A 50,067-nucleotide genomic window follows, 5' to 3' on the forward strand; every position below is an offset into this window, starting at 1 on the left:
GGTTGACGCGGGAGCCGGCGACGAGCGCGCCGAGGCTGGAGCGCTTCAGGGTCTCGGCCATGACGTCGGCGGTGAACTCGTGCGCGCCGGTCTCGACGACCGTCAGGCAGACACCGTTGACGGCGATCGAATCGCCGTGCTTGGCGCCCTCGGTGACGACGGGTCCGCGCAGCCGGAAGCGGGAGGAGTCGTCGAGTTCCTCGACGGCGGTGACCTCACCCAGTTCTTCGACAATTCCGGTGAACACTAGTTTCCCTTCCGAGCGGTGGAGTCCGCGGCGACGGTGGCGGGGACGGCGGTGATGCGGAGATCGGGGCCGATGCGCACGGTCTCGGTCACATCGAGCCGCAACGCCCGGGCGATGGTGGAGATTCCGGCCTCGGCGAGGGCGGCGGGTCCCGCGCCGAGGAGGACCGGGGCGAGGTAGCCGACGACCCGGTCGACGGTCCCCGCGGCGACGAAGGCGCCCGCCAGGGTGGGGCCGCCTTCGAGGAGTACGGAGCGGACGGACCGCTCGTGGAGGGCCGCGAGGAGGGCGGTGACGTCCAGTCCGGTGCCGGTGGCGGCGCGCGGCAGCCGGAGCACGTTCTCCTCGGGCAGGTGGCGGGTGTCGGCGTCCCCGGCGACCGCGACCAGGGTCGGTGCGGTGGCGTCCAGGACCCGGGCGCCGGGCCGTACGGCGGTGGCAGTGGTGTCCACGACGACGCGCAGCGGCTGTGTGGCACCCTCGACGCCCCGGGCGCCGAGCTGAGGGTCGTCGGTGCGGGCCGTACCGGAACCGACGATCACGGCGTCGGCCTCGGCGCGCAGCCTGTGCACGTCGGCGCGGGACTCCGGCGAGGTGATCCAGCGGCTGGTGCCGTCGGCGGCGGCGATCCGGCCGTCGAGGGTGGCGGCGTACTTCCAGAGGACGTACGGGCGTCCGAGGCGCACCGAGGTGAGCCAGGCGGTGTTGCCGGCCTCGGCCTCGGCGGCGAGGAGCCCGCTCCCGACCTGGACCCCGGCGGCGCGCAGGGTCTCGGCGCCCCCGGTGGCCTGCGGGTTCGGGTCGCCGACGGCGTGGACGACGCGGGCGACGCCGGCCTCGATCAGCGCCTGCGCGCAGGGGCCGGTGCGTCCGGTGTGGTTGCAGGGTTCGAGGGTGACGTACGCGGTGCCGCCACGAGCCCGTTCCCCGGCCTCGCGCAGGGCGTGGATCTCGGCGTGCGGTCCTCCCGCGCGCTGGTGGAAGCCTTCACCGGCCGGCGCTCCGGCGGCGTCGGTGATCACACAACCGACGACCGGATTCGGGCTGGTGGAGCCGAGGCCGCGGGCGGCGAGCTCGATCGCTCGGCGCATGGCGGTGATGTCGGCTGCGGTTGCCACCGGGTCCTCCTGCCTCTTCGGGCACGGACTCCGGGGCCTGTCGATGACGACAGATGAAGCGGTACGCAACAGGGATGGCGCCTGGACCGCGAAAACCGAACGCGCCGCCCGGAATTCTCCGGAACACGCGTCCGCCCACGGCGGCGTACCCGATGACGGACCGCCGCGCACTGCCTCCCATCCGGACTTTCACCGTCGGTCCAGGAATCTCACCTGGTCAACCGGCCGCTGGATGCGGACGGGTCGCGGACTATAACCGCCGGTTCGGAATTACACCGACCCCGGAGTGCGCTGCTGCTGGTACCCCCTCAGTCTGCCACGTCTTGCGTCCGGCCAGCAGGGGGGTAGCTGTGCGGTGGCTCACAGTGAACGTTCCGTGAGGGGCGCGGCCACCGGTACGAGGGAGGCCCGGCGCCGCCCGGGAGCGCGGGTCAGGAGCCGGCGGGGGCGAAAAGCGCGTCCTGGGCCGCTTCCCGGGCGGTGAAGAGCGCGCCGCGCAGGATCGCCGTGCCGCCCAGTTCGCCCGCCCGGACCTCGGTGCGCAACGGTGACAGCACGGCCAGGCGCTGCTCGACGAGGGCCGCGAGTCCGGCGCCCCCGGCGTGGCCCACCTCCCCGGCGAGCACCAGGCAGCCGGGGTCGAGGACCGAGACGACGGAGGCGGCACCGAGGGCGATCCGGTGGGCGAGGGCGCCGAGGAACGCCTCGCCGCCCAGCGCTCCGGCGAGCGCGTTGCGGACGTACGCGGCGGCGGCGTACCCCTGCTCGGGGCCGGACGCCGCGCACCGCGGTTCCGTACCTTCCCCGCCTTCCCCGCCTTCCTCGTCCGGGCGGGTCCGCGGGGGCTCCATGCCGTGGGAGGCGGCGAGGGCACAGATGGCCTCCGAGCCCACGAGCGAGTGGAACCCGCCCTCGCAGGTGGCGGCCGAGAGGGTGCCGACCGCGCCGGGGACGGGCATGAAGCCGATCTCCCCCGCGCCGCCGGAGGCCCCCCGGCGCAGGGTGCCGTCGAGCATGAGCGCGGCGCCGATGGCGTGGCCGAGCCAGAAGAGGGCGAAGGTCGGCCGGTCGCGGGCGGCGCCGACGCGGTGTTCGGCGACGGCGGCGAGGTTGGTCTCGTTCTCCACGAGGACCTTGGCGGGCAGCCGCTGCTGGAGGGAGGTCACCAGCTCGCGGTGCCAGGCGGGCAGTCCGATGGTGACCCGGAGTTCGCCGGTGGCGGGGTCGATCAGCCCGGGTGCCCCGATGCCGACGCTGTGCAGCGGGGCGTCGCCCGCCGCGCGGGCGGTGCGTTCCAGCAGGGCGACGGCCCGCTCGACGGCGGGCGCGGTGCCGGTGTCGCTGCCGATGGGCACGCTGGCCTCGGCGAGCGTCCTGCCGAGGAGGTCGGCGACGATCACGGAGACGCTGCCGGTGCGGATGTCGAGCGCGGCGAGGTGGGCGCGGTCGGCGACGATCCCGTACAACCTGGCGTTCGGGCCCCGGCGTTCGGCGCCGGCTTCGCCGACGACCTCGATGAGACCGGCGTCCTGCAGCCGTTCGACCAGGTCGGCGACGGTCGGACGGGAGAGCCCGGTCGACGTTTTGAGCTGGGTGGCCGTCAACGGGCCGTCCTGCTGGAGGAGACGCAGGGCGAGCCGGTCGTTGATGGCCCGGGCGGTGCTCGGTGAGGCGGGCATGCCGGAATCCTTCCAGATCGCCTCCGCGCCCCTGGACGCGGGCTTTTTATCAGGCAAGGTTCCTGATAGTTTACGCCTCGATCCTGGCACAGGAGCACCGGCCGCTCTGCGGGCGCCAATGGGGAGGGAACCTCGCGATGTCATCGGACTCGACCACCACAGCCTTCGGCACCGCGCAGGTGAAACGCGCCCGATACGCGATCGCCGCGGTGTTCACCGTGCACGGCGCGGTCACCGGCAGCTTCGCCACGCGGGTCCCCTGGATCCAGGACCACGCAGGGGCCAGCGCGGGACAGCTGGGCCTCGCCCTGGCCTTCCCGGCGATCGGCGCCTCGCTGGCGATGCCGCTGGCCGGCCGGATCAGCCACCGGTTCGGCGCCCGGAACGCCCTGCGCGGACTGCTCGCCCTGTGGACGCTGGCGCTGGTCCTGCCCGCGCTCGCCCCCGACCTGGTGACGCTCTGCGCGGCCCTCTTCGTCTACGGCGCCTCGGCCGGCATGTCCGACGTGGCCATGAACGCGCTGGGCGTGGAGGTGGAGAACCGCCTGAACCGGTCGATCATGTCCGGCCTGCACGGCATGTGGAGCGCCGGGGCCCTGATCGGCTCGGCGGCGGGCACGGTGGCGGCCCACGTCGGCGCCGACGCGCGCCTCCACCACGCCCTGGCCGCGCTCGCCCTGACCCTGCTGGGCCTCATCGCCTGCCAGGGGGTGCTCGACCTGCGCAGCGAGGCGGACGAGGAGCCGCCGCCGCGCTTCACCCTCCCGCCCAAGTCGGCGCTGGTGATCGGCGCGATCGGCTTCTGCGCCGTCTTCGCCGAGGGCGCCAGTATGGACTGGTCGGCCGTCTACCTGCGGGACGTCGTCGACACCTCCGCCGGTCTCGCGGCCGCCTCCACGACGGCGTTCGCGCTGACGATGACGGTGGCGCGCCTCGCCGGGGACAAACTCGTGGACCGGTTCGGAGCGGTCCGTTCGGTACGGGCCGGCGGAGCGCTCGCCACGGCGGGCGGGGCGCTGGTGGTCTTCTCCCCCGGCGGCGCGGTGGGCGTCCTGTGCGGCTTCGGGCTGATCGGCCTCGGGGTGGCGGTCGTCGTCCCGCTGGCCTTCGCGGCGGCCGGGCGCAGCGGTCCGAACCCGAGCCAGGCCATCGCGGGCGTCGCCACCATCACCTATACCTCCGGGCTGGTCGCACCGTCCGCGATCGGTTCGCTGGCGGAGGCGACCTCGCTGGTCGTCTCGTTCGGCCTGGTGACCGTGCTCGCCTTCGGCCTGGTGCTCGGGGCCGGGGTCCTGCGGGGCGCCGACCGCAAGGTCGCCGACGGGGCGCCCGCCCCGGCCGGCGTGGTGGCGAAGAGCCCGTCCGAGGGCTGAACCGCCGACCGGACCGCGGGGTACGTCAGGCGAGGTGCAGGCGGGCCTCGTCGGCGCCCCGCGCGGCGGCCACCGCCGCGGCCTCCTCCTCCAGGGCCCGGCGGACCGGGGCGGCGAGCGGGGCGAACGGTGTGACGGTGATCGCGACCGCGCGTCCGGCCGCCTTGGCCCGCCAGGTGCCGGCGGGTTCGGCGCCCACCAGCAGCACGCCCGGGTTGCCCATGGCCCGCCAGATCTCCTTGCGGCGGGCCTCGTCGGGGACGAGGAGCTCCCGGTCGCGGCCCTGGAGGAACGGGTCGCCCGGCGGCAGCAGCCGTACCGTCCCCCGGACGTCCGGCGCTTCGGCCGCCCCGGGCTCCGGGGCGGCCGACCAGGCGGTACGCACCGCGCCGCCCGCTTCGGCCACCTCCACCTCCAGCAGGCCCCCGGGCCACGCCGCCCGGACGACCGGGGTCCGCACACCGAGGTACTTCGCCACGTCGGCGGGGCCGGCCGGACCGTGCAGTCGCAGGTAGGCGCGGACCAGGGCGTCCGTACCGTGCGCGGCCTCCGGCAGCGCGAACCCGGGCTCCAGCGGCGAGAGCGTCGTGCCGCCCTCGGAGGTGACCCGTACCGCTCCGAAGAGCCCGGCCTGCTGGAAGAGGAGCCCGGAGATGTGCCGGGCCCCGCAGGTGGCGCAGTCGAAGGTGAGCGAGGGGTCCACCAGCGCGCTCACCTCCCCGCTGACCACGCCTTTGGGCTTCGGTCCGGTCACCACCGACCGGAAGGCCTCGGCGGTGGTCCGGAAGGCGCGCAGCCCGAGCTTCGCGCCCTCCTTGATGACCGTCGTACGGATGCGGGCCCCGGCGTCGGCGTCGTCCAGCGGCCAGAGCGCCCCGGCCAGAGCGGGGAGCGCGTCCGGCCGGTGCAGGTGCGGGGCGCCCCGGAACGTCCAGACCCGCTCGAGTCCCTCGGGCGGGACCCCGCGCGCGGCGAGCGCGAGCCGCGCCGAACCTGCCGGGGTGTCCTGTACCCCGAGCAGCCCGAGCGGGCCGGGACCGGGTGCGCCGGAGGACCGGTCCAGCCCGTGGGCCGCGAACCGGAGGGCGAGGACCTGCGCGCGGTCCATCCTGCTCGCGGGCGCTTCCGTCGCCGTCGGCCGATTCGTGCGCACCATGATCCGTCCACCCTTCGTCGTGCGGCCATCATGCCCGGCTGCGGCGCCCGGGACGACGGGTCGGTCCGGCTCAGTGTGGCGGACCGGTTTTCGATGTCCGGTCACCTCTCCCGCCTCTCCTGGGACACCGAGGTCCTCCACGACAGCGCGGGGGCCTCGACCGGGGGCGGCATCCGCCCCGGTGGGAGGGGTGTGCCCCGCCCGCGCCGCCCGGGGCTCAGCCCCGGTCGTACCCCGGGTTCTCCGGCTCCCGCAGGGGAGGTTCGCCGGTCATGTGGGCCGGCGCCAGGGCCCGCAGGGCGTGGTAGCCGAGGACCACGACCAGGGTCCCCAACGCGATGCCGCTCAACTCGAAGTTGTCGGTGAAGGTCAGGCTGACGTTGCCGATCCCGATGATGACACCGGCCGCGACCGGCACGAGGTGCAGCGGGTTGGCGAGGTCGACGCCGGAGCGGACCCAGATCTGGGCGCCCAGCAGGCCGATCATGCCGTAGAGAATGACGGTGATGCCGCCGAGGACCCCGCCGGGGATCGCCGCGACGAAGGCGCCGAACTTGGGGCAGAGCCCGAAGAGGATCGCGAACCCGGCCGCGCACCAGTAGGCGGCGGTGGAGTAGACGCGGGTGGCGGCCATCACCCCGATGTTCTCCGCGTACGTGGTGGTCGCGGGACCGCCCACGGAGGTCGCGACCATGGTGGCCGCGCCGTCCGCCATGATCGCCGTGCCGAGCTGGTCGTCCAGCGGGTCGCCGGTCATCTCGCCGACGGCCTTGACGTGTCCCGCGTTCTCCGCGATGAGGGCGATGACCACGGGCAGGGCGACGAGGACCGCCGATCCGGAGAAGCTCGGGGCGTGGAAGTCCGGCAGGCCGATCCAGCTCGCGTGGCCGACCCCGGACAGGTCGAGGCGCCAGTGGTCCACGGCCTCGGTACCGCCCGCCGGCGAGTGGATGCGGCCGAAGATCCGGTCGAGCACCCAGGAGAGGACGTAGCCGAAGGCCAGTCCGAGGAAGATCGCGATGCGGGACCAGAAGCCGCGCAGGACGACCAGGGCGAACCCGGTGAAGGCCATGGTGGCCAACGCGGCCCACTGGTCCTGCGGCCAGTAGGTGCCGGCCGTCACCGGGGCGAGGTTGAAGCCGATGAGCATGACGACCGCTCCGGTGACCACCGGAGGAAGCACCATGTGGATGATCCGCGCGCCGAGTGCGCGCACCACCGCCCCGCAGAGGAAGAGCACGGCTCCGACGACCAGCAGTGCGCCGGTGAGGGTCGAGGCGTCACCGCCCTGCGTCGCGATCACGGCGGCGACGCCGACGAACGAGAGGCTGCTCCCCAGGTAGCTGGGGATACGGCCCCGCGTGACGAGCAGGAACAGGATGGTGGCGACACCGGACGCCATGACGGCGAGGTTGGCGTCCAGGCCCATCAGGACCGGCGCGACGAAGCACGCGCCGATCATGGAGACCACGTGCTGGGCTCCGAGCCCGACGGTCCGGCCCCAGGTCAGCCGCTCGTCGGGCTTGACGACCTCCCCCGGCAGCAGATGCTTCCCGTCACCGTGCAGCTTCCAGCCGAAGCCCGCCATGATCACCCCTCAGCTCGTGTCACACCCCCGGAAGGCACCGGCGCGGGCAACGTCGCACGCCCTTCGCCCACCGGCGCTCCAGGTCGGGGCAGCACGAACGCACCCCGCGGAACCATGACCGGAAAAGAACCTTTGTAGCCCAATTCCGGCCGCGTGGCCAAAACGTTCATCCTCGCGTACGGGTGACCGACCCGCAGGAGCTCGTACCTGCCGGGGCGTAGGAGGAACCGCGACGGACGGCTCCAGCCCGTCGCGAGGGCTACGCGTACTCCGTGCTGAACTCCCCCGCCTCCGCCGGGCAGCCGTTCGCCGGTCCGTCGCCGAGCCCGGCTGCGGACCCTCGCATCCAGGTGTCGTACGAGCGGGGGTCCGGCACCCCGCCCCCGGAGGTCCCGCCGCAGTCACGGCCGGCGAGGGCGTACGCGCGGCGCCTCCGCCATACCCGGGGAAACCTTTCTCGCGCCCCGGGACTTCGCGGACGCGGTCCGGCGCTCCACACCATCCTTCCGGGGCACCGGGGTTCGTCCGATCCGATGAACTCCGGCCCGGCCGGCGCCGCGTCGGGAGTACGGCTGGGACGCTGCTGCCATGGCGCAGTCGGAACAGATCGCGGACACGGCCCCGCCCGGCCCGGACCGGGCCGTGGAGACGGCACCCACCAGCATCGCGGACGTGGTCGGACGCATGCGCGCCCTGGGGGCGCTGTGCCCCGAAGGGGACGGCGTGGGGGTCTTCAACGACGTGTACCTGGCGGTCACCGAGGCCATCGGCGGGGAGCTCGGCGCGGGCGGCTTCCCCGACCGCGCCGCCACCTCGGTGCTGGACGTCCGGTTCGCCGAGCACTACCTGACCGCGATCGGCACCGCCGACCGGGGCGGCCCCGCACCGGAATGCTGGCGTCCGCTCCTCCAGTTCCGGCGTCATCCGGGCGTACGCCCGATTCAGTTCGCCCTGGCGGGCATCAACGCGCACATCGGCCACGATCTCGCGCTGGCGGTGGTGGACAGCTGCCGTACGCTCGGCTGCGCCCCGCCGGACCTGGAGGACGAGTTCGAGCGCGTGGGCGACCTCCTCGTCACTCTGGAGGAGCGCATCCGCGAGGATCTGATGCCCGGACCGGATCTGCTGGAGATCGCCGACCCGCTGACCCATCTGCTGACGTCCTGGAGCCTCCAGCGGGCCCGGGAAGGCGCCTGGTCGGCGGCGAAGGTGCTCTGGCGGCTGCGGGTGGTCCCGCCGCTCGCCGAGGAGTTCCGCCGGCGTACGGACGCGACGGTCGGCCTGGTGGGCCGCTTCCTGCTGACGCCCTGCGGCTGAACCGCGGCACGTACCCGCCCCCCGGTCGGCCCGGTCCGGGAGGCGGGTACGGCGTCAGTCCTCCGGCAGTTCCACCGGGGCGATCTCGTCGAAGAGGTCGCCGGGGCCCGGGTTGGCCGGGTCGGTGGAGCCGCCGAACTGGGTCATCACGCCCCAGACGGCGTTGAGGGCGGTCTGCACCGCGCCCTCCGCCCAGCCGGCCGTCCAGGAGATGTCGTCGCCGGCCAGGAAGATCCCCCGCTTCCCGGCGGGCAGCCGGTCCTGCATGAAGTGGGTGAACAGCCGCCGCTGGTAGCGGTAGTGGCCGGGCAGGTTCGCCTTGAACGCGCCCATGAAGAAGGGCTCGTTCTCCCAGGAGACGGTCACCGGGTTGCCGATGACGTGCTTGCGGATGTCGACGTTCGGGTAGATCTCGCCGAGCGACTTCAGCATGACGTCCATGCGCTCGTTCGGGGAGAGCGGCAACCACTTCAGGCTGTCGTCGCACCAGGTGTACGAGAGGCAGATGACGGCCGGCTTGCCGGGCCCGTCGTCCAGCAGGTACGTGCCCCGGGTCATCCGGTCGGTCAGCGTCATCGACATGGTGTCGCGGCCGGAGGTCTCGTCCTTGTCCAGCCAGAACGGCCGGTCGACCGGGACGAACAGCTTGGACGACTCCATGTAGTGGGTGCGCTCCATCGCCGTCCAGTGGTCGATCGGGAAGAGCTCGTCGTCGCAGGCGATCTTGGAGAGCAGCAGCCAGGACTGTCCGGTGAAGACGACGGCGCGGTAGGTGCGGATGTCGCCGTCCGCGTCGGTGACCGTGACGCGGTTGCCCGCGGTGCGGTCGAGCCGGGTGACGGCGGGCCGGGGGTCGCCGCCGTGCAGGGAGGAGAGCGAGGTGCCGAGCGGCCAGTGCACCATCTTCACCGGTTCGCGGTCCCACAGGCGCAGCGGCAGCTGCTGGCTGCCTCCGACGATCCCCCGGTGGTGGTCGTCGGCCTCGGTGTAGACGACCCGCAGGATCTCCAGGATGGAGTTGGGGAAGTCGGTGTCCCAGCCGCCGGTGCCGAAGCCGACCTGGCCGAAGATCTCGCGGTGGCGGAAGGACTTGAAGGCGTCGGAGGCGCACAGGAAGCCGTAGAAGGTCTGGTTGTCGAGCTGTTCGACCAGCCGGGCCCAGATCTCGCGGATGCGCGGGACGTCCCGTTCGCGCAGGGCCCGGTTCATGTCGGAGAAGTCGGCGCCCTCCTCCAGACAGGTGTTCCAGGCGTCCATCACGTCGCGGTAGACCTGGGGCAGGTCGTCGACGGTGCGCGCGTAGTGCGACTCACCCTTGAGGTCCACGACGGTCGAAGGGGTCGTCGGGGAGAGCGGGTTGGGAAACGGCCGGGTCTCCAGGCCGACCAGGTCGATGTAGTGCTGGAGCGCGGTGGAGGAGGGCGGGAAGCGCATCGCGCCCATCTCGGCGGTGAGCGAGGGGTCGCAGCCGTCGAAGCCCACGGTGCGCAGCCGGCCGCCGATCCGGTCGGCCTCGTAGAGGACGGGGCGCAGGCCCATCTTCATCAGCTCGTAGGCGGTGATGATGCCGGAGAGGCCGCCGCCGACGACCGCGACCTCCTGGCCGTGCTCGGTGGCGGGGATCTGGCCGAGGCCCGCGGGGTGCGCGAGGAAGTCGTCGTACGCGTACGGGAAGTCCGGGCCGAACATGGTGATCGGCGGGGCGGTGTCGGCGTGCGGGACGGCGTTGGGCACCGTGGACGTCATGGGGTACGGACTCCTGGTGGGGACGAGAGGGGAGACGAAGAGGCGGGAGGGCCTTCAGGCCCGGCGGGCGAGCGCGCCGTACAGCTCCGGGCGACGGTCGGCGAGGTACGGATTGGCGGCGCGCGAGGCGTCGAGGAGGGCGGGGTCCACGTCGCCGGTCACGAGCTCCTCGCCGCGTCCGGCCCGGGCGCGCACCGCGCCGTCGGGGCCGGCCAGGCAGCTCAGTCCGACAAACTCGAACTCCCCTTCCGGGCCGGTCCTGTTGACGTAGGCGATGTACATCTGGCTCTCGAAGGCGCGCACCGGCACGACGGCCTCCGCGACGAACTGGAAGGGGTGCATCTGCGCGGTGGGCACGAGCAGCAGGTCGGTACCGGCGAGGGCGTGCGCCCGTACGTTCTCCGGGAACTCGACGTCGTAGCAGATCAGCAACCCGACGCGGACGCCGTCGAGTTCGGCCTGGACGACGGCCCGCTCCCCGGGGGTGAACCAGGTGTGCTCGAACGCGCCGAAGAGGTGGGTCTTGCGGTAGTGGGCGAGGGGTGTGCCGTCGGGGCCGATGAGCTGGGTAGCGTTGTGGATCAGCTCGCCCGCACGCTCCGGGTAGCCGTACAGGACGGCGATCCGGTGCCGGGCGGCGAGGGCGGCGACGGCCCGGGCGCCGGGGCCGTCGAAGGGTTCGGCCAGGCGGGGCACGGCGTCGCCGAGGGCGTAACCGGTGAGGTACAGCTCGGAGGTCACCAGCAGCCGGGCCCCGCCGGCGGCGGCGCGCGCGGCGGCGGCGTCGAGGGCTTCGAGATTCGCCGTCACGTCTCCGGGGGTGCCGGAGCTCTGGAACAGGGCGGTGCGCAACGACGGCATGGCTGACCTCGGGCGGGGCGGCGGGGGACGTATCCGAAGGTACGTTTCGCGCCACACCCCCGACAAGGCGCGAGCGTTGCGCACCGACCGTCGATCCGTTGCGTCCGCAAGCCCTTGCGCGGCGATTCGTTGCGCAGGGCGTCGTCGCAGGTCAGGAAGGTGATCCAGGTCTCAGCGTGGAGCCGTACGGAGCTGGGTCCGCTCGCTCGGACCATGCCGGGCCGGGTCTCACTCGGCGGGCGGCCCGGACACGTAGCGGCGGACCAGTGGGGAGAGCACCAGGACCGACTTCGTGCGCTCCACGTAGGGCTCGCTCGCGATGCGTTCGAGTACCTGCTCGAAGTGGCGCATGTCCGCCGCGAAGACCTGGACGACGGCGTCCGCCTCGCCGGTGACGGTGGAGGCGGAGGCGATCTCGGGGTAGCGCGAGAGCCCGCTCCTGATCGCCTCGGGGGAGGTGTTGCGGCTGCAGAAGATCTCGATGAACCCCTCGGTCTCCCAGCCCAGCGCGGAGGGGTCGACCCGCACGGTGAACGCCGTGATCGCCCCCTGGTCGCGGAGCCGGTCGACACGGCGCTTCACGGCGGGTGCGGACAGGCCGACGAGGGCACCGATGTCGGCGTAGGAGCGTCGGGCGTCTTCGGCGAGGGCGTGGACGATGCGTTCGTCGAGGTCGTTCAGGCGCACGTCGGGCGGTTCACTTCTCTGCGAGGGCTGCTGCGGGGGCGGCGTCGCCGCCCCCGCAGTAGACCACGGGCGCCCCTGGGTCTCTCGTCCGGATCGGTCAGAAGGGGAACCGCGTGCGGCCCCGCTGGATCGAGATCCACTTCTGGGTGGTGAAGGAGTCGATCGTCGACTCGCCGTTGAGGCGGCCGAGACCCGAGTTCTTCACGCCGCCGAACGGGACGATGGGCTCGTCGTTCACGGTGCCGTCGTTGATGTGGATCATGCCGGTGTGGATGCGCCGGCCGACGCGCACTCCGCGCTCGATGTCCCCGGTGTGCACGGCGCCGCTCAGGCCGTACGGGGTGTCGTTGGCGATCCGGACGGCCTCGTCCTCGCCGTCGAAGGGCACGATCAGCGCGACCGGGCCGAAGATCTCCTGCTGGAGCACGGGCGAGTCCGCGGAGAGGCCGGTGAGCACGGACGGGCCGACCAGGTTGCCGTCCGTGGTGCCCCGCAGCAGCGCGGTGGCCCCGCCGGCGACGGTCTGCTCGACCAGCTTGGTGATGGCCTCGGCCTGCGTGGAGTTGATCAGCGGGCCGATCTGGGTGGCCGGGTCGGCCGGGTCGCCGACGGTCAGGGAGGCGACCTTGGCGACGAATTTCTCGGTGAACTCGGCCTCGACGGAACGGTCGACCAGGATGCGGTTGGCGGCCATGCAGACCTGGCCCTGGTGGACGAAGCGGCTGAAGACCGCGGCGTCGACGGCGTAGTCGATGTCGGCATCGTCCAGGACGATGAGCGCGCTGTTGCCGCCGAGCTCCAGGACGACCCGCTTGAGGTGGGCGGCGCCGACGGTCGCCACGTGGCGGCCGACCTTGTCCGAGCCGGTGAAGGAGATCACCTGCGGGACCGGGTGCTCCAGCAGGGCGTCGCCGATCTCGGCGATGTCGGTGACGACGACGTTCAGCAGGCCGGCGGGGAGACCCGCGTCCTCGAAGATCTTGGCGATGAGCGTGCCGCCGACGATCGGGGTGTTCTGGTGGGGCTTCAGGACGACCGCGTTGCCGAGGGCGAGCGCCGGGGCGACCGACTTCAGGGAGAGCAGGAAGGGGAAGTTGAACGGGCTGATGACGCCCACCACGCCGACCGGCTCGCGGTAGACGCGGTTTTCCTTGCCCTCGACCGGCGAGGGCAGCAGCTGGCCGGTGGGGCGCAGCGCGATCTGGACGGACTCGCGGAGGAACTCCTTGGCGAGGTGCAGCTCGAAGGCCGCCTTGAGGCGGGTGCCGCCGAGCTCGGCGACGATCGCGTCGCCGATCTCGGGCTCGCGCTCCTCCACGATCCGCAGCGCCTTCTCCAGGACCCCGCGCCGGGTGTACGCGTTGGTCTCGGCCCACGTCCGCTGGGCACGCTCGGCGGCGCGGTATGCCTGGTCCACCTCTTCGGCCGTGGCGACCGGGATGGAAGCGAGCTTCTCCCCGTCGAACGGGTTGAAGTCGATGATGTCCCAGGAGCCCTTGCCGGGCCGCCACTCGCCGTCGATGTACTGGTGGGCCAGGTCAGTGAAGAAGGACATGAGATCCCTTACCGCAGAGTGGGCGGGTGACTGAACGGGACTCATATTACTTACGCCGTCGTGGAGTTGAAGCGACGGACCGGCCAGGGGCGGGCCTCGACCGGGCAACGCGTGTGCGACCTCGCCTCCGCGGTCGATCACCCGCCGGGCGACCGTGTTCCCGCGGCCGATCACCCCGGACGACCGTGCCCCCCGCGGTCGATCACCCCGGACGACCGTGCCCCCCGCGGTCGATCACCGCGGGGGGCACAGAAGTTGCTCGGACGCGTCTTCGGACTGCCGTCGTTCGGCCTGAGGCCGCCCGGCAGCCGCGGTTCGACGACGCGCGGGAGGGCCGGGAGCGGCCGGCCGGATCAACTCCAGCTGGCGTGGAGGGGCTTGCCCTCGGCGTATCCCGCGGCGCTCTGCACACCCACGACCGCCTTCTCGGCGAACTCCTCCAGGGAGGCGGCACCGGCGTAGGTGCAGGACGAACGGACACCCGCGATGATCGAGTCGATCAGGTCTTCGACACCGGGGCGCGACGGGTCGAGGAACATCCGCGAGGTGGAGATGCCCTCCTCGAAGAGCGCCTTGCGGGCGCGGTCGTAGGCCGACTCGTCGGACGTGCGGTTCTTCACCGCGCGGGCCGAGGCCATCCCGAACGACTCCTTGTAGGAGCGGCCGTCGGCCGACTGCTGGAGGTCTCCGGGCGACTCGTGCGTACCGGCGAACCAGGAGCCGATCATCACGTTGGACGCGCCGGCGGCGAGGGCCATGGCCACGTCGCGCGGGTGGCGGACGCCGCCGTCCGCCCAGACGTGCTTGCCGTACTTCTTCGCCTCGGCGGCGCACTCCAGCACCGCGGAGAACTGCGGGCGGCCCACGCCGGTCATCATCCGCGTGGTGCACATGGCGCCGGGACCGACGCCGACCTTGATGATGTCCGCGCCCGCCTCGACGAGATCGCGCACGCCCTCGGCTGCGACGATGTTGCCCGCGACGATCGGGACCTTCGGGTCCAGGGCGCGGACCGCGCGGACCGCGTTGATCATGGATTCCTGGTGGCCGTGGGCGGTGTCCACGACGAGGGCGTCCGCACCGGCGTCCAGGAGCTGCTTGGCCTTGCCGGCCGCGTCCCCGTTGATGCCGACGGCGGCAGCGATGCGCAGCTTGCCGTCGGCGTCGGTGGCGGGGGTGTACAGGGTGGCGCGGAGTGCGGCCTTGCGGGTGAGGATGCCGACGAGCCTGCCCTCCGCGTCGACGGCGGGGGCGAGCTTGCGGTTGGCCGTGTCGAGCCGGTTGAAGGCCTCACGGGGGTCGATGTCCGCGTCCAGCACGACCAGGTCCTTGGACATGACCTCGGAGAGCTGCGTGAAGCGGTCCACACCGGTCAGATCGTGGTCGGTGACGACGCCGACCGGCTTGCCGTCCTCGTCCACCACGACGCCGGCGCCGTGGGCGCGCTTGGGCAGCAGCGAGAGGGCGTCCGCGACGGTCTGGCCGGGGGCCAGCACGATCGGGGTGTCCAGGACGAGGTGGCGCGTCTTGACCCAGGAGATGACCTCGGTGACGACCTCGATGGGGATGTCCTGCGGGATGACGACGAGGCCGCCGCGACGGGCGACGGTCTCGGCCATCCTCCGGCCCGCGATGGCGGTCATGTTGGCCACCACCAGCGGGATGGTCGTCCCGGTGCCGTCGGGCGAGGAAAGATCCACTCCTTGGCGCGATCCGACCGCCGAACGCCCCGGAACCATGAAGACATCGTCGTACGTGAGGTCGTACGGGACGGAGGGGGTGTCTGAGTAGCGGCCGGTGCCAGGTTCGAGAAAACGCATGACACCCATGCTTCCACGGGAATCGTCGCAGGTCGCCCCGGAAAAGGCACAGCAATGGCCACCGGCACTCGTAGATTCCTCCAAGAGCCCACGGCGGTGGTGCCCGGGAGCATACCCCGACCGGCGGAACCTACCCCGATCCGATGACGCGTACACACCATGCCCGACTAATCGAACTTAATTCGAATAGATGGCGATCTCCCAGGCTGGACCAGGTGACAAGCAGTCAGGTAGTTTCACCATCCGCAGGTCTTGGGGGCACCCGGGGGCACGAGAGGAAACGTGCAGGGCCGCCCGTCACGCGAATGACCGGAGAGGACCCCGATCCGCCCGTGGAAAGTGAACTGCCGGACATTTACTGCCCGTTCCCCCAGCGCACGAATCCGCATGTCGGGCACGTCCGAAAGCACCTCGACAGCTGGACGCGCAGCACCGGGCTGGTGCACCGCGAGTCCGCGCGCGAGCGATTCGAACAAGCCGACTTCGCCGCGTTCGTCGGCATGGTCCACCCCACGGCGGACGCCGATCAGCTGGCCCTGGTGGCCGACTGGTTCGTCTGGCTCTTCCTCGTCGACGACCAGCTCGACGACGGCCATCTCGGCCGCGACCCGGAGCGGGTACGGGACGTCGTGGCCAGGATGCGCGCCGTCGTGGACGGCACGGCCCCGGATCCGGAACCGGGCGAGGAACTCCCCAGGGCCGTCGTGGCCCTGGCCGACCTGTGGGAGCGCACGACTCCGGGCGTGGCCCCGCACTGGCGCACCCGCTTCGCCTTCCACCTGGTGGCGTACCTCACCACGGCCACCACCTGGGAGGCCGGAAACCGTGCGGACGACGTGGTCCCGTCCGAGGAGACGTACGTGGCCAAGCGGCGTCACACCGGGGCGATCCACGTCTGCATGGACCTCATAGAGATCGTCGCCGGTATCGAGGCGCCCGAGTCGATCCACAACGACCCCCGGTTCATCACCGCGCTCGAAGCCTCGTGCAACGTGGTCTGCTGGGCCAACGACGTCTACTCCTACGAGAAGGAGCAGGTGCTCGGCGAGATCCACAACCTCGTCCACCTCGTCCGCCACCACCGCGGGCTCGGCGAGCAGGAGGCACTCGACCTGGTCGCCGACCGCATAGCCACGGAGACGGAGCGGTTCCTGACGGCGGAGGACGAACTCCTCGAGCTGCACCCGCAGCTGTCCAGGCTGCTCGTTCCCTACCTGGACGGCATGCGCAGCTGGATGCGCGGCAACCTCGACTGGTCCCGGCAGACGCCCCGGTACAACCCCGCCGACGTCAGCCAGTACGAGGAGCCCGGGCAGTACCTGGAGGAAGCCGTGCTCGGCATCGCGGCCGAGCACGTGGGTCACGCCCGCGGCTGAGGACTTCCGGCTCCCGCACGGCAGGAGACCGGCACCCCGTCGCGGGGTGCCGGCCTCCTGCCGTGTACGGAACTCCGTCAGCGGCCGTCCGGGTCGGCCCGCTCCAGGGCGGGCCGGATTCCGGCGGCGGACTCGGTCAGCAGGTACTCGGCGGCTGCCGTGTCCGTCACCAGGCTGGTCACCAGGCCGGAGCGGAGCACCGCGCCGATCGCCGCCGCCTTGCGCTGGCCGCCCGCGATGGCGACGACCTCGGGGATGCGGCGCAGCCGGTCGGCCTCCACGGTGATGCAGCGCTCGCCCAGGTCACGGCCGACCCGGCGCCCTTCGGCGTCGAAGAGGTGGGCGGACATCTCGGCCGCGACGCCGAGGGAGGCGTAGTGGGAGCGCTCGTCGTCCGACAGCATGTCGTGGACGGTGGAGATGCCCGGCTCCCAGGAGCCGATGGAGACCGCGGCGACGGTGACCTTGTCGAAGTAGTCGAAGGCGCGCGCGATCCCCGTCTGGTTGCGGAGTGCCGCCGCGGTGGCCGGGTCCGGCAGCAGCATCGGAGCGTAGATGGGGTGCGCCTCGCCGCCGGAGACCTGCGCGGCCCTGCGGACCGCTTCCACGGACCCGCGCTCGGCCGTGCCCGCGTCGTAGACGCCGGTCAGCTGGACCACCGTGCACGGCGGCAGCTGGTCGAGCGCCGCCGCCATGTGAATGGTGGACCGGCCCCAGGCCAGACCGAGGACATCGCCCTCGGTCACCAGCTCGCCGAGCAGATCGGCCGCGACCTCGCCCAGGTTCTCCGGGTCGGGGGCGTCGTCCTGCTCCTCCGCCGGAGATTCCACGACGACCGCGTGGCGCAGCCCGTACCGGGACCGCAGCGCGTCGGAACGCTCCGCGTCCAGCTCGGCCGGCACCCGGATCTCGATGCGTACGAGATCACGCTCGAGGGCCGTCTCCAGGACCCGGGCCACCTTGAAGCGGCTGACGCCGAACTCCTCGGCGATCTGGATCTTGGACTTGCCCTCCAGATAGAACCGTCGAGCCATGGCCGCCGCCTGCACGAGCTCCGCGGGGCCCATCCGCATGGCTGACCGACCCGCCGAGATGCCAGACACCGCGATCTCCTCACTGCTGTTCACATGCCCGCTACGCCGTCATCCTGTCAGATCCGGCGCACTTGAACGGCCGCGTCGGGCCGCGTTCATCTGCCCTTGGTTCAGTGGCCGCATGCCCAGGGCGCTGCGGCCGTCGCCGCCTCCGCCTTCGCCCGCAGCGCGCGCACCGCCCCGGCCGGGTCGGACGCTCCGTACACCGCCGAACCCGCGACGAAGACGTCGGCGCCCGCCTCGGCACAGCGCTCGATGGTCTCCTCGGAGACCCCGCCGTCGATCTGCAGCCACAGGTCGAGCCCGTGCCTGGAGATCAGGTCCCGGGTGCGGCGGATCTTCGGCAGCATGATGTCGAGGAACGCCTGCCCGCCGAAGCCCGGTTCCACCGTCATGATGAGCAGCATGTCGAGCTCGGGGAGCAGGTCCTCGTACGGCTCGATGGGCGTCGCCGGCTTGAGCGCCATCGACGCCCGGGCGCCCTTGGCCCGGATCTCCCGCGCCAGCCGGACCGGGGCCGCCGCCGCCTCCACGTGGAAGGTGACGGAGCCGGCACCCGCCTCGACGTAACTCGGCGCCCAGCGGTCCGGGTTCTCGATCATGAGGTGGCAGTCGAGCGGGGTGTCGGTGGCCCGGCTCAGCGACTCCACGATGGGCACACCGAGGGTCAGGTTGGGCACGAAGTGGTTGTCCATCACGTCGACGTGGAGCCAGTCGGCGCCCTGAACCGCCTTCGCCTCATCGGCGAGGCGGGCGAAGTCGGCGGAGAGGATGCTGGGGTTGATCTGGGCCATGCCCCAAGCCTGCCATGCTCCGGACCGCTTCCCCGCCACGGGGAGCCCCAAAGCCTCACGGGCTGGTCACGGTTCGGGCAACGCGCGCCGCCCGGGTCCCGCTGACCGGTCGGCCGACCGGTCAGCCCGTACGCCGCAGCAGCGCGAGGTACATCGCGTCGGTGCCGTGCAGATGGGGCCAGAGCTGCACGTCGGGGCCGTCGCCCAGGGCGGGGACGCCCGGCATCAGGGGGCGGGCGTCCACCCACTCCGCCTCGACCGGGTCGCCGCCGCGCCCCTTCAGGACGTCCTCCACCACGGTCCGGGTCTCGGCGAGGTGGGGCGAGCAGGTCGCGTAACCGACGATCCCGCCGACCCGTACCGCCTTCAGCGCCTCGCGCAGCAGGCCGCGCTGGAGCGGGGCGAAGCTCTCCAGGTCCTCGGGCCGGCGGCGCCAGCGCGCCTCGGGGCGTCGACGCAGCGCGCCCAGACCGGAGCACGGCACGTCCATGAGGATGCGGTCGAAGCTGCCGGGCCGCCACGGCGGGCGGGTGCCGTCGGCGGTGATCACCTGGTACGGGCCGGGGTTGCCGGCCAGGGCACGCTCCACCAGCCGGGCGCGGTGGGGCTGCTTCTCGGCGGCGAGCAGGGCGGCACCCCGGCCCGCGGCGAGCGCGGCCAGCAGCGCGGCCTTGCCGCCGGGACCGGCGCAGCCGTCGAGCCAGCGGCTGTCGTCACCCTCCAGCGGGGCGTTGGCGAGGGCGGCGGCGACGAGCTGGCTGCCCTCGTCCTGCACACCGGCCCGGCCGTCGCGTACGGCGGCCAGCGCACCGGGCTCGCCGCCCTCGGCCATGCGTACGGCGTAGGGCGACCAGCGGCCGGGGAGCGACTGCTCCTCGCCCAGGGCTTCGACGAGCTCACCGGTGGTGGACCGGCCGGGGCGGGCCACCAGGGTCACCTCGGGGCGCTCGTTGTCGGCTTCGAGGAGGTCCTCGATACCGGCCCGGCCGCCGCCGAGGGAGTCCCACAGCGCGGAGACCACCCAGCGCGGGTGCGAGTGGACCACGGCGAGGTGCGCCTCGGCGTCCTCGTCGAAGGGCGGCGCGACCTGGTCGAGCCAGGCGTCCAGGTCCTTCGCGGTGACCTTGCGCAGCACCGCGTTGACGAACTTGGCACGCCCCTCCCCCAGCACCACGCGCGCCAGCTCGACGCTGGCGGAGACGGCGGCGTGAGTGGGAATGCGCGTGCCGAGCAGTTGGTGCACGCCCATGTTGAGGACGTCGAGCACCGGCGGGTCGACCTCGCGCAGCGGCCGGTCGATGCAGGCCGCCACGATCGCGTCGTACGTACCCTGCCGGCGGAGCGTCCCGTAGACCAGCTCCGTCGCCAGCGCCGCGTCGCGGCCGTCGAAGTCGCCCTTGGCGCGGGCCTTCTTCAGCAGCGGGGGCAGCACGAGGTTGGCGTAGGCGTCCCGCTCGTCGACGGCCCGCAGGGCCTCGAAGGCCAGGAACCGCACCGGGTCCTTCTTGGGGCGGCGGTGGGGCTGGGCGGGACGGCGACGAGGCTGGTCGTTCACGTGAAAGGTGCTCCGCTGATGGTGAGGGGGCGAACCCGCCCAGCCTACGTCGCCTCCGGCCCGGTGACGGAACCGCGGAGCTACTGTCCGAGCAGCTCACCGGGGACGATGCGGACACCGCGCGCCCAGTCTGCCCCCCGCATGGGCTTCTTGCCCTGGGGCTGGACCCAGAGCAGTTCGACGGCGTGCGAACCGGTGCCCACGTACACGTTCTTCTTGGTGGCCGAGATCTCGCCCGGGGCGAGGTCGTGGCGGTCGGTCACCGGGGTGGCCTGGACGAGCTTGAGGCGCTCGCCGCGGAAGAGCGTCCAGGCGCCGGGGGCGGGGGTGCAGCCGCGCACGATCCGGTCGACCCGCAGGGCGGGCGCCGACCACTGCACCTGGGCGTCCTCGACGGTGATCTTCGGCGCGAGAGTGACCCCGTCGGCCGGCTGGGGCACCGCGTGCAGGGTGCCGTCCTCGATGCCGTCCATCGTCGCGACGAGCAGGCCGGATCCGGCGAAGGCGAGCCGGGTCAGCAGGTCGCCGCTGGTGTCCGTCGGGCGGACCTCCTCGGTGAGGACCCCGTAGACGGGTCCCGAGTCGAGGCCCTCCTCGATGAGGAAGGTCGAGGCGCCGGTGACCTCGTCCCCCGCCATCACGGAGTGCTGCACGGGGGCGGCGCCGCGCCAGGCGGGGAGCAGGGAGAAGTGCAGGTTGACCCAGCCCCGGGCGGGGATGTCCAGGGCTGTCTTCGGCAGCAGAGCGCCGTAGGCGACGACCGGGCAGCAGTCCGGGGCGATCTCCCGCAGCCGGGCCAGGAAGTCCTCGTCGCGCGGGCGGGCAGGCTTGAGGACCTCGATCCCGGCCTCCTCGGCGCGCTCGGCCACCGGGCTGGCGACCAGCCGCCGTCCCCGGCCCGCCGGTGCGTCGGGACGCGTGACCACGGCGGCCACCTCGTGGCGGCCGGAGGCGATCAGAGCGTCCAGGGCGGGGACTGCTACCTCGGGGGTGCCTGCGAAGACGAGCTTCATGGGTGGCTGACTGCCTCTCGGGCGGGCTTGGGGTGACGAGCGACGCACCAGTCTAAGGCCGTGTCCCCACAGTGCCGTCGTGCGGCCGGAGGCCGGGCCGGGCGGCGTCCGGTGCGGGCGATCGCAAGGCGGAGGATCGTCGCCGTACGGGATCTAGGAGCGATTGCGGCAACGCGGCGAGCGTGCGTGCCGGGCGTCGTCCGGCAGACGGCCCGTCGAAGACGCGGCCCGGGGCCTTCACCAGGCCGCGCCCAGAGGGGGCGCACCGGCGAGCGGCCCTGCGAAGACACGGCCCGGGGCCTTCGCCCGGCCGCGCCCAGAGGGGGCGCACACGCGGCGTACGCCCGGCGCACATGCGGAAACGGCTGGAGAGCGTGACCACAAGGGCGGGTCGGGCGTTGGTCAAAGGAGATTGACCGAAGCGAGTCGCCGCGCTGCGGCGGCCCGATCCCTTTCAACGCCGGTTCGAGAGGCTTCTTCATGGCCGACCACGCAACGCACGACGCCCAAGCGCGGGCCAGTCTGCATCTCCTGGTGCGGGACATCGAGCGGGTCAGGCGGCAGGTGGACGCGCTGCGCACCCTCACCGCGCAGCTGGGCAACGTCTACCGTCCGCGCCGCTCGGGGCCGTCCGCGGGCTTCGTGGTCTACGGACGGGCCCCGGCCCCCACGGTCCGTCTGGCCCAGGAGTTGCGGGACAGCGTCGAGACGCTCGTCACCGCGGCGGTCGACTTCGACCGCTCGCTGGGATTCTCCTGGGACGCGGTGGGTTCGGCCCTGGGCGTCACCAAGCAGGCGGTGCACCGCCGTTACGGCGCGCGCCGAACGACTCCGCAGCCCGGCGGGGAGACCGCCGAGGCCACGGCCGGGCGCTCCGCGCCGGTCACCGCCGAACCGGGGATGCCGCCCGGCGCTGGTGCCCCGGTACCGTCCGTGCCCGCGGCCCGGTCGATGCCCCCGCAGCCCTCGCAGGGCGCCCCGCTGCGCGGGGAGATGCGGCCGGGCGTCTTCCCCGGCCCGCGCAACGGCTGACGGAACGCGGCTGACGGAAACGCCGCTGACGGAACGCGGCTGACGGAACGGATCGGGAGCAGCCGGCCCCGCGACGGAGGGACCGCCCCCGACGCACCACCGACCCTGCCCGCCCGGCCTCAGCCGATGTCGGGCGGGTCGATCCTGATGCGTACGGGCTCCGCACCGCCCCGGGCGGTCCGCGCGGCCTGAGCGGCCTTCAGCGCGGCGGCGAGTGCGGCGCCGCGTCCGGGGACCACGCGGATCAGCAGCCGCTCCCAGGTCTCGCCCGGCGGTGCGTCCCCGGCCCGGCGCGATCGGCCGGGGCCGGCGGAGGGCACCGGTACGGGCCCGAGGATCTCGGCCTCAGGCGGCAGACTCGCGCTCTCCAGGAACGCGGTGAGCGCCCCGGGCGTGCCCGTGACCGAGGCCATCCGGGATACGGGCGGAAAGCCGAGTTCGGCGCGCTCGGCCAGCTCCCGGCGCGCGAACCCGGCGGGGTCCCAGCGCACCAGCGCCTGGACGGGGCCGAGCGTCGGCTCGGCCACGACGACCACGGTGCCGCCCTCCTCCTGGCCCCGGACCAGTGAGGCGGCGGCGATCCAGCGGCGCAGCGCCTCCTCGCCCGCTCGGAGGTCGGGCCGGCCGAGCATGGCCCAGCCGTCGAGGAGCAGCGCCGCGGCGTAGCCGCCCTGGGCGACGGGTTCGGCGCCGGGTGTGCTCACCACGAGGGCGGGTTCGCCCGGTACCTCGTCCAGGATGTGGTCGCGCCCCGAGGTGCGGACCGGCACCTTGGGGAAGGCGCGGCCGAGTTCGTCCGCGGTCCGCCGGGCCCCGACGATCTGCGCGCGCAGCCGGGTGGCCCCGCACGTGGCGCAGTGCCAGGCGTGCTCGGGTCGCCCGCACCAGGCGCAGTCGAGTTCCCGCTCGTCCTGGGCCTGGAGCGGTCCGGCGCAGTGCCGGCAGCGGGCCGGGGTGCGGCAGCGCTCGCAGGCGAGCCGGGGGGCGTACCCCCGGCGCGGAACCTGCACGAGGACCGGGCCGTCGCGCAGTCCGTCGCGTGCGGTCTGCCACGCCAGGCTGGGAAGCCGGGCGGTGCGCGCGGCGCCGTCCCGGGCGAGCTGCTCGTCGCCGATGGTGCGGATCATCGGGGCGGCGCGGCGTACGTGGTCGCGGGTCGCGGTCAGCGGCAGGGCCCAGCCGGTCTCGACCAGCTGTGCGGCCTCCACCGTGCAGCCGGTGGCGCCGAGGAGGAATCCGCACCGCGCGTGGGCGGCCCGGAGTTCCAGCACCTCCCGGACGTGGGGGAAGGGCGCGTTGTCGTCGCTGTGACTGGAGTCGCCGTCGTCCCAGATCACGACGAGGCCCAGGTCCGCGACGGGTGCGAACATCGCGGCCCGTGTCCCGACCACCGCCCGCACCGAGCCGCGCCGGACGGCGAGCCACTGGCGGTAGCGCTTCTCCGGGCCCGACTCCGCGGTGAGCAGGGCGTGCAGGCCCGGCCCGAGCAGCGCGGTCAGCGCGGCGTCGACCCGTCCGGCCGTCCGTCCGTCGGGGACCACGACGAGCGCGCCGCGTCCCGAGGAGAGGGTGGCCGCGACGGCCCGGGCGATCTCGTGCGGCCACTGCGGGCCGGGCAGGGCGGTCCACACGGCCCGGGGCGCGCCGCCGTCGGCGAGCGCACGCAGGAACCCGGGCCCCTGGGCGTACCGCTCCCAGCTGCCCGGCTCGGGGGGCGGGGGCGGGGGCAGCGGCTGGGGCGAGGGCTTGCTCTCGGCACGGCCGTTGCGCGGCGGAACCGCGAGTTGCAGCACGTCGGCGAGACTGCCCGCGTACCGGTCGGCGACCGCGCGCGCCAGCCCGAGCAGCTCCGGCGAGAGGACCGGCTCCGGGGAGACGACGTAGGCGAGCGCGGCCAGCGTGCCCTGGTAGTCCGACTCCGCCCGCCGCTCGACGAGGAACCCGTCGATCAGCCCGCCGCCCTCGCGCCGGCCGCCCCGGACCTGGCGCCCGCCGGCGCCGAACCGCACCCGCACCCGGACGCCGGGCTGCGCGTCGGCGTCGAGCTCCTCGGGCACCGCGTAGTCGAAGTACTGGTCGAGGTGGAGCACGCCCTTGTTCACCAGGACCCGGGCGACCGGCAGTTCGGCGGCGAGCGGCGCGCCGCGCCAGGTACGCGGCTTGGCGCGCGGCACCTTCGCCCGGCGCACGGTCTCCCGGATGAGGGCAAGCTGCTCCGGCATGCCGTCCCCGGGCTCGTCCGCCCGCCCGTCCTCGCTGCTCACAGCCACATTCCTACCAGAGGGGTCCGACAGTCACGGCACACGGCGACGGCCGGGGCCCGGACACCGTGGTGACGGTGTCCGGGCCCCGGCCGTACGTACGCCTGCGGGCCCTCGTGCGGACCGGCGCGGTCAGAGACCGGCGGCGGCGCGCAGCGCGTCCACCCGGTCGGTGCGCTCCCAGGTGAAGTCGGGGAGCTCGCGGCCGAAGTGGCCGTACGCCGCCGTCTGGGCGTAGATCGGGCGGAGCAGGTTCAGGTCGCGGATGATCGCGGCCGGGCGGAGGTCGAAGACCTCGCCGATGGCGTGCTCGATCCTGTCGGTGTCGACCGCGGCGGTGCCGAAGGTCTCGACGAACAGACCGACCGGCTCGGCCTTGCCGATCGCGTACGCGACCTGCACCTCGCAGCGGGCGGCGAGTCCGGCGGCGACGACGTTCTTGGCCACCCAGCGCATGGCGTACGCGGCCGAACGGTCGACCTTCGACGGGTCCTTGCCCGAGAAGGCGCCGCCACCGTGGCGGGCCATGCCGCCGTAGGTGTCGATGATGATCTTGCGGCCGGTGAGGCCGGCGTCGCCCATCGGGCCGCCGATCTCGAAGCGGCCCGTCGGGTTCACCAGGAGGCGGTAGCCCTCGGTGTCGAGCTTGATGCCGTCCTCGATGAGCTGCGCCAGCACGTGCTCCACGACGAACTCGCGGATGTCGGGGGCGAGCAGCGAGTCGAGGTCGATGTCCGAGGCGTGCTGCGAGGACACCACCACCGTGTCGAGGCGGACGGCCTTGTCACCGTCGTACTCGATGGTGACCTGCGTCTTGCCGTCGGGGCGCAGGTAGGGAATGGTGCCGTTCTTGCGGACGTCGGAGAGCCGGCGGGAGAGCCGGTGCGCCAGGTAGATCGGGAGGGGCATCAGCTCGGGCGTCTCGTCGCAGGCGTACCCGAACATCAGGCCCTGGTCGCCGGCGCCCTGCTTGTCGAGCTCGTCGTCCTCGACGGCAGCCGCACCCAGCACCCGCTTCTCGTACGCGGTGTCGACGCCCTGGGCGATGTCCGGGGACTGCGCTCCGATGGACACCGAAACGCCGCAGGAGGCGCCGTCGAAGCCCTTCTTGGAGGAGTCGTAGCCGATCTCCAGGATCTTGTTGCGCACGAGGTTGGGGATGTCGGCGTAGGCCTTGGTCGTGACCTCACCCGCGACATGCACCAGACCAGTGGTGATCAAGGTCTCGACGGCGACGCGCGAGGTGGGGTCCTCGCGCAGGAGCGCGTCGAGAATCGTGTCGCTGATCTGGTCAGCGATCTTGTCGGGGTGACCCTCGGTGACGGATTCCGAGGTGAAGAGACGGCGGGACACATCGCTCCCTGGGGTTGCAGCGGCTGCTGGCTGATCATGGGTGGACGGTCGGGAGCTGCGCCCGGCACGTTCCGCGACCAGTTTATCGGTCGCTTCCGACGGTTGGGCCACGCGTCTCGCCCCTTGGGAGCTCTGTGACGTGCGGCACTGACGAATTCGGGGGGTCGGGCCCTCCTGCGGAAGCACTCTGGAGCCCTATTTTCTCCTCCGCCCCGGCCGCGGGTGCGGCGGGGGTGAATCTACCCCGGGAACCGTGCGGCTACCAGATCCCACACGGTGTCGGCGAGAACCTCCTTGGGCCCGTGCGGCACGGTGGTCTCTCCTCCCTCCGCAGCCAGGACCACCGCTTCGTTGTCCTGGGAACCGAAGGTCTTGCGCTCCCCCACCTCGTTGACGACGAGGAGGTCACACCCCTTGCGGCGAAGCTTTTCCCGCCCGTTGGCGAGCACGTCGTCGGTCTCGGCGGCGAATCCCACGACCACCTGTCCGGGTGCGGTCCGATCGGTGGAGAGCTCGGCGAGGATGTCCGGATTCCGCAGGAGCTCAATGACCGGATCCGCTTGGTCGTCGCGCTTCTTGATCTTGCCCGTGGCGTAGGTGGCGGGCCGGAAGTCGGCGACGGCGGCGGCCATCACCACCGCGTCCGCGTCGGCGGACGCCTTCAGCACGGCCTCCCGCAGCTGGACCGCGGTTCCCACGTGGACCACGTCGGCGCCGGCCGGGTCGGGCAGAGCGGTGTTCGCCTCGATCAGCGTGACCCGGGCGCCGCGGGCGACGGCCGTGCGGGCGAGGGCGTATCCCTGCTTGCCGGAGGATCGGTTGCCCAGGTAACGGACGGGGTCGAGCGGCTCGCGGGTGCCTCCGGCGCTGACCACCACGTGGCGTCCCGCGAGATCGGGCGCCGCGACGCCCCGCGCCAGCACCCGGCGGCAGACCTCGAAGATCTCGGCGGGGTCCGGGAGCCGCCCCTTGCCGGTGTCCACGCCGGTGAGCCGGCCGACCGCGGGCTCGACCACCACGGCGCCCCGGCGCCGGAGGGTGGCGACGTTCTCCTGGGTGGCGGGGTGCTCCCACATCTCGGTGTGCATCGCGGGCGCGAACACGACCGGACAGCGGGCCGTGAGCAGGGTGTTGGTGAGCAGGTCGTCGGCGAGCCCGTGGGCCGCCCTGGCGAGCATGTCGGCGGTGGCCGGGGCGACCACGACGAGGTCGGCGGCCTGTCCGGTGCGCACGTGGGGCACCTCGTGGACGTCGTTCCAGACCTCGGTGGAGACCGGGTGTCCGGAGAGCGCGGACCAGGTCGCGGCGCCGACGAAGTGCAGCGAGGCCGCGGTGGGCACCACGGTCACGTCGTGCCCGGACTCGGTCAGCCGGCGGAGCAGCTCGCACGCCTTGTACGCGGCGATGCCTCCGCTGACCCCCAGAACGACCTTCGGCTTCTCCACTGCGTCTCCCCGCACTCGGCTCGGTGTCCTTCCATGCTGCCCCACCGGCGCGGGCCGGTGTCCGGCGGGCCGGTTCTCCGCCCGCACGCGGACACACCCCGGGCCCGGCGGATGATCCGCCGGGCCCGGGGTGAAGGTGCGTTCTTCCCGCCTGCGGCAGGAGGTGCGGCTGCTTACTGCGCGGGGCCCTCGATGGCCTCGGAGGTCAGCAGGCCGGCGTTGATCTCGCGGAGCGCGATCGACAGCGGCTTCTCGTGCACGTGGGTGTCGACGAGCGGACCGACGTACTCGAGGAGGCCTTCACCGAGCTGCGAGTAGTACGCGTTGATCTGGCGCGCGCGCTTGGCGGCGTAGATCACGAGGCTGTACTTCGAGTCGGTGGCTTCGAGGAGCTCATCAATCGGCGGGTTGATGATGCCCTCGGGCGTGGTGATGGAAGAGGACACTCTCTGCCTTCCGAAGGGGGTGTAGATCAAAGAGATCTTTGATGCTGCGGCTGCCGGCCGGAGGTGATCCGTGGGGTGCGGCTGACACTCGGCGTCGGCCGTGAGGCCGTTCGCGTCGCTTGCTCAGTCGCTCGTGGCACGGTGGTCGGAAGCCTGAAGCATCAAGGCTAGCAGCTCGCGTGCCACGTCCTCGACGGAGGTGTTGACGAGGGTGGTGTCGAACTCGGCCTCGGCGGCCAGTTCGACCCGGGCGGCGGCGAGCCTGCGCTCGATCACCTCGGGCGGCTCGGTGCCCCGGCCGGTGAGCCGGCGGACCAGTTCGTCCCAGCTCGGCGGGGCCAGGAAGACGAGCCGCGCGTCGGACATCGACTCGCGGACCAGCCGTGCGCCCTGGAGGTCGATCTCCAGCAGCACCGGCTCGCCGTTCTCCAGGCGGTCGAGGACCGCCCGGCGGGGGGTGCCGTAGCGGTTGCCCGCGAACTCCGCCCATTCGAGCAGCTCGCCGTTGGCGATCAGCTTGTCGAACTCCTGGTCGTCCACGAAGAAGTAGTGGACGCCGTTGCTCTCACCGGGCCGCGGCTTGCGGGTCGTCGCCGACACCGAGAGCCAGACTTCGGGGTGGACCTTGCGCATATGCGCGACGACCGTGCTCTTGCCGACCCCGGAGGGGCCGGAGAGCACGGTCAGCCGCGGACGTACGTCCGGGGGTACGGGGGACGTCCCCCGGGATGAAGCAGCCATGCAGCGATTATCCAGGTTCTCAGGGGTGCCCGAGAACGTCAGGCGGCTGTGCCGCCGAACTCTCGCTCCAGGGATGCGATCTGATTGGAGCCGAGACCCCGGACCCTACGGCTCTCGGAGATCCCGAGACGCTCCATGATCTGCTTGGCGCGGACCTTGCCCACGCCCGGCAGGGACTCAAGAAGTGCGGAGACCTTCATCTTGCCGATGACGTCGTTCTCCCGGCCCTGCTTGATGACCTCGTGGAGCGAGGCGCCGGAGTGCTTGAGTCGATTCTTGACCTCGGCCCGCTCCCGGCGAGCCGCGGCGGCCTTTTCGAGCGCGGCAGCGCGCTGTTCAGGGGTAAGGGGCGGAAGAGCCACGCCTACGTCACCTCGGATGTCGATCTGTCGGATACGGACCGGTGAGGAACCTGTCGCCCCACACCTGGTGAGCCACGAACAACGGCATGAACAACAACCTGTGCTCGTTGGCTCTCGACGGAGACTAGCGGCCAACCGCTCCGGAGTCAGCGAGAACGAACGAAAAGTCCTGGTCAGCCTTGGCCGACCAGGACATTCCCGGCATAAAGGCCGGTATTTTGCTCAGGAATTCGTCAACGCGCTGTTATGTGTCGCATTCAACTATCCGTGAACGGCCGTACGGACCTCGTCGGCGAAGCGTTCGGCGGCCTCGCGCAGTCCCGCCGCGTCGGGTCCGTGACGGAGAACACCCCGGCTCACGCTCGGCACCACGTTGCCCACCGCGTCGCCGAACACGCCCGGCAGATCGGCCGGGGTGGCACCCTGGGCGCCGATGCCCGGAGCGAGCAGCGGACCGTTGATCGCCAGGTTCACCCCGGCGTCCCCGAGGGTCGCGCCGACCACCGCGCCGACCGAGCCGAGCGGCTCGGCACCGGCGTTCTCGGCGGCCATGTGGTCGAGCATCAGCTGGGCCAGCGAGCGGCCGTCGGCGGCCGTCGCGCGCTGCACCTCGGCGCCCTCCGGGTTGGAGGTGAGCGCCAGGACGAAGACGCCCGCGCCGGAGACGGCGGCGGCGTCGAGCGCCGGGCGCAGCGATCCGAAGCCGAGGTAGGGCGAGACGGTGACCGCGTCCGAGAAGAGCGGCGAGTCCTTGTCCAGGTAGGTGGCCGCGTAGGCGCCCATGGTGGAGCCGATGTCGCCGCGCTTGGCGTCCATGAGGACGAGCGCGCCGGCCGAGCGGGCCTCGGTGACGGCCGTTTCCAGGACGGCGACGCCGCGCGAGCCGAAGCGCTCGAAGAACGCGGACTGCGGCTTGAGGACGGCGACCCTGTCGGCGAGCGCCTCGACGACCGTACGGGTGAAGCGCTCCAGGCCCGCGATGTCGTCGGGCAGGCCCCAGGAGGCGAGCAGCGAGGCGTGCGGGTCGATGCCGACGCAGAGCGGTCCACGGGTGTCCATGGCGCGGCGCAGGCGGGCTCCGAAGGGTTCGAGGGGCGCTGTTTCGAGGGTCACTGTGCGGCCTTCCGGGTGTCGGCGCCGACGGCTTCGGCGAGCGTGGCGTACGGGGATGCGGCGAGCCGGGCGGCCAGCCCCTTGTGGATCGCGCGGGCGTAGAAGGGGCCCTCGTAGATGAAGGCGCTGTACCCCTGGACGAGCGTCGCGCCGGCCAGAATGCGCTGCCAGGCGTCCTCGGCGCTCTCGATGCCTCCGACACCCACCAGGGTGATCCGGTCGCCCACGCGCTCGTACAGCCGCCTCAGGACCTCCAGGGAGCGCGCCTTGAGCGGAGCGCCGGAGAGTCCGCCGGTCTCCCTGGTCAGGGAGGCGGGCGAACGCAGGCCGAGGCCGTCGCGGGCGATGGTGGTGTTGGTGGCGATGATGCCGTCGAGGCCGAGTTCCACGGCGAGGTCGGCGACGGCGTCGACGTCCTCGTCCGCGAGGTCGGGGGCGATCTTGACCAGGAGGGGGACGCGGCGGTCGGTCACGGTGCGGTCGGCGGCCTCGCGCACGGCGGTCAGCAGCGGGCGCAGCGCCTCGGTGGCCTGGAGGTTGCGCAGGCCGGGGGTGTTGGGCGAGGAGACGTTGACCACGAGGTAGTCGGCGTGGGCGGCGAGGCGCTCGGTGGATTTCACGTAGTCGGCGGTGGCCTCGGCCTCCGGGACCACCTTGGTCTTGCCGATGTTGACGCCGACGGTGGTGCGGAAGACGGCCTCGCGGGCGCCGAGACGGGCGGCGACGGCGGCGGACCCCTCGTTGTTGAAGCCCATCCGGTTGATCAGGGCGCGGTCGGCGACGAGGCGGAAGAGCCGCTTCCTGGGGTTGCCGGGCTGCGGCTCGCCGGTCACGGTGCCGATCTCGACGTGGTCGAAGCCGAGCATCGCCATGCCGTCGATCGCGATCGCGTTCTTGTCGAAGCCGGCGGCGAGGCCGAAGGGACCGTGCATCCGCAGGCCGAGGGCCTCGGTGCGCAGGGCCTTGTACCGGGGGGCGAGCACCGCGGCGACGCAGGTCCGCAGGACGGGGGTACGGGCGGCGAGACCGATCCACCGGAAGGCCAGGTAGTGGGCCTGCTCGGGGTCCATCCGCTTGAAGACCAGCTGGAAGAAGAACTTGTACATCGAAGGTGTCCTCACGAAGAGGGGGACACCGCAGACCGGTGTCCCCCTTGCCTGGCCGGCCCGGGCCCCCGAGGGTCCGGGCCGGTCCGTCCGTACCGACTAGTCGCGTGCCGCCGTCAGGTGCTCGGCGTGCTCCTGGAGGGACCGTACGCCGACGTCCCCGCGCCGGAGCGCGTCGATGCCCTGGACCGCGGCGGCGAGCGCCTGGACGGTCGTCAGGCACGGCACGGAGCGGGCCACCGCGGCGGTCCGGATCTCGTAGCCGTCGAGCCGGCCGCCGGTGCCGTACGGCGTGTTGACGATGAGATCGACCTGGCCGTCGTGGATGAGCTGGACGATGGTCTTCTCGCCGTTCGGGCCCTCGCCCTCGGACTGCTTGCGCACGACGGTGGCGTTGATGCCGTTGCGCTTGAGGACCTCGGCGGTACCGGAGGTCGCCATCAGCTCGAAGCCGTGGGCGACGAGCTCCCGGGCAGGGAAGATCATCGAGCGCTTGTCGCGGTTGGCGACCGAGATGAACGCGCGGCCCTTGACGGGCAGCGGGCCGTAGGCGCCGGCCTGGGACTTGGCGTAGGCCGTCCCGAAGGCGGAGTCGATGCCCATGACCTCACCGGTCGAACGCATCTCCGGGCCGAGGACGGTGTCCACACCGCGGCCGTGGATGTCGCGGAAGCGCGACCACGGCATGACGGCCTCCTTGACGGAGATCGGCGCGTCGAGCGGCAGGGTGCCGCCGTCGCCCTGGGCCGGCAGCAGGCCCTCGGCGCGCAGCTCGGCGATGGTCGCGCCCAGCGAGATGCGGGCGGCGGCCTTGGCGAGCGGGACGGCGGTCGCCTTCGAGGTGAAGGGGACGGTCCGGGAGGCGCGGGGGTTGGCCTCCAGGACGTAGAGGATGTCGCCGGAGAGCGCGAACTGGATGTTGATCAGGCCGCGGACGCCGACGCCCTTGGCGATGCCCTCGGTGGAGACCCGCAGGCGCTTGATGTCGTGGCCGCCGAGGGTGATCGGGGGCAGCGCGCAGGCGGAGTCGCCGGAGTGGATGCCGGCCTCCTCGATGTGCTCCATGACGCCGCCGAGGTAGAGCTCGGTGCCGTCGTAGAGCGCGTCGACGTCGATCTCGATCGCGTCGTCGAGGAAGCGGTCGACCAGGACCGGCCGGGTGGGGCTGATCTCGGTGGACTCGGCGATGTACGAGGACAGGCGGGTCTCGTCGTAGACGATCTCCATGCCGCGTCCGCCGAGGACGTACGACGGGCGCACCAGGACCGGGTAGCCGATCTCGTCGGCGATGGCCTTGGCCTCGTCGAAGGTGGTGGCGGTGCCGTGCTTCGGCGCGGGCAGGCCGGCCTCGGCGAGCACCCGGCCGAAGGCGCCGCGGTCCTCGGCGGCGTGGATCGCCTCGGGGGACGTGCCGACGACGGGCACGCCGTTGTCCTTGAGCGCCTGCGAGAGGCCGAGCGGGGTCTGGCCGCCGAGCTGGACGACGACGCCCGCGACGGGGCCCGCGAGGGTCTCCGCGTGGACGATCTCCAGGACGTCCTCCAGGGTGAGCGGCTCGAAGTAGAGCCGGTCGGAGGTGTCGTAGTCGGTGGAGACGGTCTCCGGGTTGCAGTTGACCATCACGGTCTCGTACCCGGCGTCGCTCAGGGCGAAGGAGGCGTGGACGCAGGAGTAGTCGAACTCGATGCCCTGGCCGATGCGGTTCGGGCCCGAGCCGAGGATGATCACGGCGGGCTTGGTACGGGGCGCGACCTCGCTCTCCTCGTCGTACGAGGAGTAGAAGTACGGGGTCTTCGCGGCGAACTCGGCGGCGCAGGTGTCGACCGTCTTGTAGACCGGGCGGATGCCCAGCGCGTGGCGGACCTCGCGGACGACGTCCTCGCCCAGGCCGCGGATCTCGGCGATCTGGGCGTCGGAGAAGCCGTGGCGCTTGGCCTCGGCGATCACGTCGGCGTCGAGGCGCTCCGCGGCGGCCAGCTCGTCGGCGATCTCCTTGATCAGGAAGAGCTGGTCCACGAACCACGGGTCGATCTTCGTGGCGTCGAAGACCTCCTCGGGGGTGGCGCCGGCCCGGATCGCCTGCATGACGGTGTTGATGCGGCCGTCGGTGGGGCGGACGGCCTCGGCGAGCAGGGCGTCCTTGTCGCCGGGCTCGCCGGTGAAGGCGAACTGCGACCCCTTCTTCTCCAGCGAGCGGAGCGCCTTCTGCAGCGCCTCGGCGAAGTTGCGGCCGATCGCCATGGCCTCGCCCACCGACTTCATGGTGGTGGTGAGGGTGGAGTCGGCGGAGGGGAACTTCTCGAAGGCGAAGCGCGGGGCCTTGACCACGACGTAGTCGAGCGAGGGCTCGAAGGACGCCGGGGTCTTCTCCGTGATGTCGTTCGGGATCTCGTCCAGCGTGTAGCCGATGGCCAGCTTGGCGGCGATCTTGGCGATCGGGAAGCCGGTGGCCTTGGAGGCGAGCGCCGAGGACCGGGAGACGCGCGGGTTCATCTCGATGACGATGATCCGGCCGTCGGTGGGGTCGATGGCGAACTGGATGTTGCAGCCGCCGGTGTCGACGCCGACCTCGCGGATGATCGCGATGCCGAGGTCGCGCAGCCGCTGGTACTCGCGGTCGGTGAGCGTCATCGACGGGGCGACGGTGATGGAGTCGCCGGTGTGGACGCCCATCGGGTCGAAGTTCTCGATGGAGCAGACGACCACGACGTTGTCGTTCTTGTCGCGCATCAGCTCCAGCTCGTACTCCTTCCAGCCGAGGATGGACTCCTCCAGGAGCACCTCGGTGGTCGGCGAGAGGGTGAGGCCCTGTCCGGCGATGCGGCGCAGCTCCTCCTCGTCGTGGGCGAAGCCGGAGCCGGCGCCGCCCATGGTGAAGGAGGGGCGGACGACGACGGGGTAGCCGCCGAGGGTCTCGACGCCCTGGATGACGTCGTCCATCGTGTGGCAGATGACCGAGCGGGCGGACTCGCCGTGGCCGATCTTCTCGCGGACGGCTTCGACGACGCCCTTGAAGAGGTCGCGGTCCTCGCCCTTGTTGATCGCCTCGACGTTGGCGCCGATCAGCTCGACGCCGTACTTCTCCAGCACACCGTTGTCGTGCATGGAGATGGCGGTGTTGAGCGCGGTCTGGCCGCCCAGCGTCGGCAGGAGGGCGTCGGGGCGCTCCTTGGCGATGATCTTCTCGACGAACTCGGGGGTGATCGGCTCGACGTACGTGGCGTCGGCGATCTCCGGGTCGGTCATGATCGTGGCCGGGTTGGAGTTGACCAGGATGACGCGCAGGCCCTCGGCCTTGAGCACGCGGCACGCCTGGGTACCGGAGTAGTCGAACTCGGCGGCCTGGCCGATGACGATCGGGCCGGAGCCGATGACCAGGACGGACTGGATATCGGAGCGCTTAGGCACGCTGGCCCTCCATCAGGGTGACGAAACGGTCGAAGAGGTACGCGGCGTCGTGCGGGCCCGCGGCTGCTTCGGGGTGGTACTGGACGCTGAACGCGGGCTGGTCGAGGAGGTGCAGTCCTTCGACGACCTGGTCGTTCAGGCAGACGTGGGAGACCTCGGCGCGCCCGAACTCGGTGTCCGAGACCTTGTCCAGGGGCGCGTCCACGGCGAAGCCGTGGTTGTGCGCGGTGACCTCGACCTTGCCGGTCGTGCGGTCCTGGACGGGCTGGTTGATGCCCCGGTGGCCGTACTTCAGCTTGTAGGTGCCGAAGCCGAGGGCGCGGCCGAGGATCTGGTTGCCGAAGCAGATGCCGAAGAGCGGCGTCTTCCGTTCCAGCACGGCGCGCATCAGCGCGACCGGGCCGTCGGCGGTGGCGGGGTCGCCGGGGCCGTTGGAGAAGAACACACCGTCGGGGGCGACGGCGTAGACGTCGTCGGCGGTCGCGGTGGCGGGGAGCACGTGCACCTCGATGCCGCGCTCGGCCATCCGGCGCGGGGTCATGCCCTTGATGCCGAGGTCGATGGCGGCGACGGTGAACTTCTTCTCGCCGACCGCCGGGACGGTGTAGGCCTCCTTGGTGGCGACCTCCTCGTACAGGCTGGCGCCCTTCATCTGCGGCTGGGCCTGGACGCGGGCGAGCAGTTCGGCGTCGGGGGCGAGTGCCTCGCCGGAGAAGACGCCGGAGCGCATCGCGCCGCGCTCGCGCAGGTGGCGGGTGAGGGCGCGGGTGTCGATGCCGGAGATCCCGACGACGCCCTGCCCGGCGAGCTCCTCGTCGAGGGAGCGGCGCGAGCGCCAGTTGGACGGGACGCGTGCGGGGTCGCGCACGACGTAGCCGGAGACCCAGATGCGGGCGGACTCGTCGTCCTCGTCGTTCCAGCCGGTGTTGCCGATCTGCGGCGCGGTGGCGACGACGATCTGGCGGTCGTACGAGGGGTCGGTCAGCGTCTCCTGGTAGCCGGTCATGCCGGTGGAGAAAACGGCCTCGCCGAAGGTCTCCCCCACGGCCCCGTAGGCACGGCCGCGGAAGATGCGGCCGTCCTCCAGGACGAGTACGGCGGGAGCTTGTGCTGCTCCCCGGGTGGAGATCGTCATCGTGCGGTGCCTTCCGTAGTGCTGGTGAGAGAGGTGAGGGTGTCGACCCAGGTCCGGTGCTCGGCAGCCTGGTCGGCGCGGAACCCGGAGTCGATCAGCTTGTCGCCGTGGGCCCAGGTGATGACCAGCAGGCCGCCCTCGGGGAGGACCTTGCCCGCGATCGCCCGCTCGTGCCGGGCCTCGCGCAGGGCCGCGGCCGGTACGAAGAAGCCGGTCGCCCCGGGGCGTACGACGTCCAGGCCCTGCTCCGTGAGGGTGAGCTCGACCCGGCTGCGGGTGCCGAGGCCGTGCGCGACGATCCGGTCGAGCCACTGCCCGGCGGTGGTGGAGCCGTGGTAGCGGCCGGAGAGCTTCAGGAGCGGGGTGCCGTCCGCGAATCCCTCGGGGGTGGCCGCGAGCTCCGGCAGGTCGGACTGGAGGCTGCCGCGCCACTTCCACCCCTGGCGCATCAGCCAGTAGACGAGGGCCACGAAGACCAGTATTCCGACGACCCAGCTGATCCGGGCGGACCAGTCGGTCACGTGGGCCGACTTCTGTTCGGCGGCCAGCTGGTACAGGGGGATCAGTTTTGTCACGTGAGCTTCCCGTCGACGACCGTGGCACGGCCCCGCAGGAAGGTGTGGGTGACCCGTCCCGGCAGCTCACGGCCCTCGTAGGGGGTGTTGCGGCTGCGGGACGCGAAGCCCGCGGGGTCCACGGTCCCACGGTATGCCGGATCGACGAGTACGAGGTTGGCGGGCTCACCCGCCGAGACGGGGCGGCCGTGTCCGTCGAGCCGGCCGATGGCCGCCGGGCGGAACGACATGCGGTCGGCGACGCCCGCCCAGTCGAGCAGACCGGTCTCGACCATCGTCTGCTGGACCACGGAGAGCGCGGTCTCCAGGCCCACCATGCCCATCGCCGCCGCGGCCCACTCGCAGTCCTTGTCCTCGTGCGGGTGCGGGGCGTGGTCGGTGGCGACGCAGTCGATGGTGCCGTCGGCGAGCGCCTCGCGCAGGGCCAGGACGTCGGCCTCGGTCCGCAGCGGGGGGTTCACCTTGTAGACGGGGTCGTACGAGCGGACCAGCTCGTCGGTGAGCAGCAGGTGGTGCGGGGTGACCTCGGCGGTGACGTTCCAGCCCTTGGACTTGGCCCAGCGGACGATCTCGACGGAGCCGGCGGTCGACAGGTGGCAGATGTGCACCCGGGAGTCGACGTGGGCGGCGAGCAGCACGTCGCGCGCGATGATCGACTCCTCGGCGACGGCGGGCCAGCCGCCGAGGCCGAGCTCGGCGGAGACGGTGCCCTCGTTCATCTGGGCGCCCTCCGTGAGGCGGGGCTCCTGCGCGTGCTGGGCCACGACGCCGTCGAAGGCCTTCACGTACTCCAGCGCGCGGCGCATGATCACGGCGTCGTCGACGCACTTGCCGTCGTCGGAGAAGACCTTCACTCCGGCGGCCGAGTCGTGCATGGCGCCGAGCTCGGCGAGCTGCTTGCCCTCCAGGCCGACGGTGACGGCGCCGATCGGCTGGACGTCGCAGTAGCCAGACTCCTTGCCGAGCCGCCAGACCTGCTCGACCACGCCGGCGGTGTCGGCGACGGGGAAGGTGTTGGCCATGGCGTGCACGGCGGTGAAGCCGCCGACCGCGGCGGCCCTGGTGCCGGTCAGGACGGTCTCGGAGTCCTCGCGGCCGGGCTCGCGCAGGTGGGTGTGGAGGTCGACCAGGCCGGGCAGCAGGATCCGGCCCGCCGCCTCGACGACGGTGGCGTCCGCCGCCTCGATGCCGGTGCCGGTCTCGGCGATGGTCTCGCCGTCGATCAGGACGTCCTGGACTTCGCCACCGAGGATCTGCGCGCCGCGGATAAGGATCTTGCTCATGGTTACTTGTTCCCCTCGGTACGGGCGGTGGTGGCGGGCTCGGAGCCGCCCAGCAGCAGGTAGAGCACGGCCATGCGGACGGAGACGCCGTTGGCGACCTGTTCGACGGCGGTGCAGCGGTCGGAGTCGGCGACCTCGGCGGTGATCTCCATGCCGCGGTTCATCGGGCCGGGGTGCATGACGATGCTCCGCTCGGGCATCTTCGCCATGCGGTCGCCGTTGAGGCCGTAGCGGCGGGAGTACTCGCGCTCGGTCGGGAAGTACGCGGCGTTCATCCGCTCACGCTGCACACGCAGCATCATCACCGCGTCGGACTTCGGGAGCACCTCGTCCAGGCCGTAGCTGACGTCGCAGGGCCACTGCTCCACGCCGATCGGCAGCAGGGTGGGCGGGGCCACCAGGGTGACGTGGGCGCCGAGCGTGGTCAGCAGGTGGACGTTGGAGCGGGCCACCCGGCTGTGCAGGACGTCGCCGACGATGGTGATCCGGCGGCCTTCGAGGTCGCGGCCGAGGCCCTGGTCGGCGCCGACCAGCCGGCGGCGCATGGTGAAGGCGTCCAGCAGGGCCTGGGTGGGGTGCTCGTGGGTGCCGTCGCCGGCATTGACGACCGCGCCGTCGATCCAGCCGGAGGTGGCGAGACGGTACGGGGCGCCCGAGGCGTGGTGCCGGATGACGACGGCGTCGGCGCCCATCGCCTCCAGGGTCAGGGCGGTGTCCTTGAGGGATTCGCCCTTGGAGACGGACGAGCCCTTCGCGGAGAAGTTGATGACGTCGGCGGAGAGGCGCTTGGCGGCGGCCTCGAAGGAGATGCGGGTCCGCGTCGAGTCCTCGAAGAAGAGGTTGACCACGGTACGGCCGCGCAGGGTGGGAAGCTTCTTGATCGGCCGGTCGGCGACCCGGGCCATCTCCTCGGCGGTGTCGAGGATGAGGACGGCGTCGTCGCGGGTGAGGTCGGCGGCCGAGATGAGGTGGCGCTTCATCTGGGTGTTCTCCGGGGTGGTGGAGGTTTCGGGCATGCGGGCGTGCTGCGGCGGCCGTACGGACCGGGTGCCCGGTCGCACGGAAAAGCCGTTCGGGTAGCGGTAGCGGTGCTAGTGCCCGCCTGCCGGCGCGGTCCTGCGCGCTCCGAGCAGCACGGCGTCGCGGCCGTCCTCCTCGGCGAGCTGGACCGTGACCGTCTCCCGGTGCGACGTCGGGAGGTTCTTGCCGACGTAGTCGGCACGGATGGGAAGTTCGCGGTGGCCGCGGTCCACCAGGACCGCGAGCTGGACGGCGCGGGGGCGGCCGATGTCACCGAGGGCGTCGAGGGCGGCGCGGATCGTGCGGCCGGAGAAGAGCACGTCGTCGACGAGGACGACGAGGCGTTCGTCGACGCCGTCGCCGGGGATGTCGGTGCGGCCGATGGCGCGTGCGGGGCGCATCCGCAGGTCGTCGCGGTACATCGTGATGTCGAGTGATCCGACGGGCATCGCCCGGCCGGTGATCTCTTCGAGCTTCGCGGCCAGCCTGCGGGCGAGGAAGACGCCGCGGGTGGGGATCCCGAGCAGCACCACGTCGTCTGCGCCCTTGGCGCGTTCGACGATCTCGTGGGCGATCCGGGTCAGGGCCCGGGCGATGTCGGGGGCTTCCAGAACGGGCCGTGCCGCGTTGCCGGTGCCGTCGTGCTGTGCGTCCATTGAGAAACGGACCTCCTTCTCCGCCTCACGGGACGGACCTTAAAGGACGTCGGAAATCTGAAAACTACGTGTTCCACGGTACCAGGGCCGTTCCGCAGGTCCCGCCCCGGCCCCCCGCGGAGCCGCTCGGGACCTCCCGGCTTGACGCATCCAAGTAACGCTGCGTAACCTCACAGTGAGTCACCAGCCACGCGGCGGCGCCGCATCATGTTCGAGCGTCCGGGGAGCCTTATGTCCAGCGAATACGCAAAACAGCTCGGGGCCAAGCTCCGCGCCATCCGCACCCAGCAGGGCCTCTCCCTCCACGGCGTGGAGGAGAAGTCGCAGGGCCGTTGGAAGGCCGTCGTCGTCGGCTCGTACGAGCGGGGCGACCGTGCGGTGACCGTCCAGCGTCTTGCGGAGCTGGCGGACTTCTACGGCGTTCCGGTCCAGGAGCTGCTGCCGGGCACGACCCCCGGCGGCGCGGCCGAGCCGCCGCCGAAGCTCGTCCTCGACCTGGAGCGCCTCGCCCACGTCCCGCCGGAGAAGGCCGGACCGCTGCAGCGTTACGCCGCGACGATCCAGAGCCAGCGCGGCGACTACAACGGCAAGGTCCTCTCGATCCGCCAGGACGACCTGCGTACCCTCGCGGTCATCTACGACCAGTCGCCTTCCGTGCTGACGGAGCAGCTGATCAACTGGGGCGTACTGGACGCGGACGCGCGCCGGGCCGTCACCCACGAAGAGGGCTGAGTCCCCCGGGCGGGGCTCCGAGCCTCGCCCGTTTGAACACCGTGTCGTACGAACACCTTGTCGCCGGGCCGGCGGGAGGGACCCGAGAGGGTCTCCCCCGCCGGCCCGGCGTCGTATCCGGCCCCCGCAGACGCGGGGGTGGTCCGGCAGGGACGAGGTGGCCTCCGAGGGACACCGAGGGGTGGCCCCGCCGCCCGGACGTGCCGAAGGCCCGCGGTCGGGTCGACCGCGGGCCTTCGTCGGCTGAAGCTCAGCGCCCCGGAGCTACTGCTCGCGGCGCAGGTTCGGCTTGAGGTCCTTGAAACGGGCCAGCATGCCGTTCACGAAGGACGGGGAGTCGTCCGTGGAGAACTCCTTGGCGAGCTGGACCGCCTCGTCGATGACGACGGCGTCCGGCGTCTCGTCCATCCAGATCAGCTCGTACGCGCCGAGCCGGAGGATGCTGCGGTCGACGACGGGCATGCGGTCGATCTCCCAGTCCACGGCGTACGTGACGATGAGGTCGTCGATCCGGTTCGCGTACCGCGCGTACCCCTCGACGAGTTCCATCGTGAATTCGCCGACCGGGGGCTGACGGTCGTCGGTCCGCGAGTGCCGGACCCAGTCCGCGAGGACCGTCTGCACGGACTCACCGCGCTGGTCGGCCTCGAAGAGGATCTGGAAGGCGCGCTTGCGGGCCTTGTTCCGGGCAGCCACGGTTAGCTGTTCACCCGGCCGAGGTAGTCGCCCGTACGGGTGTCGACCTTGATCTTCTCGCCGGTGGTGATGAAGAGCGGCACGCCGATCTCATAACCGGTCTCCAGCGTGGCGGGCTTGGTGCCACCGGTGGAGCGGTCGCCCTGGACGCCCGGGTCGGTGTGCTGGATGGTCAGCTCGACGGCGGCGGGCAGCTCCACGTAGAGCACCTCGCCCTCGTGCTGCGCGACCGAGGCGGTGAAGCCCTCGATGAGGAAGTTGGCGGCGTCGCCGACGGACTTGCGGTCGACCATCAGCTGGTCGTACGTGTCCATGTCCATGAAGACGAAGTACTCGCCGTCCATGTACGAGAACTGCATGTCCCGGCGGTCGATGGTGGCCGTTTCGACCTTCACGCCGGCGTTGAACGTCTTGTCGACGACCTTGCCGGAGAGCACGTTCTTGAGCTTGGTGCGCACGAAGGCCGGGCCCTTGCCGGGCTTGACGTGCTGGAACTCGACGACGGACCAGAGCTGGCCTCCGTCGAGCTTGAGCACCAGGCCGTTCTTGAGGTCGTTCGTGGAAGCCACGGTTGCGGAATCTCCTGGACTGAAAGCTGGTGGACGGCCAAGAACGCGCGCTAGAGCGCGAGCAGCTCCTTGGTCGTAATGGTGAGTAGCTCGGGTCCGCCGTCCGCCTCGGGGCGCACGACGAGCGTGTCATCGATCCGGACACCGCCCCGGCCCGGGAGGTGGACCCCCGGTCCGACGGTGACCGGCACGCAAGCGTCCAGTTTACCCATGGCTGTCGGTGCCAGCTGCGGGTCCTCGTCGATTTCGAGTCCCACCCCGTGCCCGGTGCGGGGCGAAAGCCCCTCGCCGTACCCCGCGGAGTCCAGCGGATGACGGGCCGCGTGGTCCACTTCGCGGTAGGTGGCGTCCGGCAGCAGGGACTCCCGGCCACCGCGCTGAGCGGCGAAAACGAGGTCGTACAGCTCGATCTGCCACTCCGCGGGGGCGGTGCCGATGACGAAGGTGCGGGCGATCTCGCAGCGGTAACCGCGGTAGCTCGCGCCGAGGCTGACGCTGAGGAAATCACCTTCCTCGACCCTGCGGTCGGTGGGCCGGTGACGCGCCTGGCCGGAGTTGGGCCCGGTGGCCACGGACGTGGCGAAGGCGGGACCCTCGGCGCCGTGGTCGACCAGGCGGCGCTCCAGCTCCAGGGAGAGATGACGTTCGGTGCGGCCCACGAGGATCGATTCGAGGAGCTCCCCCAGCGCCTGGTCGGTGATCTCCGCCGCGATGCGCAGGCAGGCGATCTCCTCCTCGTCCTTGACCACCCGCAGCTGCTCCACGGTGGTCCCGAGATCGCCGAGTCGCAGTCCGGGGGCGGCGGTGGCCATGGCCCGGTGACGGGCGACGGTCAGGTCGTGCTCCTCGACGGCGAGGCGCTCCGTCCCGTGCCCGGCGGCCAGGGCGGCGGCGGCGATCGCCGCGTCCCCGCGCCCGCTCCCCAGCGCCGACACCCGCAGCGACTCGTCCGTACGCCCGTGGGCCGGGTCGCCGGCCGGGGCGCGGGGGCAGAGCAGGACGTCCTCGCCGGCGCCGAGCAGCAGGACGGCGCCGGGAGGCGCCCCGCCGGCGAGATAGCGGACGTTGGCGGGGCGGGAGACCAGGGCGGCGGCCGATCCGGCGGCGGCGCACCGGTCGCGGACCAGCCCGCGGCGGACGGCGTACACCTCTGACATGCCCCGAGCGTACGAGCGCATCCGCCGCCCCGCCCGTCAGCGCTGTCCGACCGGGGACGGCCGGCGGACGGTCGGTGCCCGTACGCGCGGCAGGCCGGTGCCCGTACGCGCGGCTGGGCGGTGCCCGTACGCGCGGCTGCGCGGACCAGGACCACTGAGAGGGCGTGCGGCCAGGAGGGCGCACCACCGGGAGGGCGGTCTACCAGGCGGGCGGGCTCGCCAGGGCGCGGGCGAGGACGTCGTCCAGGACGCGGGCCGTGGTCTCGACGTCGTAGGTCGAGTTGTCGATGATCGGCAGCCCGGAGCCGTACCACCCGGCCATCCGGCCGTGGATGCGGGCGACCTCCTCGTCGGAGAGGCGGCGGTTGCCGCTGCGGGCGGCGTTGCGCTCCAGGACGACCTCGAGGCCGGGCAGCAGGACCACCGGGAGCAGCCCGGGGCCGACGTGGCGCTTCCAGCCGCCGAGGCCGATGACGGGCCGGTCGGGGAACACGGCGTCGTCGAGGATGCAGGAGATGCCGTTGGCGAGGAAGTTGCGGGCGGCGAAGCCGCAGGTGCGGCGGGCCAGGCGGTACTGGGCCTCGGACTGGTCGTTCCAGCCGGCCTGCGGGTCGGCGAACCCCGAGCGCACCCATTCGCGTACGTCGTCCAGCGAGACGTGGGCCGTGGGCACCCGGCGGCGGGCGGCCCAGAGCTTGGCGACGGTGGTCTTGCCCGCCCCCGCCGGGCCGATCAGGAGGACGGCGAGGGTGGCGGCGCCGGTGCCGGGTTCGAGGGGCTGTGCGGGCAGCGGCACCAGGCCGCCCGGCGGGAGCCGGAAGTGGCCGGTGACCTCGCGGGCCGGGGAAGCGGGCTGCTGGTCGGGGCCGGGCGCCGCCCATCCCTGCGCCGGGGGCGCCGGGGGTATAGGGGGCGGCGTGCCGGGGCCGCCGGGGTGCGGGCCGCCGACGGGGCCGTGTCCGGGCCGGTGGGGAGGCGGCAACGGAGCCCCCACTGCGTGCTGCATCCGGTGCCACTCCGTCTCGTGCGGTCAACTGGCGCTGGTCGGACGGCTACCGTACCGCCCCGGACCTTCACCGGGTGAACGGCCCGGGGCGGCGCCGAGTGCCCGCGAGGGGGCACCCGGCGAAGGGTGACGCCGGTCAGGCCGTCAGCTCGTCGGCGAGCGCGCGCAGCGCCAGCCGGTAGGAGCCGATGCCGAAGCCGGCGATGGTGCCGGTGGCGACCGGAGCGACCACGGAGGTGTGCCGGAACTCCTCGCGCGCGTACGGGTTGGAGATGTGCACCTCGATGAGGGGCGCGGTGCGCTGGGAGATCGCGTCCCGCATCCCGTACGAGTAATGCGTGAACGCGCCCGGGTTGAGGACGACCGGGACCGATCCGTCCGCCGCCTCGTGGAGCCAGCGGATCAGCTCGCCCTCGTCGTTGGTCTCGCGGACCTCTACGACGAAGTCCAGCTCCTTGCCGAGTGCCTGGCAGGTCTCCACGAGCCCGGCGTACGAGGTGGCCCCGTAGACGTCGGGTTCGCGGGAACCCAGGCGGCCGAGGTTCGGGCCGTTCAGCACGTAGACGCGGCGGGTCACGCGGAGACCTCTCCGTAGGCGGCGAGCAGGACGGCCGGGTCCGGGCCCTCCAGGACGGTCGGCTTGCCGAGCGCGTCGAGCACGATGAAGCGCAGCAGGTCGCCGCGGGACTTCTTGTCGAGCTTCATGTTCTCCAGCAGACGCGGCCACTGGTCACCGCGGTAGGTGAGCGGCAGGCCGACCGACGCGAGGACGGTGCGGTGCCGGTCGGCGGTGGCGTCGTCGAGCCGGCCGGCGAGCCGGCCCAGTTCGGCGGCGAAGACCAGGCCGATCGAGACGGCCGCGCCGTGGCGCCACTTGTAGCGCTCGTTCTTCTCGATCGCGTGGCCCAGGGTGTGGCCGTAGTTGAGGATCTCGCGGAGGCCGGACTCCTTGAGGTCGCTGGAGACGACCTCCGCCTTGACCCGGATGGAGCGCTCGATCAGCTCGGCGGTGTGCGGCCCGGCGGGCGTACGCGCACCCTCGGGGTCCGCCTCGACGAGGTCGAGGATCACCGGGTCGGCGATGAAGCCGGCCTTGATGATCTCGGCCATCCCGGAGACGTAGTCGTGCACCGGGAGCGAGTCGAGGGCCGCCAGGTCGCAGAGGACTCCGGCCGGCGGGTGGAAGGCGCCGACGAGGTTCTTGCCCTCGGCGGTGTTGATGCCCGTCTTTCCGCCGACCGCCGCGTCGACCATGCCGAGCACGGTGGTGGGGACGGCGATCCAGCGCACCCCGCGCAGCCAGCTCGCCGCGACGAAGCCGGCGACGTCGGTGGTCGCGCCGCCGCCGACACCGACGATGACGTCGCTGCGGGTGAAGCCGGTCTGGCCCAGTGCCTTCCAGCAGTAGGCCGCCACCTCGACGGTCTTGGCCTCCTCGGCGTTCGGCAGCTGGATGGCGATGGCCTCGTACCCCTGGGAGGCGAGGTCCTCGCGGACCGCCTCGCCGGTCTCGGCGAGCGCCTCCGGGTGGAGCACGGCGACGCGCTTGGCCCGGTCTCCGATGAGCTTGGGCAGCTCGCCGAGGAGCTGCCGGCCGACCAGCACTTCGTACGGGGCGCTGCCCTCGGTGCCGGCGACCTGGATGCGGGTGGGTGCCTGCTCGGTCATTGCTGTCTTCTCCCGGCCGGGCGTGGTGTCGCGTTCCGGCAGTTCCAGTGCGTCGACGATCTCGCGGGCGATCTCGTCGGGGGCGCGGTCGTCGGTGGCGACGGTCACCCGCGCCACCTCTTCGTACAGATGGCGGCGGAGCTCCATCATCTCGCGCCACTGCCGGCGGGGGTTGACGGCCAGCAGCGGCCGTGCGGTGCCCAGGCCGACGCGCTTGACCGCCTCTTCCACGTCCATGGAGAGGTAGACGACGGCGTGGCCCGCGAGCAGGGCGCGGGTGCCCTCGTCGAGCACCGCGCCGCCGCCGAGCGCGAGGACGCCGGTGTGCCCGGTCACGGCCTCGCGCACGGCGTGGCGCTCCAGTTCGCGGAAGCGCTCCTCGCCCTCGTCGAAGAAGATCTCCGAGATGGGCTTGCCCGCGGTCGCCACCACGTCGGCGTCGGTGTCGCGGTACGGGGCTCCGAGCCACTCGGCGAGCAGCTCACCGATCGTGGACTTGCCGACCCCCATGGGGCCGACGAGGACGACCAGCGGCGCGTTCATCGGATCCGCAGGTTGTCGAGGTATCCCCGCACGTTCCGGCGCGTCTCCTCGACGCTGTCCCCGCCGAACTTCTCCGCCACGGCGTCGGCGAGCACCAGGGCGACCATGGCCTCGGCGACGATCCCGGCGGCCGGCACGGCGCAGACGTCGGAGCGCTGGTGGTGGGCCTTGGCGGGCTCGCCGGTCACCACGTCGACGGTGGCCAGTGCGCGCGGCACGGTGGCGATCGGCTTCATCGCGGCGCGGACCCGCAGGAGTTCACCGGTGGTCAGGCCGCCCTCGGTGCCGCCGGAGCGGCCGGAGGCGCGCTTGATGCCGTCCTCGGTGACCAGGATCTCGTCGTGGGCCTCGGAGCCCGGCACCCGGGCCAGGTCGAAGCCGTCGCCGACCTCCACGCCCTTGATCGCCTGGATGCCCATGAGGGCGGAGGCGAGCCGGGCGTCGAGGCGACGGTCCCAGTGCACGTGCGAGCCGAGTCCGACCGGCACGCCGTAGGCGAGCACCTCGACGACACCCCCGAGGGTGTCGCCGTCCTTGTGGGCCTGGTCGATCTCGGCGACCATCGCCTTCGAGGCGTCCTGGTCGAGGCAGCGGACCGGGTCTGCGTCGAGCGCCGGCACGTCGGCCGGGGTCGGCAGCACGCCGTACGGCGCCTTGGCGGCGGCCAGTTCGACGACGTGGCTGACGATCTCGATGCCCGCGGTCGCCTTGAGGTAGGAGCGGGCGACGGCGCCGAGCGCCACGCGGGCGGCGGTCTCCCGGGCGCTGGCGCGCTCCAGGATCGGCCGGGCCTCGTCGAATCCGTACTTCTGCATGCCCGCCAGGTCGGCGTGGCCGGGCCGGGGGCGCGTCAGGGGGGCGTTGCGGGCCAGTGCGGCCAGCTCCTCCTCGTCCACCGGGTCGGCGGACATGACCTGCTCCCACTTGGGCCACTCGGTGTTGCCGACCATGACGGCGACCGGGGACCCCATGGTGAGGCCGTGGCGTACGCCGCCGAGGAAGGTGACCTCGTCCTGCTCGAACTTCATCCGGGCACCGCGTCCGTAGCCGAGCCGCCGCCGGGCGAGGGCGTCGGCCACCATCTCCGTGGTGACCGGGACGCCGGCGGGAAGACCCTCCAGCGTCGCCACGAGTGCGGGGCCGTGCGACTCCCCTGCGGTCAGCCAGCGCAACCTGCTCAACGGTGCTCCTCGATGCTCGCGCGCAAAAACTGCGAAGGCGCGGCCGGGGTGCGCGGCCCTGGCCCGCCGCCCCCGATCCTCCCACGAGCTGAGGGGCGGACCGGCCCCCGGTCCAGCAGACGGACGTTTCGTGCGCGTCCGCGCAAGTCTCCGGGGCTCGGTGAAGTGCCCGGGGCTGCCCTCAGCGTGCCGCGAGTGCGGCCTCTCCCGCCGCCCGCATGGCGGCCAGCGGCGCCGGGGAGCGGCCCGTCATCTGCTCGACCTGGAGGACCGCCTGGTGCACCAACAGGTCGAGCCCGCCGACCACGGCCCCGCCCCGGTCCGCCCAGGCGGCGGCGAGGGCCGTGGGCCAGGGCTCGTACAGCACGTCGAAGAGGGTGCCGGGGGCGTCCGGTACGGCGGCGGCGAGGGCGTCCGTGGTGCCGGCCGGGGTGGTGGCGACGACGAGCGGGGCCGCGAAGGCCTGGTCGGCCTCGGCCCAGTCGGCGACGACGACGTTCACGCCGAGGCGTTCGCCCCAGCCGCGCATCTCGTCGGCGCGTGCGCGGCTGCGTACGTAGGTGGTGACCTGTCCCGTGCATATCTGCGACAGTGCGGCGAGCGCGGAGGAGGCGGTCGCGCCCGCGCCGAGGACGGCGGCGGACTCGGTCCTCTCCACGCCGCGTTCCCGCAGGGCCGCGACCATGCCGGGGATGTCGGTGTTGTCCCCGAGGCGTCGGCCGTCCTCGGTGAGGACGACCGTGTTGACGGCCTCGACCGAGGCCGCGGCGGCGCTGACGCCGTCCAGCAGCGGGATGACGGCCCGCTTGAGCGGCATGGTCAGCGACAGCCCGGCCCAGCCGGCGTCCAGCTTCTCCATGAACCCGGCGAGCCCCGCCTCGTCCACCTCGAAGCGGTCGTACGACCAGTGGCCGAGGCCGAGATCGGCGTACGCGGCCCGGTGCAGCACCGGGGAGAGCGAGTGGGCGATCGGGGAGCCGAGGACCGCGGCGCGGCGGGATCCCTCATTGGAGGCCATGGAGTTCCTTGAACTTCTCGTTGAGCGCTTCGTGCTCCTCCACCGTCTTGGTGAAGTCGGTCTTCTTCCCGTCGAGCGAGATGAAGAACATCCACCCGTCGGAGGTCGGGTTGAGGGTCGCGCTGATCGCCTCGTCCCCCGGGTTGCTGATCGGCCCCGGCGGCAGGCCGGTGTGGTAGTAGGTGTTGTAGAGGTCCGGGTTGGTGCGGATCTCGCTCGACCTGATCGTGATCTTGCTCTGGTTCTTCAGGTAGTTGAACGCAGAGTCGAATTCGAGCTTGCGGTTGGTGATCGTGTTGTCCGGCTGCAGGCGGTTGTAGACGACCTCGGCCATCTTGCGGAAGTCGTCGTGGGAGATGCCCTCCGCCTGGACGAGGCTGGCCACGGTCAGCACCTGCCAGGGGCCGTCCAGGTGGTACTTCTTCGCCGCGCCCGCGAGGTCGGCCTTGCCGTACTCCTCGTTCGCACGGTCGACCATCCGCTTCAGCGCGTCCTCGGGCTTGGAGCCCTTGGCCACCGGATAGGCCGCGGGGAAGAGGAAGCCCTCCAGCGGGTCCTTGAGATCGGGGTGGTTCGTCGCCCAGGCCGGCAGTCCGAGGTCGCCGGCCTCGGACCGCGCGACCTTCTTGGTGGTGCCCTCGGGCAGACCGATCCGCTTGTCGATCATGTCGTAGATCTTGGCGTTCCGGGTGCCCTCAGGAATCACCAGCGTGTTCTGGCTCTTCGGGTCGAGCATCATCTTGACCGCGTTGGCCGCCGACATCTGCTTGTTGAGGAGGTAGACGCCCGCCTGGATCGTGTTGCCCTTGGGGTTGGAATTCTGCGCGGAGACGAAGGCGTCGACGGACTTGATGACCCCCTGCTTCTTCAGCTTGTTGGCGATGTCGTAGCCGAGCGCGTTCTTGGGGATTTCGACCTGGACCTGCGGGCCGGTGCCCACCCCCTCGTAGTCCTCGGGGGCGCCGAACTGCTGCTTCCAGTAGGAGTATCCGAAGTAGGAGACCCCGCCGAGCCCGCCGACGAGGACCAGTGACACGACGAGGCAGGCGCAACCGTTGCGGCTCTTCTTCTTGCCCTTGCTGCGACCGCCGCGCCGGCCGGAGCGCGGGTCGTCGTCGTACTCGGAGTCCGCGCCGTCGTCCGGATCGGAGTCCCGGACCGCGTCGTCGGAGCCCTTCCCGTCACGGCCGCCTCGGCCGCGCCGCTCCTCCGGGGTGTCGGCGCCGGTGAAGAAGGGGTGCGTCTCCTCCACCGGCTCGTCCGGGTCCCAGTCCGTCTGTGGCTGGGGCTCGGGTTCCGGGGCGGCCCGGCGGCCCGGCGGCTGCGGCGGTGGGAAGGCCTCCGCGGTGGCGTACTGATCGCCGGGGCCGCCGTAGCTCTCCGCCGGGTAGCCGTACGGGTCGTGGGGCTGGGCCCCGTAGGGCATGGCGGGCTGCTGACCGGTGTCCCAGCCCTGGTCGTAGCCGGGCTGCTGGGGATCGTGCGGCTGCTGCCCGTACTGCTGCTGTCCGTACTGCTGCTGCTGTCCGGACTGCTGCTGCTGTTCGAAGGGCTGCTGTTCGAAGGGCTGCTGCCCGTAACCGCCACCCGGTTGCTGCTGTTGCTGCTGGTAGGGCTGCTGTTGGTGCTGCTGATGCCCGTAGGAATCCTGGGGATTGCCGTACCCCTGCTGCGGGTATGCCTGCTGCTGGGCGTACGGGTCCTGGGGGTTGCCGTAGCCCTGCTCCTGCTGGGCGTACGGATCCTGGGGGTACTGCTGTTGATGCTGCGGGGCGTAGGGGTCCTGCGGATGACCGCCGTAGGAGTTCTGGCCCTGTGACGCTTCCTGGGCCGCCCAGTCCTGGTCCCCCTGGAGGGGATCCTCGGGATGCCACGGTTCGGGGCCTGCGCCCCGGCCATACTCAGTCATCGATCCCCTAGAGCCGCGAGACGCGCTTTCCGTCTCTTCGCTTGCCGTGCGGGCTGTCGAACACCGCAGCATCGCGCGGAACGTTACCGTATCGCGATCACAGCTCCACTTCGACGCCCTCGCCCGGCGCATGCCCTGACGCCCGTTCGGACTCCAGGGCATTCTGCAGGATCACCACGGCGGCGGCCTGGTCGATGACGGACCGCCCCTTCTTGGACCGGACGCCCGAGGCGCGCAGCCCCTGGGTCGCCGTCACCGTGCTCATCCGCTCGTCCACCAGCCGTACCGGCAGCGGGTGGACCGCGCGGGCGAACACCTGGGCGAAGGCGCGGATCTTCGCGGCGGCGGGACCCTCACCGCCGCCCAGGGACCGGGGGAGGCCGATGACGACCTCGATCGGCTCGTACTCCTCGACGATCTGGCCGAGCCGCCGGTGGGCGGCCGGGACGTCACGTCCCGGCACGGTCTCCACCGGCGTCGCCAGGATGCCGTCGGGGTCGCACGAGGCGACCCCGATCCGGGCGTCCCCGACATCGATCGCGAGCCTGCGTCCGCGACGCATCGGGGCACTCTCCTCGGTCATGCGGTCTCGGTGACCAGGCGCTCGACCGCGGCGACGGCGTCACCGATGGCCTCGGGGTTCTGGCCGCCGCCCTGGGCGACGTCCGGCTTG

Annotated in this window: 43 protein-coding genes and 1 riboswitch (1 of these 44 cut by a window edge); of the genes, 5 read left to right on the top strand and 38 right to left on the bottom strand. The window is 72.2% G+C overall.

Annotated elements, in window-relative coordinates; genetic code table 11:
* The 3 genes from ACFZAX_RS28060 to ACFZAX_RS28070 all read right to left on the bottom strand — a co-directional run.
* A protein-coding gene (locus ACFZAX_RS28060) for a riboflavin synthase (protein ID WP_390965069.1) crosses the window boundary here: on the bottom strand, positions 1 to 247 show its beginning. 407 nt of this gene lie to the left of the window's left edge; 247 of the gene's 654 nt are visible here — the first part of the coding sequence; the start codon lies at positions 245 to 247; the stop codon falls past the left edge of the window.
* Positions 247 to 1,365, bottom strand: a complete 1,119-nt coding sequence (ribD, locus tag ACFZAX_RS28065) for a bifunctional diaminohydroxyphosphoribosylaminopyrimidine deaminase/5-amino-6-(5-phosphoribosylamino)uracil reductase RibD (protein ID WP_390965070.1) — start codon at positions 1,363 to 1,365, stop codon at positions 247 to 249. The genes ACFZAX_RS28060 and ribD overlap by 1 nt, the downstream gene beginning before the upstream one ends.
* 163 nt (positions 1,366 to 1,528) lie before the next feature.
* Positions 1,529 to 1,659, bottom strand: a riboswitch (FMN riboswitch).
* 137 nt (positions 1,660 to 1,796) lie between these two features.
* Entirely contained in the window at positions 1,797 to 3,044 is a 1,248-nt protein-coding gene (locus tag ACFZAX_RS28070) for an ROK family protein (protein ID WP_390965071.1), read from the bottom strand.
* A gap of 137 nt (positions 3,045 to 3,181) precedes the next feature.
* On the opposite strand from ACFZAX_RS28070, the gene ACFZAX_RS28075 reads away from it, so the two are divergent.
* Entirely contained in the window at positions 3,182 to 4,417 is a 1,236-nt protein-coding gene (locus tag ACFZAX_RS28075; protein WP_390965073.1) for an MFS transporter, read from the top strand.
* Positions 4,418 to 4,442: 25 nt separating this feature from the next.
* Here ACFZAX_RS28075 and ACFZAX_RS28080 read toward each other — a convergent pair whose 3' ends face one another.
* Together ACFZAX_RS28080 and ACFZAX_RS28085 are read right to left on the bottom strand one after the other, a co-directional pair.
* Entirely contained in the window at positions 4,443 to 5,573 is a 1,131-nt protein-coding gene (locus ACFZAX_RS28080) for a DNA glycosylase AlkZ-like family protein (protein WP_390965074.1), read from the bottom strand.
* Positions 5,574 to 5,790: 217 nt separating this feature from the next.
* Entirely contained in the window at positions 5,791 to 7,161 is a 1,371-nt protein-coding gene (locus ACFZAX_RS28085) for a solute carrier family 23 protein (protein ID WP_390965075.1), read from the bottom strand.
* 588 nt (positions 7,162 to 7,749) lie between these two features.
* Between ACFZAX_RS28085 and ACFZAX_RS28090 the strand changes: the two genes are divergently transcribed.
* The gene (locus tag ACFZAX_RS28090) at positions 7,750 to 8,478 is read left to right on the top strand and encodes a DUF5995 family protein (protein ID WP_390965076.1); all 729 of its coding nucleotides are present in this window, start codon (positions 7,750 to 7,752) and stop codon (positions 8,476 to 8,478) included.
* A 54-nt stretch (positions 8,479 to 8,532) separates the two neighbouring features.
* Here ACFZAX_RS28090 and ACFZAX_RS28095 read toward each other — a convergent pair whose 3' ends face one another.
* The 5 genes from ACFZAX_RS28095 to ACFZAX_RS28115 form a co-directional block, all read right to left on the bottom strand.
* Positions 8,533 to 10,224: an FAD-dependent oxidoreductase gene (locus ACFZAX_RS28095; protein WP_390965077.1), complete on the bottom strand. Its 1,692-nt coding sequence runs from the start codon at positions 10,222 to 10,224 to the stop codon at positions 8,533 to 8,535.
* Between the two features lie 54 nt (positions 10,225 to 10,278).
* Entirely contained in the window at positions 10,279 to 11,085 is an 807-nt protein-coding gene (locus ACFZAX_RS28100) for a nitrilase-related carbon-nitrogen hydrolase (RefSeq protein ID WP_390965078.1), read from the bottom strand.
* Between the two features lie 228 nt (positions 11,086 to 11,313).
* On the bottom strand, positions 11,314 to 11,772 hold the full coding sequence (locus ACFZAX_RS28105; protein ID WP_327174670.1) for an Lrp/AsnC family transcriptional regulator: 459 nt from the start codon (positions 11,770 to 11,772) through the stop codon (positions 11,314 to 11,316).
* A gap of 97 nt (positions 11,773 to 11,869) precedes the next feature.
* Entirely contained in the window at positions 11,870 to 13,327 is a 1,458-nt protein-coding gene (locus tag ACFZAX_RS28110) for an aldehyde dehydrogenase family protein (protein ID WP_390965079.1), read from the bottom strand.
* Between the two features lie 353 nt (positions 13,328 to 13,680).
* Entirely contained in the window at positions 13,681 to 15,147 is a 1,467-nt protein-coding gene (locus ACFZAX_RS28115) for a GuaB1 family IMP dehydrogenase-related protein (protein ID WP_390965080.1), read from the bottom strand.
* Positions 15,148 to 15,479: 332 nt separating this feature from the next.
* Here ACFZAX_RS28115 and ACFZAX_RS28120 point away from each other — a divergent pair, with 332 nt between their 5' ends.
* On the top strand, positions 15,480 to 16,523 hold the full coding sequence (locus ACFZAX_RS28120; protein WP_390965081.1) for a terpene cyclase: 1,044 nt from the start codon (positions 15,480 to 15,482) through the stop codon (positions 16,521 to 16,523).
* Between the two features lie 77 nt (positions 16,524 to 16,600).
* Here the strand turns inward: ACFZAX_RS28120 and ACFZAX_RS28125 are convergent, their stop codons facing one another.
* From ACFZAX_RS28125 to fmt, 4 genes are all read right to left on the bottom strand, one after another.
* Positions 16,601 to 17,596 carry a sugar-binding domain-containing protein gene (locus ACFZAX_RS28125; RefSeq protein ID WP_390965108.1) on the bottom strand — a complete coding sequence of 332 codons (996 nt, stop codon included), beginning with the start codon at positions 17,594 to 17,596 and terminating at the stop codon, positions 16,601 to 16,603.
* Positions 17,597 to 17,727: 131 nt separating this feature from the next.
* Complete coding sequence (gene rpe / locus ACFZAX_RS28130) at positions 17,728 to 18,411, bottom strand: ribulose-phosphate 3-epimerase (protein WP_390965082.1); 684 nt, start codon at positions 18,409 to 18,411, stop codon at positions 17,728 to 17,730.
* Positions 18,412 to 18,532: 121 nt separating this feature from the next.
* Positions 18,533 to 19,966 (bottom strand): transcription antitermination factor NusB, encoded by a 1,434-nt coding sequence (locus ACFZAX_RS28135; protein WP_390965083.1) that lies wholly within the window; start codon positions 19,964 to 19,966, stop codon positions 18,533 to 18,535.
* 80 nt (positions 19,967 to 20,046) lie between these two features.
* On the bottom strand, positions 20,047 to 20,979 hold the full coding sequence (fmt, locus tag ACFZAX_RS28140; protein WP_390965084.1) for a methionyl-tRNA formyltransferase: 933 nt from the start codon (positions 20,977 to 20,979) through the stop codon (positions 20,047 to 20,049).
* 480 nt (positions 20,980 to 21,459) lie between these two features.
* On the opposite strand from fmt, the gene ACFZAX_RS28145 reads away from it, so the two are divergent.
* Positions 21,460 to 22,011, top strand: a complete 552-nt coding sequence (locus ACFZAX_RS28145) for a hypothetical protein (protein WP_390965085.1) — start codon at positions 21,460 to 21,462, stop codon at positions 22,009 to 22,011.
* A gap of 119 nt (positions 22,012 to 22,130) precedes the next feature.
* Here ACFZAX_RS28145 and ACFZAX_RS28150 read toward each other — a convergent pair whose 3' ends face one another.
* From ACFZAX_RS28150 to pyrR, 14 genes are all read right to left on the bottom strand, one after another.
* Entirely contained in the window at positions 22,131 to 24,233 is a 2,103-nt protein-coding gene (locus tag ACFZAX_RS28150; protein ID WP_390965109.1) for a primosomal protein N', read from the bottom strand.
* 171 nt (positions 24,234 to 24,404) lie between these two features.
* Positions 24,405 to 25,625 carry a methionine adenosyltransferase gene (gene metK, locus ACFZAX_RS28155; protein WP_390965086.1) on the bottom strand — a complete coding sequence of 407 codons (1,221 nt, stop codon included), beginning with the start codon at positions 25,623 to 25,625 and terminating at the stop codon, positions 24,405 to 24,407.
* A 239-nt stretch (positions 25,626 to 25,864) separates the two neighbouring features.
* On the bottom strand, positions 25,865 to 27,070 hold the full coding sequence (gene coaBC, locus ACFZAX_RS28160; protein WP_390965087.1) for a bifunctional phosphopantothenoylcysteine decarboxylase/phosphopantothenate--cysteine ligase CoaBC: 1,206 nt from the start codon (positions 27,068 to 27,070) through the stop codon (positions 25,865 to 25,867).
* 173 nt (positions 27,071 to 27,243) lie between these two features.
* Entirely contained in the window at positions 27,244 to 27,516 is a 273-nt protein-coding gene (gene rpoZ, locus ACFZAX_RS28165; RefSeq protein ID WP_003970369.1) for a DNA-directed RNA polymerase subunit omega, read from the bottom strand.
* A 123-nt stretch (positions 27,517 to 27,639) separates the two neighbouring features.
* Positions 27,640 to 28,257 (bottom strand): guanylate kinase, encoded by a 618-nt coding sequence (gmk, locus tag ACFZAX_RS28170; RefSeq protein ID WP_390965088.1) that lies wholly within the window; start codon positions 28,255 to 28,257, stop codon positions 27,640 to 27,642.
* A 38-nt stretch (positions 28,258 to 28,295) separates the two neighbouring features.
* Positions 28,296 to 28,619 (bottom strand): integration host factor, encoded by a 324-nt coding sequence (locus tag ACFZAX_RS28175; RefSeq protein WP_327174683.1) that lies wholly within the window; start codon positions 28,617 to 28,619, stop codon positions 28,296 to 28,298.
* A 261-nt stretch (positions 28,620 to 28,880) separates the two neighbouring features.
* Positions 28,881 to 29,732: an orotidine-5'-phosphate decarboxylase gene (pyrF, locus tag ACFZAX_RS28180; RefSeq protein WP_390965089.1), complete on the bottom strand. Its 852-nt coding sequence runs from the start codon at positions 29,730 to 29,732 to the stop codon at positions 28,881 to 28,883.
* The gene (locus ACFZAX_RS28185) at positions 29,729 to 30,838 is read right to left on the bottom strand and encodes a quinone-dependent dihydroorotate dehydrogenase (RefSeq protein WP_390965090.1); all 1,110 of its coding nucleotides are present in this window, start codon (positions 30,836 to 30,838) and stop codon (positions 29,729 to 29,731) included. The genes pyrF and ACFZAX_RS28185 overlap by 4 nt, the downstream gene beginning before the upstream one ends.
* A gap of 99 nt (positions 30,839 to 30,937) precedes the next feature.
* Positions 30,938 to 34,246: a carbamoyl-phosphate synthase large subunit gene (gene carB / locus ACFZAX_RS28190; protein WP_390965091.1), complete on the bottom strand. Its 3,309-nt coding sequence runs from the start codon at positions 34,244 to 34,246 to the stop codon at positions 30,938 to 30,940.
* Entirely contained in the window at positions 34,239 to 35,381 is a 1,143-nt protein-coding gene (carA, locus tag ACFZAX_RS28195) for a glutamine-hydrolyzing carbamoyl-phosphate synthase small subunit (RefSeq protein ID WP_390965092.1), read from the bottom strand. Before carA ends, carB begins: the two co-directional genes overlap by 8 nt.
* A complete protein-coding gene (locus ACFZAX_RS28200; protein WP_390965093.1) occupies positions 35,378 to 35,956 on the bottom strand; it encodes a hypothetical protein in 579 nt (192 codons plus the stop codon). Before ACFZAX_RS28200 ends, carA begins: the two co-directional genes overlap by 4 nt.
* The gene (locus ACFZAX_RS28205) at positions 35,953 to 37,239 is read right to left on the bottom strand and encodes a dihydroorotase (RefSeq protein WP_390965095.1); all 1,287 of its coding nucleotides are present in this window, start codon (positions 37,237 to 37,239) and stop codon (positions 35,953 to 35,955) included. The genes ACFZAX_RS28200 and ACFZAX_RS28205 overlap by 4 nt, the downstream gene beginning before the upstream one ends.
* Before the next feature lie 2 nt (positions 37,240 to 37,241).
* Positions 37,242 to 38,219 carry an aspartate carbamoyltransferase catalytic subunit gene (locus tag ACFZAX_RS28210; protein WP_390965110.1) on the bottom strand — a complete coding sequence of 326 codons (978 nt, stop codon included), beginning with the start codon at positions 38,217 to 38,219 and terminating at the stop codon, positions 37,242 to 37,244.
* A 111-nt stretch (positions 38,220 to 38,330) separates the two neighbouring features.
* Positions 38,331 to 38,915 (bottom strand): bifunctional pyr operon transcriptional regulator/uracil phosphoribosyltransferase PyrR, encoded by a 585-nt coding sequence (gene pyrR, locus ACFZAX_RS28215; protein WP_390965096.1) that lies wholly within the window; start codon positions 38,913 to 38,915, stop codon positions 38,331 to 38,333.
* Positions 38,916 to 39,146: 231 nt separating this feature from the next.
* Here pyrR and bldD point away from each other — a divergent pair, with 231 nt between their 5' ends.
* A complete protein-coding gene (gene bldD, locus ACFZAX_RS28220; RefSeq protein WP_327174691.1) occupies positions 39,147 to 39,647 on the top strand; it encodes a transcriptional regulator BldD in 501 nt (166 codons plus the stop codon).
* Positions 39,648 to 39,911: 264 nt separating this feature from the next.
* Here the strand turns inward: bldD and nusB are convergent, their stop codons facing one another.
* The 10 genes from nusB to ruvX all read right to left on the bottom strand — a co-directional run bounded on the left by nusB (position 39,912) and on the right by ruvX (position 49,977).
* Positions 39,912 to 40,343, bottom strand: coding sequence for a transcription antitermination factor NusB (nusB, locus tag ACFZAX_RS28225; RefSeq protein ID WP_327174692.1), 432 nt, complete (start codon positions 40,341 to 40,343; stop codon positions 39,912 to 39,914).
* 2 nt (positions 40,344 to 40,345) lie between these two features.
* On the bottom strand, positions 40,346 to 40,912 hold the full coding sequence (gene efp, locus ACFZAX_RS28230; protein WP_299540949.1) for an elongation factor P: 567 nt from the start codon (positions 40,910 to 40,912) through the stop codon (positions 40,346 to 40,348).
* Between the two features lie 50 nt (positions 40,913 to 40,962).
* Positions 40,963 to 42,069, bottom strand: a complete 1,107-nt coding sequence (locus ACFZAX_RS28235) for a M24 family metallopeptidase (RefSeq protein WP_390965097.1) — start codon at positions 42,067 to 42,069, stop codon at positions 40,963 to 40,965.
* A gap of 199 nt (positions 42,070 to 42,268) precedes the next feature.
* Positions 42,269 to 43,075, bottom strand: coding sequence for a Pro-rich N-terminal domain-containing protein (locus tag ACFZAX_RS28240; protein WP_390965098.1), 807 nt, complete (start codon positions 43,073 to 43,075; stop codon positions 42,269 to 42,271).
* A gap of 136 nt (positions 43,076 to 43,211) precedes the next feature.
* Entirely contained in the window at positions 43,212 to 43,652 is a 441-nt protein-coding gene (aroQ, locus tag ACFZAX_RS28245) for a type II 3-dehydroquinate dehydratase (protein WP_390965099.1), read from the bottom strand.
* Complete coding sequence (gene aroB / locus ACFZAX_RS28250; protein ID WP_390965100.1) at positions 43,649 to 45,286, bottom strand: 3-dehydroquinate synthase; 1,638 nt, start codon at positions 45,284 to 45,286, stop codon at positions 43,649 to 43,651. Before aroB ends, aroQ begins: the two co-directional genes overlap by 4 nt.
* Positions 45,283 to 46,467 (bottom strand): chorismate synthase, encoded by a 1,185-nt coding sequence (aroC, locus tag ACFZAX_RS28255; protein WP_390965101.1) that lies wholly within the window; start codon positions 46,465 to 46,467, stop codon positions 45,283 to 45,285. Before aroC ends, aroB begins: the two co-directional genes overlap by 4 nt.
* A 181-nt stretch (positions 46,468 to 46,648) precedes the next feature.
* Positions 46,649 to 47,485 (bottom strand): shikimate dehydrogenase, encoded by an 837-nt coding sequence (locus ACFZAX_RS28260; RefSeq protein WP_390965102.1) that lies wholly within the window; start codon positions 47,483 to 47,485, stop codon positions 46,649 to 46,651.
* A complete protein-coding gene (mltG, locus tag ACFZAX_RS28265) occupies positions 47,472 to 49,394 on the bottom strand; it encodes an endolytic transglycosylase MltG (protein ID WP_390965103.1) in 1,923 nt (640 codons plus the stop codon). The genes ACFZAX_RS28260 and mltG overlap by 14 nt, the downstream gene beginning before the upstream one ends.
* 97 nt (positions 49,395 to 49,491) lie before the next feature.
* A complete protein-coding gene (gene ruvX / locus ACFZAX_RS28270) occupies positions 49,492 to 49,977 on the bottom strand; it encodes a Holliday junction resolvase RuvX (RefSeq protein WP_390965104.1) in 486 nt (161 codons plus the stop codon).
* Between the last annotated feature and the right edge of the window lie 90 nt (positions 49,978 to 50,067).

The sequence above is a fragment of the Streptomyces sp. NPDC008125 genome (assembly GCF_042957125.1).
GTDB lineage: Bacteria > Actinomycetota > Actinomycetes > Streptomycetales > Streptomycetaceae > Streptomyces.

What these genes read in the sequence shown, in the direction of transcription:
- ACFZAX_RS28070 (WP_390965071.1), bottom strand. Translation starts at nt 3,044, where the DNA reads ATGCCCGCCTCACCGAGCACCGCCCGGGCCATCAACGACCGGCTCGCC.
- ACFZAX_RS28075 (WP_390965073.1), top strand. Translation starts at nt 3,182, where the DNA reads ATGTCATCGGACTCGACCACCACAGCCTTCGGCACCGCGCAGGTGAAA.
- ACFZAX_RS28080 (WP_390965074.1), bottom strand. Translation starts at nt 5,573, where the DNA reads ATGGTGCGCACGAATCGGCCGACGGCGACGGAAGCGCCCGCGAGCAGG.
- ACFZAX_RS28085 (WP_390965075.1), bottom strand. Translation starts at nt 7,161, where the DNA reads ATGGCGGGCTTCGGCTGGAAGCTGCACGGTGACGGGAAGCATCTGCTG.
- ACFZAX_RS28090 (WP_390965076.1), top strand. Translation starts at nt 7,750, where the DNA reads ATGGCGCAGTCGGAACAGATCGCGGACACGGCCCCGCCCGGCCCGGAC.
- ACFZAX_RS28095 (WP_390965077.1), bottom strand. Translation starts at nt 10,224, where the DNA reads ATGACGTCCACGGTGCCCAACGCCGTCCCGCACGCCGACACCGCCCCG.
- ACFZAX_RS28100 (WP_390965078.1), bottom strand. Translation starts at nt 11,085, where the DNA reads ATGCCGTCGTTGCGCACCGCCCTGTTCCAGAGCTCCGGCACCCCCGGA.
- ACFZAX_RS28110 (WP_390965079.1), bottom strand. Translation starts at nt 13,327, where the DNA reads ATGTCCTTCTTCACTGACCTGGCCCACCAGTACATCGACGGCGAGTGG.
- ACFZAX_RS28115 (WP_390965080.1), bottom strand. Translation starts at nt 15,147, where the DNA reads ATGCGTTTTCTCGAACCTGGCACCGGCCGCTACTCAGACACCCCCTCC.
- ACFZAX_RS28125 (WP_390965108.1), bottom strand. Translation starts at nt 17,596, where the DNA reads ATGCGGATGGGCCCCGCGGAGCTCGTGCAGGCGGCGGCCATGGCTCGA.
- rpe (WP_390965082.1), bottom strand. Translation starts at nt 18,411, where the DNA reads ATGGCCCAGATCAACCCCAGCATCCTCTCCGCCGACTTCGCCCGCCTC.
- fmt (WP_390965084.1), bottom strand. Translation starts at nt 20,979, where the DNA reads ATGAAGCTCGTCTTCGCAGGCACCCCCGAGGTAGCAGTCCCCGCCCTG.
- ACFZAX_RS28145 (WP_390965085.1), top strand. Translation starts at nt 21,460, where the DNA reads ATGGCCGACCACGCAACGCACGACGCCCAAGCGCGGGCCAGTCTGCAT.
- ACFZAX_RS28150 (WP_390965109.1), bottom strand. Translation starts at nt 24,233, where the DNA reads ATGCCGGAGCAGCTTGCCCTCATCCGGGAGACCGTGCGCCGGGCGAAG.
- gmk (WP_390965088.1), bottom strand. Translation starts at nt 28,257, where the DNA reads ATGGCTGCTTCATCCCGGGGGACGTCCCCCGTACCCCCGGACGTACGT.
- ACFZAX_RS28185 (WP_390965090.1), bottom strand. Translation starts at nt 30,838, where the DNA reads ATGTACAAGTTCTTCTTCCAGCTGGTCTTCAAGCGGATGGACCCCGAG.
- carA (WP_390965092.1), bottom strand. Translation starts at nt 35,381, where the DNA reads ATGACGATCTCCACCCGGGGAGCAGCACAAGCTCCCGCCGTACTCGTC.
- ACFZAX_RS28205 (WP_390965095.1), bottom strand. Translation starts at nt 37,239, where the DNA reads ATGAGCAAGATCCTTATCCGCGGCGCGCAGATCCTCGGTGGCGAAGTC.
- ACFZAX_RS28210 (WP_390965110.1), bottom strand. Translation starts at nt 38,219, where the DNA reads ATGAAGCGCCACCTCATCTCGGCCGCCGACCTCACCCGCGACGACGCC.
- pyrR (WP_390965096.1), bottom strand. Translation starts at nt 38,915, where the DNA reads ATGGACGCACAGCACGACGGCACCGGCAACGCGGCACGGCCCGTTCTG.
- bldD (WP_327174691.1), top strand. Translation starts at nt 39,147, where the DNA reads ATGTCCAGCGAATACGCAAAACAGCTCGGGGCCAAGCTCCGCGCCATC.
- ACFZAX_RS28235 (WP_390965097.1), bottom strand. Translation starts at nt 42,069, where the DNA reads ATGTCAGAGGTGTACGCCGTCCGCCGCGGGCTGGTCCGCGACCGGTGC.
- ACFZAX_RS28240 (WP_390965098.1), bottom strand. Translation starts at nt 43,075, where the DNA reads ATGCAGCACGCAGTGGGGGCTCCGTTGCCGCCTCCCCACCGGCCCGGA.
- aroB (WP_390965100.1), bottom strand. Translation starts at nt 45,286, where the DNA reads ATGAACGCGCCGCTGGTCGTCCTCGTCGGCCCCATGGGGGTCGGCAAG.
- ACFZAX_RS28260 (WP_390965102.1), bottom strand. Translation starts at nt 47,485, where the DNA reads ATGGCCTCCAATGAGGGATCCCGCCGCGCCGCGGTCCTCGGCTCCCCG.
- mltG (WP_390965103.1), bottom strand. Translation starts at nt 49,394, where the DNA reads ATGACTGAGTATGGCCGGGGCGCAGGCCCCGAACCGTGGCATCCCGAG.
- ruvX (WP_390965104.1), bottom strand. Translation starts at nt 49,977, where the DNA reads ATGACCGAGGAGAGTGCCCCGATGCGTCGCGGACGCAGGCTCGCGATC.